This is a genomic window from Serratia sp. TSO36 (assembly GCF_057808395.1).
Genome location: NZ_JBJZOU010000029.1, coordinates 1 through 56,073 on the forward strand (window position 1 = coordinate 1; position 56,073 = coordinate 56,073).

The window sequence follows — 56,073 nt, forward strand, 5'->3', positions numbered from 1 at the left end:
TACGCTTTTAGCCCGGAGAGTCAAGCGTTTATTTCGCTGTCTTCTCGCTGACCCGGCGGCTTGTCAGTCGTTGTTCCCGGTCAGTGGAGGCGCATTATAGGGAGTTCTCGGCAGGCCGCAACCCCTATTTTCAATATTTTTTCCGACCGTTGAATGTTTAACCAAAACACCGTTAAAGCGGCAGTTTTTTCAACGATTTAAAGCCGTAGCTCTGCAAAACGGGCAATAAAGCGTCAGTATCTTCATTCAACGCCATGCAATAGGCCAGATTCTCTTCCTGGCTCGAGACCAGATTTTCCTGCGTCGAGATGAGCCAGGCGGTACGACGGGCAATCGCCGCGCCGGAATCCACCAGCCGGGTGCCTTCCGGCAACACCTGCATCAGCTCTTCAGCTAATAGAGGGAAATGGGTGCAGCCCAGCACGACGGTATCCGGCGGCTCGCGCATGCTCAGCCACGGATGCAGGATCTTCTTCAGTACCGGCAACGGCACGGCTTCGCCGTGCAGCTTGGCCTCCGCCAACTCCACCAGCTCTGAAGAGCCCAGCAGTTCAATCTTGCAGTCGGTAGCGAAACGGGAAATCAGTTCGTGGGTGTAGCTGCGCTGTACGGTGCCACGGGTCGCCAACAGGCCGACGATGCCGTTAACGGTAAGACGGGCGGCAGGCTTGATGGCGGGCACCACGCCCACGACCGGGAAGCTGAAACGCTCGCGCAGAGCCGGCAAGGAAACGGTGCTGGCGGTATTGCAGGCAATGACGACAATCGCCAGAGGATGCCGCTGCTGCACTGCGCCGACAATCTCCACCACGCGCTCAACGATAAACTCTTCGGACTTCTCACCGTAGGGGAACGCCACGTTGTCGAAAGCGTATATATAGTGGAGATCCGGCAGCAACTGCCGAATCTCCTGATATACCGACAGCCCGCCGACGCCGGAATCGAAAACCAGCACCGTCGGGCGAGGTGTGGCGGTGCTGTTAGAAGGTATAGCTTCCAGTGAGGTAGTATTCTCTTCCTGGAGTAGCGTAGCCATAGGCCGTCTCATAATCTTTATCAAACAGGTTGGCAATTCTACCACGAACTGTCAGATGAGATGTGACCGGATACGAAACTGCGAGATCCCACAGGCTCACGCCGCCGAGTTTCACGCTCTGCTCCGGATAGGTACTGTAGTCCTTGTCATAACGTTGACCCAGATATTGATAAGTCACCGCCCAGTCAAAGTCATACAGCTGCCAGTCCAGCTCATATTTCACCTGCTGTTTGGCGCGGCGCAGCAGCACTTCGTGAGTTTTTGCGTTGCGCGGGTCGACATAATCGTAACCAATCTGGTGCGTCAGCGGGCCGGTATCAAAAGACGCCGTCGCTTCAATCCCTTTGATGGTCGCCTTACCCACGTTGTAATAGACGTAGTTGGTTTCCCCCGTGGAATCGATCAAATTGTCGATGTCGTTGCGATAACCGGAGATGCGCCAGGTCACCGGCCCTGTCAGCCCTTCAAAACCGCCTTCCCACTGCTTGCTTTCTTCCGGCTTCAGATCGGTGTTATTGCCAAAGTTGCCGTATAGCTGGCTCATATTGGGTGCTTTGAACGCCGTGCCATACGACGCGATAAAACGGTATCCCTCGACGAACTCCCAGGCCGCGCTGGTTTGCCAGGTGCCGTGCCAGCCAAACTCGGAATGATCGTCACCCCGAACCGCGCCTTCCAGCGTCACCGGGCCAACCAGTTGCTGCGCGGTCAGATAGATGCCTGCATCACGTTGGCTTTTTTCACCCTTTACGGTGGTGGAGTCCGGTTTGATTTTCTGTTGCTGCCAGTCGACGCCAGAGCTTACGGTACCCTGTCCAACCTGCAGCGTATTGCCCCACTGCAGGTTGTACTGTTCGGAATCCACCAGGCTGGCCGAGCTGTCATGCATACCGCGGCGAGGATCGTAATCGTAATCCTTGCTATGGCTGTAGCTGCCGGTCAATTGTGTTGCGTAAATGCCTTCTTTATAACGCAATCCGGTATCCCAGGTTTGGCTGTACAGCTTGCGAGTATCTAGCAGAGAGCTGGCCGGAGAGGAATAGTAACTATCGTACGCCGTGCGGTTATCGTAGCCATATCCACGTACAAAACCGCTGACCGATTCGCTGAACTGATGCTCAAGCGCACCATACAGTGATTTACTCATAAAGCCATCGCGATCCTGCTGGCTTTGCATACCGGTACTGCCATAGGCCACCACGTCATACCCTTTGGTATAAGTGTAATTCCCTGCCACCGTCGCCACGGTGCTGTCGCCCAGCTGCTGTTGGGTCGACGCGTCATAGGATTGATAGCCGTTGGAGCCGAGGCCGGCGGAAAGCGTCGTGCCGTTCTTTTCGCGGGTGGTAATGATGTTGACCACGCCGCCGATGGCGTCGGAGCCGTACACCGCCGAACGCGGGCCGCGGATGTATTCGACTTTCTGCACCAGCGAAATTGGGATTTGGCTAAGATCGGAAGAGCCGCTGACGCCCGCCTGGTTAAGGCGAATGCCGTCAATTAGCACCAGCACGTGGCTGGAGTTGGTGCCACGAATAAACAGCGAGCTCTTTTGCCCCAGCCCGCCGTTCTGGCCAACATCCACGCCCGGCAGGCGGCGCATCACGTCGGTCAGGCTCTTGGCCTGCCAGCGATCGATATCGTTGCGGGTGACGATGGAAGTCGGCGCCAGCACGGAAGAAACCGGCTGCGGGAAGCGGTTGGCGGTCACCACCAGGTTATCGCCATTCGTGGTTGTGGTGTTGTCTTGCGCCCATCCAGAAAAAGCCGTGACGGAGGAAACCACCGCCAGCAGCGTATTTTTTGTAATTGTCATGAGAAAAGCATCCAAACTTAATTGGCGGATGCCGCAGGATCATGGCCGGTAGTTCGCGACGGCCACGGACATTGCGACGTAACACCGGCAGGTCTTCGGGCTTGGGATTTGCAGGCCGCGGGGCGCGACCGGCAACGGGCGATGACTTCCCATCCTGCAATGGACAGTGTCTGCGTCGAAACGCTATCGCCGTGACTTCCCCTTACCGCTGCGCGTCAGCTCCGGATTCACACCGGATTCCCTTTTCACTCGCTGCTTGAGGCCGGACGGCAATGCTACGATCAATGAAAATAGATGTCTAGACTGCTACTAATGTTACAAATAATAAACGCGACAAAACTGGACTTCACGGGCTGATTCCCTACAATCCCCGCTGATCAAATTTGCCTGACGAGAAGACACACATGACGCCCGAGAATTTGCCTATTGAACGTTACGATGACCAACTGGCGGAGAAAGTCGCCCGCCTGAAGACGTTGATGTCACCGTTCGCGGCGCCCGAGCCGGAAGTGTTCCGCTCGCCAGTCGACCACTACCGCATGCGCGCCGAATTCCGCATCTGGCACGACGCGGACGACATGTACCACATCATGTTCGATCAGCAGACCAAGCAGCGTATTCGCGTCGATCGGTTCCCGGCCGCCAGCGAACTGATCAACCGCCTGATGAGCGCCCTGATCGCCGCGCTGAAACCGGAACCGATCCTGCGTCACAAGCTGTTCCAGATCGATTATCTGTCGACGCAAAGCGGCAAAATCATCGCCTCGCTGCTGTACCACCGCAAGCTGGATGACGTTTGGCAACGGCGCGCAGAGCAGCTACGTGACGATCTGCGCGCGCAGGGTTTCGACCTGCAGCTGATCGGCCGGGCGTCGAAGACCAAAATCATGCTCGACCAGGATTATGTTGACGAAGTACTGCCGGTCGCCGGCCGCGACATGATCTACCGCCAGGTGGAAAACAGCTTTACTCAGCCCAACGCGGCCATGAACGTGCAGATGCTGGAATGGGCGCTGGCGGTGACCGCCGGTTCCAAAGGCGATTTGCTGGAGCTGTATTGCGGCAACGGCAACTTCTCGCTGGCGCTGGCGCGCAATTTCGAGCGCGTGCTGGCGACCGAGATCGCCAAACCGTCGGTGGCGGCGGCGCAATACAACATCGCTGCCAACCATATCGACAATGTGCAGATCATCCGCATGGCGGCGGAAGACTTCACTCAGGCGATGAACGGGGTGCGCGAATTCAACCGATTGAAGGGCATCGATCTGAGCGGTTACAACTGCGAGACGATTTTCGTCGATCCGCCGCGCAGCGGGCTGGACGAGGAAACGGTGAAGATGGTGCAGGCCTATCCGCGCATTCTCTATATCTCATGCAATCCGGAAACGCTGTGCGCCAACCTGGAAACGCTGCAGGCCACGCACCGGGTCAGCCGCCTGGCGCTGTTCGATCAGTTCCCGTATACCCATCACATGGAATGCGGCGTGTTGCTGGAAAAGCACCGCTGATACGACAGGGGCGCCATCATGGCGCCCCGTTTCATTACGACTCTTGAGTCGGCGCATCCGGCGCCTTGCGCGCCTTCAGTTTCATCCCGATCCACAGCACCAACGCCACGCAGATCACCGACGGCAGGAAGTTGGAACCGATCTGCGGGTATTCGGCGCGCACGATGGCGCTGTACATCAGCAGCCCCAGCAGGAAGCAGGCCGCCGCCAGCTTCGGCATGCCGTCCGGCATAGCGCGGTTCAGGTAACGCTGATGCAGGCAGTACACCGCCAGCACCAACGCGATCAGCGGGAAGATCGAAAACGGCACCACCGAGCTGAACAGCGCGGCAAACGAACCGTTGATCGAAAGGCCGGCAATCAACGCCAGCAGTAAGGTGCCATTTTCACGGCCTGGTTTTTCCATCATTTTTTACCTTTTTTATACGTGGGACACAGAAGCTTTTTCTTGTTCGCGGCGATACCAGTAATACGCCCCTTTGGAGATCATCCGCAGCTGCAGCACCAGCCGTTCTTCCAGCTGCTGCCGCTGCTCGACGTCGATATCCAGCGCTTCCGCGCCGGCGCTGAACACGATGGTGACCATCGCTTCCGCCTGCGCTTCGGTAAAGCTGCGCGGCATGTGGTTTTCCAACTCGAGGTAGTCCGCCAGTTCGGCGATGAAATGCTGGATCTCGCGCGCTACCGCCGCACGGAATGCCGCCGACGTACCGGAACGCTCGCGCAACAGCAGACGGAAGGCATTCGGGTTGTTGCCGATAAATTCCATAAAGGTGGACACCGAGGTGCGGATCACGCTGCCGCCCTTGGCGATGCGTTGGCGCGCCTGGCGCATCAACTGACGCAGCATCAGGCCGCTTTCGTCCACCATGGTCAGCCCCAGCTCATCCACATCGCGGAAATGGCGGTAAAACGATGTGGGCGCGATGCCCGCCTCGCGTGAAACTTCCCGCAGGCTCAGGCTGGCGAAGCTGCGTTCGGCGCTCAGCTGGCTGAATGCGGCTTCGATCAGGGAACGACGAGTCCGTTCTTTTTGTTGTGCTCTGACGCCCATATGCATATCCGGATAGGTTCCATTCTCTCAGTCTAACGCCCTAGACTCGGCAATATAGCAAATTTTATTGCAACAGCATTTATACTAACGCGCTCTATCACACTTCCGCCCTGAGCCGATTGTGCTTTGCCTCAAAAAGCCTAATGGTGATTGGGTGAGCAGCGCTATGATGTTAAGATACCGTTGTAATCTTGTATAAAAAACAGGTCTCTCCTACATGCAACAGCACTATCAATTTGATGCCATTGTGATTGGCTCGGGCCCTGGTGGTGAAGGTGCCGCCATGGGGCTGGTGAAACAGGGCGCCCGCGTGGCCGTTATCGAGCGGTACAACAACGTAGGCGGCGGATGTACCCACTGGGGCACCATCCCTTCCAAAGCCCTCCGCCACGCCGTCAGCCGCATTATCGAATTCAACCAGAACCCGCTTTACAACAACTCGCGCACGCTCAGCGCGACCTTCCCTGACATTTTACGCCACGCCGATAACGTCATCAGCCAGCAAACCCGCATGCGCCAAGGGTTCTATGAGCGGAACCAGTGCAAACTGTTCGCCGGCGACGCGCGCTTCATCGACGCCAACACCGTCAGCGTCAGCTACATGGACGGCACCCAGGACACCATCCGCGCCGACCACATCGTGATCGCCTGCGGCTCGCGCCCTTATCACCCGGCCAGCGTCGATTTCAATCACCCGCGCATCTACGACAGCGACTCCATTCTCGAGCTGAGCCATGAACCGCGCCACGTGATCATTTATGGCGCCGGGGTGATCGGCTGCGAATACGCGTCTATCTTCCGCGGTCTGAACGTCAAGGTCGATCTGATCAACACCCGCGATCGCCTGCTGGCATTCCTCGATCAGGAGATGTCGGATTCGCTCTCTTATCACTTCTGGAACAACGGCGTGGTGATCCGCCACAACGAGGAGTTCGAGAAGATTGAAGGCACCGAAGACGGCGTGATCGTGCACCTGAAGTCCGGCAAGAAGGTGAAAGCGGACTGCCTGCTGTACGCCAACGGCCGTACCGGCAACACCGATTCGCTGGGGTTGGAAAACGTCGGCCTGGAATCGGACAGCCGCGGGCTGCTGAAGGTGAACAGCATGTACCAAACCGCGCTGTCGCACATCTATGCGGTCGGTGACGTGATCGGCTATCCGAGCCTGGCTTCCGCCGCCTACGATCAGGGCCGCATCGCCGCGCAGGCGATCGCTTCCGGCGAGGCCAGCGGCCACCTAATCGAAGATATCCCGACCGGCATCTACACCATTCCGGAAATCAGCTCCGTCGGCAAAACCGAGCAGGAACTGACGGCGATGAAGGTGCCGTATGAAGTGGGCCGCGCCCAGTTCAAGCATCTGGCGCGCGCGCAGATCGCCGGGATGAACGTCGGCAGCCTGAAGATCCTGTTCCATCGCGACACCCTGCAGATCCTCGGGATCCACTGCTTCGGCGAGCGTGCGGCGGAGATCATCCACATCGGTCAGGCGATCATGGAACAGAAAGGTGAAGGCAATACTATCGAGTATTTCGTTAATACAACCTTCAACTATCCGACCATGGCCGAAGCCTACCGGGTGGCGGCGCTTAACGGCTTAAACCGCCTGTTTTAACGCGTTGTCGATGTAGCCCTGCATGTGCTCGCGGATCGCTTCAGCCAACTGCTCATAACGGCTGCGCAGTGGGGAACCGGGGCGATACACCAACGCGATGGTGCGCTTCGGTTCCGGCTTGTAGCAGTCCAGATAGCAGACGCCGTCGCGTTCGCGCTGCGGCGGCACCGCCAGTGACGGCAGCAGGGTAATGCCGCTGCCGGCCGCGACCATATTGCGCAGCGTTTCCAGACTGGTGGCGCGGAAGTGAGTATCTTCGTCCGCGCCCGCCTGGAAGCAGAAGCCCATCGCCTGATCGCGCAGGCAGTGGCCATCCTCCAGCATCAGCAGCTTCTCTCCCGCCAAATCCGGCATCGCCACGCGCTCGCGCTGCGCCCACGGGTGATCGGAATACACCGCCAGCTTCATCGGTTCATCGAACAGAGGCACTTCGATAAACGCCTCGGTTTCCTTCACCAATGCCAGAATGGCGCAGTCCAGTTTGCCGCTGTCGAGTTGCGCCAGCAGTTGCTGGGTTTGCGCTTCGTGCAGGTACATTTCCAGTTTCGGGAAGGTTTTGTGCAGCGTCGGGATGATCTGCGGCAGCAGATAAGGCCCCACGGTCGGGATCAGGCCGATGTGCAGCGGCCCGGACATGGCTTCGCCCTGCTGGCTGGCCATCTCCTTCAATACTTTCACTTCGCGCAGCACGGTACGCGCCTGCTCCACCAGCAGCAGACCCGCCTGGGTGAACAGCACCTTGCGGCTGGTGCGCTCGAGCAGCATGACGCCCAACTCGTCTTCCAGCTTGCGGATCTGCCCGCTCAGCGTGGGTTGGCTTACATGGCATGAATCGGCCGCGCGGCGGAAGTGCCGGTGCTCGGCCAAGGCGACCAGATACTCTAAATCACGAATATTCATTGTTTCCCTCCATTCCATGATAGCTCATGGCGATAGATAAGATAGCAATGAGCGATTAGATCTATCAACCCCCAGCGACAATAATGTGTCCCAACGAAGCGATATCGCGCTAAATGCTAAAAATTAATTTTGCTAATTAAGGGGTTAATCAATGTTTACCAGTCAAGAAGGCAAGAAAGTTCCTCAGGTTACTTTCCACACCCGTCAGGGCGACCAATGGATTGATGTGACCACTGATGACCTGTTCAAAAACAAAACCGTTATCGTGTTCTCGCTGCCGGGCGCATTTACGCCAACCTGTTCTTCGAGCCATTTGCCGCGCTACAACGAACTGTCCAGCGTATTCAAGCAGCACGGCGTCGACGGCATTCTGTGCGTCTCGGTGAACGATACCTTCGTGATGAACGCCTGGAAAGCCGATCAACATGCGGAAAACATCACCTTCGTGCCGGACGGCAACGGTGAATTCACCAAAGGCATGAACATGCTGGTCGAGAAAGCGGATCTGGGCTTTGGCCCGCGTTCATGGCGCTACTCGATGCTGGTGCGCGACGGCGTGGTCGAGAAAATGTTCGTCGAACCGAACAAGCCGGGCGACCCGTTTGAAGTGTCCGACGCCGACACCATGCTGAAATACCTGGCGCCGGAATTCAAAGTGCAGGAATCGGTCTCCCTGTTTACCAAGCCGGGCTGCCCATTCTGCGCCAAAGCCAAGCAGATGCTGCAAGAGCGCGGCATTCAGTATGAAGAGATCGTACTGGGCAAAGACGCCACCACCGTCAGCCTGCGCGCCGTCAGCGGCCGCGCCACGGTGCCGCAAGTGTTCATCGGCGGCCGTCACATCGGCGGCAGCGACGATCTGGAAACTTTCCTGTCAGCTTAATAAGTAATAACAAAGCCAACGTGAACTTTGGCGGGCTACGGCCCGCCCTTTTTTTACCTTTCAGGAGCGGATATGAAACTGTTGAACGTTGATGTTGCGGTCATCGGCGGCGGCACCGCAGGGCTCAGCGCCTATCGCGCGGCCAAACTGTCTACCCCCAGCGTGGTGATGATCGAAGGCGGGCCTTACGGCACCACCTGTGCGCGCGTTGGCTGCATGCCATCCAAGTTGCTGATCGCCGCCGCCGAAGCGGTGCATCAAATCGAACGCGCGCCGGGCTTTGGCGTGCACCCAACCGGTACAACCCGCATCGACGGGCGCGAAGTGATGGCGCGCGTCAAACGCGAACGCGATCGCTTCGTCGGCTTCGTGCTGGAAGGCGTGGACGAGATCCCGGCCGGCGACAAAATTCAGGGCTATGCCCGCTTTATCGACGACAACACGCTGCAGGTCGACGAGCATACGCGCATCGTGGCGCAGCGCATTGTGATCGCCACCGGTTCCCGCCCCAGCTGGCCGGCGCCGTGGAACGAACTGGGCGATCGTCTGATCGTCAACGACGATCTGTTCAACTGGGATGATTTGCCGCAGTCCGTAGCGGTGTTCGGCCCCGGCGTCATCGGGCTCGAGCTGGGGCAAGCGCTGCACCGCCTCGGCGTCGACACCAAGGTCTTCGGCATCGGCGGCGCGGTCGGGCCGCTGACCGACAGCGCCGTGCGCGACTACGCCGCCAACGCGCTGGGGGAAGAGTTCTATCTCGACGCCGACGTGAAGGTAGAGATGATGCAGCGCGAAGGCGACCGCGTATTTATCCGCTATCGGGATCTGCAGGGCCAACCGCAGGAGATCCTGGTGGACTACGTGCTGGCCGCCACCGGTCGCCGCCCCAACGTCGATCGGCTGGGCCTCGAAAACACCGGCTTACAGCTCGACGCCCGAGGCGTGCCGTTGGCCGACCGCCTGACGATGCAAACCAGCGTGCCGCATATTTTCATCGCCGGCGACGCCAGCAACCAGCTGCCGCTGCTGCATGAGGCCAGCGATCAGGCGCGCATCGCCGGCGCCAACGCCGGCAGCTTCCCGGAGATCAATCCGGGCCTGCGCCGCAGCGCGATTTCAGTGGTGTTCTCCGATCCGCAGATCGCCATGGTCGGCTCAACCTTCCGCGAGCTGAGCGAGAAGTTCAGCGCCTGCGGCTGCTTTGAAGTGGGCAAGGTCTCGTTTGAGAATCAGGGCCGCTCGCGGGTGATGCTGCGCAACAAAGGCATTCTGCACGTCTACGGCGAGCAAGGCACCGGCCGTTTCCTCGGCGCGGAAATGATCGGCCCGGACGCCGAGCACATCGCGCACCTGTTGGCCTGGGCGCATCAGCAACAGATGACCGTCGATCAGATGCTGGACATGCCGTTCTATCACCCGGTGATCGAGGAAGGCTTGCGCACCGCGCTGCGTGACCTGCAGGCGAAACTCAAACTCGGCGCGACCGAAATCGAGCGCTGCCAGCGCTGCCCGGGCGAATAACCTCTCATTCTCCGCTCATCCCCACCGGGCCTTCAGGCCCGGTTTTTTTTCGCAGCACTTTCCACATTTTCCTCCCTCCTCTTGCCTCACGGCCCTTCTGCGCTCATTTTTTATGCTTCGACACTGAAGTGATACCAATAACGATACTAGAATAAAGAAGGGAGCCAGAATGGAGGAAGAACATGGCAAAGCATGAACACTATACCTATCGCATCACCTGGTCAGCGGATGATCGTGAATATGTCGGGCTGTGCGCCGAATTCCCCTCGCTTTCCTGGCTGGCCGCCACGCGTAACGGCGCGCTGGAGGGTATCGAAAAAGTGGTGAGCGAAACGATCGCCGATATGTTGGCGCAAGGCGAAACGCCGCCGCAGGCGCTGGCGGAAAAGAACTTCAGCGGAAAACTGGTGTTGCGCATGACGCCGGAACAGCATCGGCGGCTGGCGATCGGCGCGATGGAGGAAGGCGTGAGCTTGAACCGTTATCTGTGCGCACGCCTGGCGGGGTAGAGGTTCAAGGGCGGCACCGGGCCGCCCTTGTCGTCGTCAAGCCAAACGCTGTTTCGCTGCGGCGATTGCCGCGGCCACCTGCTGCGGCGCGACGCCGCCTTTGGCCGCACGTTTGTCCAGGCAGGATTGCAAGGCCAGGATCGGGTAAACATCGTCGCCGATCGTCGCGCTGAACTGCTGCAAGTCCGTCAGCGGCAACGCTTCCAGCGGTTTGCCCTGGCGAATCGCTTCTACCACCGCCTCGCCGACGATATGGTGCGCTTCGCGGAACGGCACGCCCTTGGCGACCAGGTAATCCGCCAGTTCGGTGGCATTGGCATAGCCCTGCTCCGCCGCTTCCTGGCAGCGCGGGCGTTTCACCTGGATGCCGTCCAGCACCAGCGCCGCCATCTGCAGGCAGTCCATCCAGGTGTCGAGCGCGTCGAACAGCCCTTCTTTGTCTTCCTGCATGTCTTTGTTATACGCCAGCGGCAAGCCTTTCAGCGTCATCATCATGCCGGTCAGCGCGCCCTGTACGCGGCCGCACTTACCGCGGATCAGCTCCAGCGCGTCCGGGTTTTTCTTCTGCGGCATCAGCGAAGAGCCGGAGGTCACGCGGTCGGACAGCTCGACAAACGCCGCTTCACCGCTGTTGAAGAAGATCAGGTCTTCGGCGAAGCGCGACAGGTGCACCATGCTGATGGCAGCATTGGACAGCAGCTCCAGCACGTGATCGCGATCGGATACGCTGTCCAGGCTGTTGCGGGTCGCCGAGGCGAAGCCCAGCCAGCCGGCCAACTGCTCGCGATCGATAGGATAAGCGGTGCCGGCCAGCGCGCCGCTGCCCAGCGGGCTGACGTCCAGCCGTTTCAGGGTATCCTGCAGGCGGCTCTCATCGCGCGCCAGCATCTCGACATAGGCCAGGCACCAGTGCGCGAAAGTCACCGGCTGCGCGCGTTGCAGGTGGGTATACCCCGGCATCACCGCATCCTGGTTGGCTTCGGCGGTTTCCACCAGCGCCTGCTGCAGCTGGACGATCGCCTGATGCAGATCGCCGACTTGCTGTTTGCACCACAGCTTCAGATCGGTCGCGACCTGATCGTTGCGGCTGCGGCCGGTGTGCAGCTTCTTGCCCAAATCGCCGACCTTCTCGATCAGCTTCTGCTCCACCCAGCTGTGGATGTCTTCGGCATCGCTTTGGACGATCGCCAAAGGATCGGCCTGGACCTCCGTCAGTAGCGCATTCAGCGCCTGCTCCAGCTGCTGTTGCTCCGTTGCCGTCAACACGTTAACGGTCACCAGCGCCTTCGACCAGGCCACCGAGCCCACGATATCCTGCTCCGCCAGGCGATAATCGAACCGCAGCGAATCGTTGAGTTGCTTGAACCGCTGATCCGCCGCCTGAGTGAACCGTCCGCCCCAAAGTGCCATATCTTACTCCTGAATTTTTATGCGAAAGGGCGCAGCATGCTGCGCCCTTGCAGAGTCACGCCAATCGATTATTTATTCTTTTTCTCGTTCAACGCGCGGATGCGTGAAGACAGAGAGAACAGGCGGATAAAGCCGCCCGCGTGGCTGTGATCGTAAACTTCGTCTTCGCCGAAGGTGGCGAACTCTTCGGAGTACAGGCTGTTGGCGGATTTTTTCTGGGTCGCCGTCACCTGGCCTTTGTACAGCTGCAGCACGACTTCACCGTTCACCTCTTCAGCCAGCGCCTCGGCGGAAGCCTGCAGCGAACGGCGCAGCGGCGCAAACCAGCGGCCGTCGTACACCACATAAGACATCTCCAGGCCCAGCTGCTCGCGCCATTTGAAGCTGTCGCGGTCCAGCACCAGCTGCTCGACGGCGCGCAGCGCTGCCACCATGATGGTGCCCCCCGGGGTTTCATAGCAGCCGCGGGATTTGATGCCCACCAGGCGGTTTTCCACGATGTCGATACGGCCGACGCCGTGTTTGGCGCCCAGCGCGTTCAGGGTTTCCAGGCACTGGTACGGCGACAGCGCTTTACCGTTAACCGCCACGACGCGGCCTTTCTCAACGGTCACGGTCACCTGCTCAGGCTGGTTCGGCGCTTCCTGCGGATCGACGGTCCACACCCAGCAATCTTTGTTCGGCGCATTCCACGGGCTTTCCAGCACGCCGCCTTCGGTGGAGATGTGCCAGGCGTTTTCATCGCGGCTGTAGATCTTCTCCAGCGACGCGGTGGTCGGGATGTTGCGCTCTTTCAGGTAATCCAGCAGCGCTTCACGGGAACGCAGATTCCACTCACGCCACGGCGCCACCACCTTCAGCTGCGGCGCCAGCGCGGTGTAGGTGGTCTCGAAACGCACCTGATCGTTGCCTTTGCCGGTCGCACCGTGGCACAGCGCGTCGGCGCCCACTTTCAACGCCAGCTCGACCTGCGCCTTGGCGATGATCGGCCGCGCCATCGAGGTGCCCAGCAGGTAGCTGCCCTCGTACAGGGCACCGGTCTGCAGCACCGGATAAACGTAATCGCGGATAAATTCTTCACGCAGATCGACCACGTGACATTCAGAGGCACCGGACTGCAGGGCTTTTTGCTCCACGCCTTCCAGATCGCTGCGCTCCTGACCGATGTCCGCCACGAACGCCACCACTTCACAGCCGCCGTAGTTCTCTTTCAGCCATGGAATGATGGCCGAGGTATCCAGGCCGCCGGAGTACGCCAGAACGATTTTTTTGATGCCTTGGTTTTGCATGATCTATTCCTTTCTAATTCTAAAATTAAGCGAGGATCCGGGTGCCAATCGACACGCCGTTAAACAAAGCGGGAAGCTGATCCGCATGGCGCCAGCTGGCGATATCCACCGGGCGGCCGAGGGTGCGGGCTGCGTCGAGCGCCGCATTCACCTTCACCACCATACCATCGGTGATAATGCCTTGCGCGATCAGTTGTTCCGCTTTTTGCGCCGTCATTTCCGCAATGCGTTGCCCCTTGCCGTCGAGGATGCCGCTGACGTCCGACAGCAGGATCAGATCCGCCCCCAGCGTCGCCGCCAGCGCCGTCGCCGCCTGATCGGCGTTCACGTTCATTAACTGCCCATCGGCGGTGATGCCGATGGAGCTGACAACCGGCAGGTAGCCGGCGCTCAGCAGGGTATTGAGCAGCGCGGGGGAACCGGGCTGCGCGTTGCCGACATGGCCCAATGCCGGATCGAGCGGGGTCACGACTGCGCTGCCGCCGTCCGCCAGGCTCAGGCCGACGGCGTTGATTTGGTGTTTAATCGCCCACGCCAGCAGCGTTTTGTTGGCGGTGCCGGCCAGCGCGCCGGTGATGATGTCGATCTGATCGGCTGGCGTGACCCGCAGGCCGTTCTTTTTCACCACCGGCAAAGAGAGCTGCTTCATCAGTTCGTCCACCACGCAGCCGCCGCCGTGCACGATCACCAGCGGGCGCTGATGCTGCTGCCGGTAGCTGTCCAGCGCGGTAAACAGACGCTCCAGCGCTTCTTCACTGTCTAATAACACGCCACCTAACTTGATAATTAACGGGTTCATTGCTGTTTACTCACGCTGGTTTAAAGGAGTGACTGGGTTTCCGGGAAGCCGAAACGGATATTCAGGCATTGCACCGCCTGTGCCGCCGCGCCTTTCAGCAGGTTGTCTTCCACCGCCACGGCGATCAGATGCTCGCCCTGCACCGCAAAACCGATGTCGCAGAACGGCAGCCCCACCACCGCTTTCAGCGCCGGCACGCCCTGGTCGTACAGCCGCACCAGCGGCTTGTCGTCATAGGCGGCGTGATAGGCGGCGGCCACGTCCTGCGCGGTCACGCCGGCCTTCAGGCGGCAGGTGATGGTTTCAAGGATGCCGCGCGGGAAGTTGCCCAGGTGCGGCGTAAAGATGACCGGCACGCCCAGGTGCGCGGCGATCTCCGGCTGGTGCCGGTGGGTGAAAATACCGTACGGCTGCAGGCTCACTTCGCAGAAGCTGGTGGTCATGCTGGCCTTGCGCCCGGCGCCGCTGACGCCGCTGGTGGCGTTAATCACCGGCCACTGGTCGAGGTTCAGCAGCTGTTTTTCGATCAACGGTTTCAGCGCCAGCTGCGCCGCCGTCGGGTAACAGCCCGGCACGGCAATCAGCTGCGCCTGTTTAATCTTGTCGCTCTGCCATTCCGCCAGGCCGTACACCGCCTGCTCCAGCAGGGCGCCATGCTGATGCTCGAAACCGTAGTACTGGCTATAAAAATCGGCGTCCTGCACGCGGAAGGCGCCCGACAGGTCGAACACCACGCAGCCCGCCGCCAGGAAGGCCGGTGCGATATCGTGGCTGACTTCATGAGCGGTGGCGAGGAACACCACGTCGATGCCCTGCGCCGCCTTGGCGACGTCGGTCAACGGCTGCAGCGGCAGATCGACGATGCCTTTCAACTGGGGATGGAGATCGGAAAGCAACTTTCCTGCATCTGCACTTTGCGCTGAAACCGCTAAAGCGGTTATGTTCATGTGTGGGTGGCGATTCAGGTAAGCCGTGAGCTCCGCTCCGGCGTAACCGCTGGCACCAACGATCAGCGTATTCAACATGTGGCCTTTCACCTTCTAAACTGACGTGCGGTCGCTTGCGACCCAGGTAACAGGGCTAGCCAGCGTTGTTGCGCCGTTCACCCACGGAGCCTGGCGTTGATGCTTTTATAAACATCCGGGTATCGGGTTCCCTTACGCGTCGGCTTACTGTATTTTTATTCAAAATAAATGCATGAATATTGATACTATCCTAACCAAAGGCTGTCAACAGTGAAGATGAAATTACCTCCATTTATTGAGCTGTACCGGGCGTTGATCGCAACGAAGTCAATCAGCGCCACCGATGCCGGCCTCGATCAGAGCAATGAGGCGTTAATCAACTTGCTGGCCGGCTGGTTTGCCGACCTGGGCTTTCGCGTCGACGTACAGCCGGTGCCGGAATCGCGCCACAAATTCAACTTGCTGGCCAGCATCGGCGAAGGCAGCGGTGGCCTGCTGCTGGCCGGCCATACCGATACGGTGCCTTACGACGAAGGCCGCTGGACGCGCGATCCCTTCATCCTGACCGAGCACGACAACAAGCTCTACGGCCTGGGCACCGCCGACATGAAAGGCTTTTTCGCCTTTATTCTGGATGCGGTGCGCGACATCGACGCGAGCAAATTGACCAAGCCGCTGTACATTCTGGCTACCGCAGATGAAGAAACGACGATGGCCGGCGCGCGTTATTTCGCCGCTTCCACCGCCATTCGTCCGGATTTCGCCATCATCGGCGAACCGACCTCGCTGCAGCCGGTGCGCGCGCACAAGGGTCACATGGCCAACGCCATTCGCATCGTCGGCCAGTCCGGCCACTCCAGCGATCCGGCGCGCGGCGTCAACGCCATCGATCTGATGCACGAATCCATCGGCCGCCTGATGGAGCTGCGCAAAACCCTGCAGGAGCGCTACAACAATCCGGCGTTCGCCGTGCCTTATCCCACCATGAACTTCGGCCATATCAGCGGCGGCGACGCGGCCAACCGCATCTGCGCCTGCTGCGAGCTGCACCTGGATATCCGCCCGCTGCCCGGCATGACGCTCGACAACATCAACGAGCTGATGCATCAGGCATTGGAGCCGGTGAGCCAACGCTGGCCGGGCCGCCTGACCATCGAAGAGCTGCACGCGTCGGTGCCGGGTTACGAATGCCCGACCAACCACCGCATGGTGGCGGTGATCGAGGAGCTGCTGGGCACCCGCACGCAGGTGGTCAACTACTGCACCGAAGCGCCGTTCGTGCAGCAGGTCTGCCCGACGTTGGTGCTCGGCCCCGGTTCCATCGATCAGGCCCACCAGCCGGACGAATACATCGACACCGCGTTTATCGAACCGACGCGCAAACTGCTGGGCCAGCTGGTCAATCACTTTTGCCGGCAGTAAACCTGACATTTAACAGGGGAAACGCGCTATGCTTCCCCTAACTCAAAATAAGTAGAAAGCGGCGAAATAAGCCACGCTGATAACCGATGTGGCGTAATTAAATTTCAGAAAATGCGCCGATTTTGATGTTTTTTTGCTAAAAATAGTGTCAATTGACGATTGGACAGGAACGCGATGGGATCAGGCAGGCGGTCTGCGCCTGACGCGTGAAATTTATTTACAAGATAAAAATCATACAGAACTGGGTCAGGGGTTATATGAACGAACAATATTCGGCAATGCGCAGTAATGTCAGTATGCTCGGCAAATTGCTCGGCGATACCATCAAAGAAGCGCTGGGCGAGCATATTCTCGATCGCGTTGAGACCATCCGTAAGCTTTCCAAATCCTCACGCGCCGGCAACGAAGCGCATCGCCAGGAGCTGCTCTCCACCCTGCAGAACCTGTCCAACGACGAGCTGCTGCCGGTGGCGCGCGCCTTCAGCCAGTTCCTCAACCTGACCAACGTCGCCGAGCAGTACCACAGCATTTCGCCCAACGGCGAAGCCGCCAGCAACCCGGAAGCGCTGGCGCAGCTGTTCAGCCGTCTCAAAGACAAAAAGCTCAGCGACAAAGAGCTGCAGCACGCGGTGTCGCAACTTTCCATCGAGCTGGTGCTGACGGCGCACCCGACGGAGATCACCCGCCGCACCCTGATCCACAAGCTGGTGGAGGTCAACACCTGTCTCAGCCAGCTCGATCACAACGATCTGGCCGACTACGAGCGCAACAAGATCATGCGCCGCCTGCGCCAGCTGGTGGCCCAGTCGTGGCACACCGATGAAATTCGCAAACATCGCCCTTCCCCGATCGACGAAGCCAAATGGGGCTTCGCGGTGGTGGAAAACAGCCTGTGGGAAGGCGTGCCGGCGTTCCTGCGCGAGTTCAACGAACAGTTGGAAAACTCCATCGATTACAGCCTGCCGGCGGAAGCGGTGCCGGTGCGCTTCACCTCCTGGATGGGCGGCGACCGCGACGGCAACCCGAACGTGACCGCCGAAATCACCCGCCATGTGCTGCTGCTCAGCCGCTGGAAAGCCTGCGACCTGTTCACCCGCGATATCCAGGTGCTGGTCTCCGAGCTGTCGATGACCGAATGCACCCCGGAGCTGCGCGCCCGCGCCGGCGGTGACGAAGTGCAGGAACCGTACCGCGAAATCATGAAGCAGCTGCGCAGCCAGCTGATGAGCTCCCAGGCCTATCTGGAAGGCCGCCTGAAAGGCGAACGCGTGCTGAAGCCGCACGACCTGCTGGTGAACAACGAGCAGCTGTGGGAGCCGCTGTATGCCTGCTACCAATCGCTGCAGGCCTGCGGCATGGGCATCATCGCCAACGGTCAACTGCTGGATACCCTGCGCCGCGTGCGCTGCTTCGGCGTGCCGCTGGTGCGCATCGACGTGCGCCAGGAAAGCACCCGCCATACCGAGGCCATCGCCGAGCTGACCCGCTACCTGGGGCTGGGCGACTATGAAAGCTGGTCGGAAGCCGATAAACAGGCGTTCCTGATCCGCGAACTGAACTCCAAACGCCCGCTGGTGCCGCTGAAATGGCAACCGAGCGCCGACACGCAGGAAGTGCTGGAAACCTGCCGGGTGATCGCCGAAGCGCCGCAGGGCTCGATCGCTGCCTACGTGATTTCGATGGCGCGCACGCCTTCCGACGTGCTGGCGGTGCACCTGCTGCTGAAAGAGGCCGGCTGCCCGTTCGCGCTGCCGGTCGCCCCGCTGTTCGAAACCCTCGACGATCTGAACAACGCCGACGACGTGATGACTCAGTTGCTGAACATCGACTGGTATCGCGGCTTTATTCAGGGCAAACAGATGGTGATGATCGGCTACTCCGACTCGGCGAAAGACGCCGGCGTGATGGCCGCTTCCTGGGCGCAGTACCGCGCGCAGGACGCGCTGATCAAAACCTGTGAAAAGGCCGGCGTGGCGCTGACGCTGTTCCACGGCCGCGGCGGCTCCATCGGCCGCGGCGGCGCGCCGGCGCATGCGGCGCTGCTGTCGCAGCCGCCGGGCAGCCTCAAGGGCGGCCTGCGCGTCACCGAACAGGGCGAGATGATCCGCTTCAAGTTCGGCCTGCCGGAAGTCACCATCAGCAGCCTGGCGCTGTATGCTGGCGCGATCCTCGAGGCCAACCTGCTGCCGCCGCCGGAACCGAAGAAAGAATGGCGGGCGCTGATGGACGATCTGTCAGACACCTCATGCCGGATGTATCGCGGCTACGTGCGTGAAAACCCGGACTTCGTGCCTTACTTCCGCGCTGCCACGCCGGAGCTGGAGCTGGGTAAACTGCCACTGGGCTCACGCCCGGCCAAACGCAAGCCGAACGGCGGCGTGGAAAGCCTGCGCGCCATTCCGTGGATCTTCGCCTGGACGCAGAACCGCCTGATGCTGCCGGCCTGGCTCGGCGCCGGCGCCGGATTGCAGGAGGCGGTGAAAGCCGGCAAACAGGCGGAACTGGAGGCGATGTGTCGCGACTGGCCGTTCTTCTCCACCCGCATCGCCATGCTGGAAATGGTGTTCGCCAAGGCCGACCTGTGGCTGGCGGAATACTACGATCAGCGCCTGGTGGATAAATCGCTGTGGCCGCTGGGCCAACAGCTGCGCGATCAGCTGGAAAGCGACATCAAGGTGGTGCTGACCATCGCCAACGATGCGCACCTGATGGAAGACCTGCCGTGGATCGCCGAATCCATCGCGCTGCGCAACGTTTATACCGACCCGCTGAACGTCTTGCAGGCCGAGCTGCTGCACCGTTCGCGCCAGCAGGAGCAGCCGGACGCCCGCGTCGAGCAGGCGCTGATGGTCACCATCGCCGGCGTCGCCGCCGGGATGCGCAACACCGGCTAGCGAGCCTCATCGCGGCCCCGTTTATCGGGGCCGTTTTTTTATGTCTTGTCTTCCCCCACAAAAAAAAGGCGCCGCAGTAAGCGACGCCCTTTTTCAATGGAACAGGCCTGTCAGGCGGCTGCCACCGGGCGCACGCCCAGCGTGTGGCAGATGGCGTAGCTCATCTCGGCGCGGTTCAGCGTATAGAAATGGAAATCTTTCACGCCTTCACGGCTGAGGATCTTCACCATGTCCATGGCGATGTTGGCGCCGACCATTTTGCGGGTCTCCGCATCGTCGTCCAGCCCTTCGAACATGCTGGTCATCCAGCTTGGCACCCGCACGTTGGTCATGGTGGCGAAACGCTGCAGCTGCTTGAAGTTGGACACCGGCAGAATGCCCGGCACGATTTCCACGTCGATACCAGCGGCGACGCAGCGGTCGCGGAAGCGCAGGTAGCTCTCGACGTCAAAGAAGAACTGGGTGATGGCGCGGCTGGCGCCGGCGTCGATCTTGCGCTTCAGGTTGATTAAGTCGGCCTGGGCGCTCTTCGCCTCCGGGTGCACTTCCGGGTAGGCAGCGACGGAAATGTCGAAGTCGCCCACGTCTTTCAGCAGCGCCACCAGATCGGTCGCGTACATGTCCGGCTTGCCGCCGCCCGGCGGCAGATCGCCGCGCAGCGCCACGATATGGCGAATGCCGCTGTTCCAATAATCGGCCGCGATGTCGCGCAGCTGCGCCGGGCTGGCGTCGATGCAGGTCAGGTGCGGCGCCGCCTCCAGGCCGGTGCGCTCCTTGATCCCCTTGATGATGCTGTGGGTGCGATCGCGCTCGCCGGAGTTGGCGCCGTAGGTGACGGAAACGAATTTGGGTTTGAGGATGCTCAGACGATCGATCGACTGCCACAGGGTCTCTTCCATCTCGCTGGTGCGCGGCGGGAAGAACTCGAATGATACGTTAATCTGGCCGTTCAACTCCGCCAGACTCTGATTCAGCGCTTCCCGCTGGTTTGCGTGGAAAAAACTCATACCCTGCTCACCTCTTATCAATCACTGTTTTTTTCATCTTGATGAGCGTCTATACGTTTAGACGTCTAGATAGAAAATGCCGCATGTTGGCTAAAGAGTCAACAGGAAAATGAGGGGAATAAGATGATTAATCTTCACCCGCTCAACGAGGGAATTTCATGACGGCGGCAGGGATAAGTATGGCAGGAAAAGCAAAGGGGCGCGGTGAACCCGCGCCCGCAGAGGATTAAAGCAGCTGCGCCAACCGGTTAAGGTCTGACTGGATCGCTCCGGCGGTTACGTCGCGGCCGGCGCCCGGCCCGCGGATCACCAGCGGATTATCGCGATACCAGCGGCTTTCGATGGCGAACACGTTGTCGCACGGCAGCAACGAGGCCAGCGGATGCTCAGGACGCACCGCCTCCACGCCGACCCGCGCCTTGCCGTTGGCGTCGAAACGCGCCACGTGACGCAGCACCAGGCCCATTTCGCTGGCGGCCTCAAAGCGCTGCTGCATCTGCTGGTTCAGCGCCTCGCCGTTCTCGAAGAACTGATCGACGGAGCCCTGCTCGCAGCCCGCCGGCACCAGCGACTCGACCCGCACCTGGTTAGGTTCGATGTCGTAGCCCGCTTCGCGCGCCAGGATCACCAGCTTGCGCATCACGTCCTGGCCGGAGAGATCGACCCGCGGATCCGGTTCGGTCAGCCCCTGCTGCCAGGCCTGATCCACCAGCTCGGTGAACGGCACCGTGCCGTCATACTGCAGGAACAGCCAGGAAAGCGTGCCGGAGAAAATGCCGCTGATCGCCAAAATGCTGTCGCCGCTGTCGCGCAGATCGCGCACCGTGTGGTTGACCGGCAGACCGGCGCCGACGGTGGCGTTGTACAGCCAGTGGCGGCCGGTTTTGGCGAAGGCGTCGCGAATTTGGCGATAGGTATCGCTGCACGAGGCTCCCGCCAGCTTGTTGGCGCTGATCACGTGGAAACCGTAGCTGGCGAAATCCAGATACTGCCCGGCCAGCTCTTCGCTGGCGGTCACGTCGAGCACCACCAGATCGTCGAACGGGTGCGCGCGCATCCACAGGAACAGCGACTCTTCGTCGAGCGCCTGCGCCTCGTCCTCAAAGAACGCCAATGCGCGGCTGGCGTCCAGCCCTTCGTAGTTCAGCAGGCTGCGGCGGCTGTCCACCACCCCCGCCAGGATAAATTCGAAGCCGCTGCGCGCGGAAATATTGGTCTGCTCGCGGGCAAACAGCTCCAGCCAGCGCGACCCAATGTTGCCCTTGCCGAACAGCACCAGACCGATGCGCTTCTCGGCGCGGAACAAGCTTTGGTGCAGCCCCTGGATCAGCAGCGCGGTCGGCCCCTGGCGCAATACCGCCACCAGGCTGATGCCATCTTCCGCCTGCCAGATAAATTCGACCGGCTGATCTTTCAGCTGCTGATAGAAACGGTGGCTGTGCAGCGGGTTCTTGCACACCCCGGCGCCGACCATCGCCACCAGCGCCAACCCTTCGCGCAGGTGCAGTTCACCCGGCAGCGCCGAGGCCTGCAGGGTCGCCAGCGCGCTGTTGACCACCTCGGAGGTATAGCACAGCTGCACCCGATTGCGATCAGGATGGATGCCCACCGCCAGCGGTTTGATCTGCGCGCGCTTGAGCACCAGATCCAACTCTTTCTGCGCCAGTTTGAAGTCATGCTGAGCGGCGACGTGCAGCTCAATCAGACACACGTCATCGTGGCTGGTGACAATCTTGGCGCCGGTGCCGGACGCCAATACGCGCTCGATGCGCGTCGAGCCCTGCTCCGGCTGGTAGCTGCAGCGCAGCTGAAGATCGATATCGCTGCCGGAGACCGGCTGCAGGGTGCGGGTATGCAACACCGGTGCCGCCAGGCGCGCCAGCTCGCTGGCTTCGTCCAGGCGCAGCAGCGGCAGCAGGCAGGCGTCTTTCACCTTGCGCGGGTCGGCGCTGTACACCCCGGCCACGTCGCTCCAGATGGTGACGCGCGCCGCGCCGGCCAACGCGCCGACCTGAGTGGCGGAGTAGTCGCTGCCGTTACGCCCCAACAGCACGGTTTCCCCGGCGTCGTTGCGCGAAATGAAGCCGGTCACCACCAGGCGCTTGCCCGGATGTTGAGCCAACAATTGCTGCAGCAGCGGATAAGAACGGCCTTCATCTACCTGCGGCTGCGCGGCGCGCTCGGCGCGCAGGAAGTCACGCGCATCCAGCCAGGCCGCCTGCATATCCAGGTGGTTGAGCACCGCCGCCATCAGGCGCGCCGACCAGATCTCGCCGTGCCCGACCACTTCGGCATAGCACACCTCGTCGACTTTGCCGTCCAGCAGCACCGCCAGACGTTCCAGATCCTGAATGAACTCGGCGATCAGCGGCTCGGCGCTTTCCGGCGGCAGCAGGCCGCTGATAAGATCGCTGTGATAACGACGCAACGTCTGCTGCACCTGGTGCGCAGACAGGCGATCGCTCTGGCTGAGCTTCAGCCAGTTGATCAACTGGTTGGTGGTACTGCCGGCGGCCGATACCACCATCATGTCGCCCGGCTGGCTGTATTCCGCCATAATCCCGGCCACACGCAGATAACACTTCACATCCGCCAGACTGCTGCCGCCAAACTTGTGCAGTTGACGCCCACTCACCGGCCCTGCTACAGCAATTGCATTCATGCTTACCTCGTTGCCGCCGCCTGGAAAGCGCGTTCCAGATCGGCAATCAAATCTTCACTGTCTTCAATACCCACGGAAATGCGCAGCAGGCTCTCGGAGATGCCGGCCGCTGCCCGCGCCTCCGCCGCCATGCCGGCGTGGGTCATGGTCGCTGCATGCGAGATCAGGCTTTCTACGCCGCCCAACGATTCTGCCAGAGTAAACAGCTCAAGGGCAGAGAGAAAACGGCGCAGCACCGCTTCATCGCCGTCCAGTTCAAAACTCAGCATCGCGCCGAAACCGCGCTGCTGCCGGCGGGCGATCTCATGCCCCGGATTCTCCGGCAGGGAGGGATGATACAGCTTTTTCACCAACGGTTGCTGCTGTAAATAGTCAACAATCGCTTCAGCGTTTTGCTGCGCCGCCTTGATGCGCGGCGACAGCGTGCGCATACCGCGCAGCAAAAGATAGCTGTCAAACGCGCCGCCGGTCACGCCGATGTTGTTCGCCCACCAGACCAGCTCGACCGCCAGCTCGGGATCTTTAGCGATCACCGCCCCGGCCACCACGTCCGAATGCCCGTTCAGGTATTTGGTGCACGAATGGACCACCAGATCGGCACCGAGTTCGATCGGCTGTTGCAGGGCCGGGCTGAGGAAGGTGTTGTCCACCACCGTCAACGCGCCCGCCGCGTGCGCGGCGGCGCAGATCGCCGCGATGTCCACCACCCGCAGCAGCGGGTTGCTGGGGCTTTCGATCAGCACCAGCTTCGGCTTTTGCGCCAGCGCCTGTTGCAGGGCGGCTTCATTACCCTGATCGACGAACAGCACGCGATAGGCACCGCGTTTGCTCAGGCTGTCGAACAACCGATAGCTGCCGCCGTAGCAGTCGTGCGGCGCCACCAGCAGATCGCCGGGCTTCAGCAGCACGGTGGTCACCAGATGGATCGCCGACATCCCGCTGCCGGTCATCACCGCGCCGGCGCCGCCTTCCAGCTCCGCCAACGCGCGTTGCACCACGTCGCGCGTCGGGTTGCCGCGGCGCGAGTAATCATGGGCTCGGGGTTGGTTGAAGTCGGTAAAGTTATAGGTGCTGGACAGATGAATCGGCGGGACAACGCAGCCGTACTGTTCGTCGTCGTTCAGGCCGCTGCGTACGGCAATCGTGGCTGGTTTACGCGTCATGGGCTCGCTCGGCTCTCGGTTCGGTGAATGAGGCCTAAAGAGTAATCGCAGGATTGATAGACGTCAATACATCTGGACATCTAAACCTCTCTGCGTATAGATTGAGCAATGGCACAATACCCGCTAAAATTATGCCGATATGACATGACGATAAGATGTTAAGCCGCAATGCCTGGCCGAGGCGGGGCATTCAGTGACCCTGGTCGCGTAAAATTGACATTTATTTAGTGAGAACAGTGAAGATCGGGCATAATTGGCCGGTTTTTAGAATTTTGTAATTTTTCTGACAAAGTTAAGGTGTCCCATGGCTGAGTGGAACGGCGAGTATGTCAGCCCTTACGCTGAACACGGTAAAAAAAGCGAGCAAGTCAAAAAGATCACGGTATCCATTCCGCTGAAGGTCCTGAAAATCCTCACCGACGAACGGACCCGTCGCCAGGTGAACAACCTGCGCCACGCCACCAACAGCGAACTGCTGTGCGAAGCGTTTCTGCATGCCTTTACCGGCCAGCCGCTGCCGAACGATGAAGACCTGCGCAAAGAGCGCAGCGATGAAATTCCGGAAGCCGCGAAAGTGTTGATGCGCGAACTGGGTGTCGATCCCGATACCTGGGAATATTGAGAACCGCCCGGCGAACGCCGGCGGCAGAAACGAAAAAAGGCGCCAAAGGCGCCTTTTTCATCGGACGATAAGAAATCTTATTTCTTAGCGCCTGGTACGCTGAAACGCTTGTTGAAGCGGTCAACGCGGCCACCGGTAGCAACGTCACGCTGCTTGCCAGTGTAGAACGGGTGGCATGCGCCACAAACGTCCAGGTTCAGATCGTGGCCCACGGTGGAGCGGATCTTCATCACGTTACCGCAAGAGCAGTTAGCAGTAACTTCTTCGTATTTTGGGTGGATACCTTGTTTCATGGGAAACCTCAGTTAAGGCCGTGTCGCTATCCAGCCCTGTTTCGCCAGACACCACACGTGGTTGATAATAGAATTTTGGTATCGAATTATACCAAAGGCGGCAAATTATACAGCATTAGCCGGGGCGCGCAATCGGAACCGTACATTTGCCGATGCGCCGTGTAAACTGATGCCCACTTTTTTCAATTTGGATGAGATCATGCCCGTCGTACACGTTGCCTTGCCGGTTCCCCTCGCCCGCACCTTCGACTATCTGCTGCCGCCCGGCATGCAGCCGGTGGCCGGCGCGCGCGTGGGCGTGCCCTGGGGCAGGCAGCATGCGATCGGCATCGTCACCGGCTGCAGCGACACCAGTGAACTGCCGCTGGACAAGCTCAAACCGATCGACAGCGTGATCGACGCCGAATCGCTGTTCTCCCCCAGCCTGTGGCGCATCCTGCGCTGGGCCAGCGATTACTATCACTACCCCATCGGCGAAGTGCTGTTCCATGCGCTGCCGATCCTGCTGCGGCAAGGCAAACCGGCCGAGGCCGCGCCGCTGTGGCAATGGTTCGCCACCGAAGAGGGGCGCGCCACCCCGCCCGAAAGCCTGAAACGCGCGCCGAAACAGCAGCAGGCGCTGGCGGCGCTGCTGCAACGCCCGGTCTATCGCCATCAGGTCAGCCAGCTTGAGCTGACGGAAAGCGCCCTGCAGGCGCTGCGCGCCAAAGGGCTGATCGATCTGCGCGCTCAGGTCGCGGATACGCACGACTGGCGCCCCAACTTCGCAGTGCTCGGCGAGCGGCTGCGGCTGAACACCGAGCAGGCTACCGCCGTCGGGGCGATCAGAAGCGAGGATGAGCAGTTCGCCGCCTGGCTGTTGGCGGGGGTAACCGGCTCCGGCAAGACCGAAGTCTACCTCAGCGTGCTGGAAAACGTGCTGGCCAAAGGCCGACAGGCGCTGGTGCTGGTGCCGGAAATCGGCCTGACGCCGCAAACCATCGCCCGCTTTCGCGAGCGCTTCAACGCGCCGGTAGACGTGCTGCACTCCGGGCTGAACGACAGCGAACGGCTGGCGGTTTGGCTGCGCGCGCGCAGCGGCGAAGCCGCCATCGTCATCGGCACCCGTTCGGCGCTGTTCACGCCGTTCCGTCAGCTGGGCGTGATCATCATCGACGAAGAGCACGACAGCTCTTATAAACAGCAGGAAGGCTGGCGCTACCACGCCCGCGATCTGGCGGTGTTCCGCGCCCGGGAAGAGGACATCCCGATGGTAATGGGCTCCGCGACCCCGGCATTGGAAACGCTGCACAACGTGCAGCTGGGTAAATATCGCCAGCTGAAGCTCACCCAGCGCGCGGGCAACGCCAAACCGGCGGCGCAGCACCTGATCGATCTGAAGGGGCTGCCGCTGAAGGTCGGCCTGTCGCAGCCGCTGCTGAAGAGCATGCAGCACCATTTAAAAGCCGGCAATCAGGTGATGCTGTTCCTCAACCGCCGCGGTTACGCTCCGGCGCTGCTGTGCCACGAGTGCGGCTGGATAGCCGAATGCCAGCGCTGCGATCACTATTACACCTTCCACCAGCACCAGCGCCAGTTGCGCTGCCACCACTGCGACAGCCAGCGGCCGGTGCCGCACCAGTGCCCACAGTGCGGCTCCACCCACCTGGTGTCGGTCGGCGTCGGCACCGAACAGCTGGAGCAGGAGCTGGCGCCGCTGTTCCCCGACACGCCGATCACCCGCATCGATCGCGACACCACCAGCCGCAAAGGGGCGCTGGAGCAGCACCTGGCGGATATTCATCGCGGCGAAGCGCGCATTCTGATCGGCACGCAGATGCTGGCCAAGGGCCACCATTTTCCCGACGTCACGCTGGTGGCGTTGCTGGACGTGGACGGCGCGCTGTTCTCCGCCGACTTCCGCTCCGCCGAGCGTTTCGCTCAGCTGTATACCCAGGTCTCCGGGCGGGCCGGCCGCGCGGGCAAACAGGGTGAAGTGCTGCTGCAAACCCACCATCCGGAGCACCCGCTGCTGCAGGTACTGCTGCAACAGGGTTACGACGCCTTCGCCAAACAGACGCTGGCGGAGCGCAACAGCGTGTTTCTGCCGCCTTACACCAGCCACATCATCGTGCGCGCCGAAGATCACGACAACCAGCAGGCCCCGCTGTTCCTGCAGCAGCTGCGCAACCTGCTGGAAGCCAGCCCGCTGAAGGACGATTCGCTGTGGGTGATGGGCCCGGTGCCGGCGCTGCAGTCCAAACGCGGCGGCCGTTTCCGCTGGCAGCTGTTGCTGCAGCACCCGACGCGGCGCGTCCTGCAACAGCTGATGAAAAGCTCGCTGCCGCTGATCGGCACCCTGCCGCAAACGCGCAAGGTGAAATGGACGCTGGATGTCGATCCGATCGACAGCTGATCCCGGAAAAGTCCGATTTAGCTGCCGCAGTGCAAACGTTTACCCTTGAAATTGCGAGCGAACGCTAAAAAACCTTCTCAGGTCACATTTTTTATGCAAATTAGGTAACAAAGGCGGGGCGTATTCTGTTTAGAATGTCTGCGAGGGCAAATTTTGTCGCCACATCGCAGCGCGACGGAGTGCCCGAACGCGAGTGGCGCTCAATGACAACAATTTCGCCACCGCATGCCGGACATTGTGAGCAAACAGCAGTAGTGGCGTCGGCATGGGGCTGACGCAAGGAGAAAGGCGTTGGAACACAAGAAAGAGTTATCCATGGCGACCATGAAAGACGTCGCCGAAATGGCGGGCGTTTCAACGGCTACCGTATCGCGTGCGCTGATGAACCCGGAAAAGGTGTCAACGCCGACGCGCCAGAAAGTGGAACAGGCCGTCCTGGCCGTGGGTTATTCTCCTCATGCTCTGTCACGCAATATCAAGCGCAACGAATCCCGCACCATCCTGGTGATCGTGCCCGACATCTGCGATCCGTTTTTCGCCGATGTGATCCAGGGGATCGAACAGACCGCCGCCCAACAAGGCTATCTGGTGCTGATCGGCGACTGCGCGCAGCAAAACCAGCAGGAGCGCACCTTCGTCAATCTGATCATCACCAAACAGATCGACGGCATGCTGCTGCTGGGCTCCAACCTGCCGTTCGACGCCAGCAAGGAAGAGCAGCGCAACCTGCCGCCGATGGTGATGGCCAACGAGTTCGCTCCCGAGCTGGAACTGCCGACGGTGCACATCGACAACCTGACCGCCGCCTTTGAAGCCGTGCATTATTTGCATCAATTGGGCCACCGGCAGATCGCCTGCGTCGCCGGGCCGGAACAGATGCCGCTGAGCCATTATCGGCTGCAGGGTTACGTTCAAGCGCTACGTCGTAATGGCATTACCGTCGAAAGCAGCTATATTACCCGGGGTGATTTTACCTACGAAGCCGGCGCGCAAGCGCTGACGGCGCTGATGGCACAGCCGAAACCGCCGACGGCGGTGTTCTGCCACAGCGACGTCATGGCGATCGGCGTGCTGTCCCAGGCGAAGAAAATGGGGCTGCGGGTGCCGCAGGATCTGTCGATCGTCGGCTTTGACGACCTCAAGCTGGCGCAGTATTGCGATCCGCCGCTGACCACGGTGGCGCAGCCGCGCTTCCAGATCGGCCAGAAGGCGATGTTGTTGCTGTTGGAGCAGTTGAACGGCCAGACAGTGGCCAGCGGCTCCCGGCTGTTGGACAGTGAATTGATTATCAGAGGCAGCACCGCTGCCCCGAAACGCTAGTCAAATATTTTAGGGTTCAGTAACATGACGGACTTATCCTTTCATCAGGACACAGCGGAATAATAGTGGCACAAAAAGACTATGTAAGCCGTGGGCGCGCAGCAGGAGCTAAGCGTAAAACCCCCAGCCGTAAAAAACGCAGTTCTCCGAAGGTTTCCAAAACCGTGCTGGCGTTAGCCGCCGCGTTGCTGGTTGTCTTTGTCGGTGGCCTCTATTTCATTACGCACAACAAGCCGGAAGACGCGCCGTTGTTGCCTGCGCACACCACGCGCCCCGGCAACGGCCTGCCGCCGAAGCCCGAAGAGCGCTGGCGCTACATCAAAGAGCTGGAAAACCGGCAGATCGGCGTGCAAACCCCGACCGAACCGACGGCCGGCGGCGAGCTCAATTCCAAAACTCAGCTGACCGCCGAACAGCGGCAGTTGCTGGAACAGATGCAGGCCGACATGCAGCAGCGCCCGACGCAGCTGAACGAAGTGCCGTATAACGATCCGGGCCAGGCCAACGCGCGCAGCACTCGCCAGCAGCAGCAAATGCAGCAGCAGCCGGTGCAGCAACAGCAGCAGGTCAGCCAGCCGCCGCGCAACCCGTTCAACAACGGGGCCACCACCGCGCCGGTGCAGCCGCACCCGCAGCCAAAACCGACTACCCAGCAACCGGTGCAGGTGAAACAGCCTGAGCCGAAGCCGCAACCGAAACCGGAGCCCAAACCGGAAGTGAAACAGGAAACGGCCAAGCAGGAAACCAAACCGGAATCAAAACAGAAGTGGATGGTGCAATGCGGTTCGTTCCGCGCCACCGATCAGGCTGAATCCGTGCGTGCGCGCCTGGCGTTCGAAGGCATCGAGAGCCGCATCACCGCCGGCGGCGGTTGGAATCGCGTGGTGCTCGGCCCGTACAGCAGCCGCGCCGCCGCGGACAAAACCCTTTCGCGCCTGAAGGGCGTCGGCATGTCGAGTTGCATTCCCCTCTCCGTTGGGGGTTGAAAAGCGTCAATCCCCCCCCATCTATACTCTCAATATGCCTCGTAGCGTCTGCGAAAGCAGGCGCTGCGGGGGCTTCTTTCCGTCTTTAACGAGGGTCTGCTCGTGACAACAATTGTAAGCGTACGCCGCAACGGCCAGGTCGTCATCGGTGGTGATGGCCAGGCAACCCTGGGTAATACGGTGATGAAGGGTAACGTCAAGAAAGTGCGTCGCCTGTATAACGACAAAGTGATCGCCGGTTTCGCCGGTGGCACCGCTGACGCCTTCACACTGTTTGAACTGTTTGAACGCAAACTGGAAATGCATCAGGGCCACCTGGTGAAAGCCGCCGTCGAGCTGGCGAAAGACTGGCGCACCGACCGCATGCTGCGCAAGCTCGAAGCGTTGCTGGCGGTCGCCGATGAAAACGCTTCGCTGATCATCACCGGCAACGGCGATGTGGTGCAGCCGGAAAACGATCTGATCGCCATCGGCTCCGGCGGCCCTTACGCTCAGGCCGCAGCCCGCGCCATGTTGGAAAATACCGAGCTGAGCGCCCGCGACATCGTTGAGAAATCCCTCAACATCGCCGGCGACATCTGTATTTACACCAACCATTTCCACACCATTGAAGAATTGCCTTCCAAAGCGTAAGGATCGAATACCATGTCTGAAATGACCCCGCGCGAGATCGTCAGCGAACTGGACAGCTATATCATTGGCCAAAACAAGGCCAAACGCGCTGTCGCCATTGCCCTGCGCAACCGCTGGCGCCGGATGCAGCTCAACGAGATGCTGCGTCACGAAGTGACCCCGAAAAACATTCTGATGATCGGCCCGACCGGCGTCGGTAAAACCGAAATCGCCCGCCGTCTGGCGAAGCTGGCCAACGCGCCGTTCATCAAGGTTGAAGCCACCAAGTTCACCGAAGTGGGCTATGTGGGCAAAGAAGTGGACTCCATCATCCGCGATCTGACCGATGCCGCCATCAAAATGGTGCGCATGCAGTCGATCGAGAAAAACCGCACCCGTGCCGAAGAGTTGGCCGAAGAGCGCATTCTCGACGTGCTGATCCCGCCGGCCAAAAACAACTGGGGCCAGCCGGAAGAAAATCAGGAACCGTCCGCCGCCCGCCAGGCATTCCGCAAGAAACTGCGCGAAGGCCAGCTGGATGACAAAGAGATCGAAATCGATCTGGCCGCCGCGCCGATGGGCGTGGAAATCATGGCGCCTCCGGGCATGGAAGAGATGACCAACCAGCTGCAGTCGATGTTCCAGAACCTCGGCGGCCAGAAGCAAAAACCGCGCAAGCTGAAGATCAAAGAAGCCTTCAAGCTGCTGGTGGAAGAAGAAGCCGCCAAGCTGGTGAACCCGGAAGAGCTGAAAGAGCAGGCGATCGAAGCGGTTGAACAGCACGGCATCGTGTTTATCGACGAGATCGACAAAATCTGTAAGCGCGGCGGCCAAAGCTCCGGCCCGGACGTCTCGCGCGAAGGCGTACAGCGCGATCTGCTGCCGCTGGTGGAAGGCTGCACCGTGTCCACCAAACACGGTATGGTGAAGACCGACCACATCCTGTTCATCGCTTCCGGCGCGTTCCAGACCGCCAATCCGTCGGATCTGATCCCGGAACTGCAGGGCCGTCTGCCGATCCGCGTTGAGCTGCAGGCGCTGACCACCGAAGACTTCGAGCGCATCCTGACCGAGCCGAGCGCGTCGCTGACCGAGCAGTACAAAGCGCTGATGGGCACCGAAGGCGTCAACATCCAGTTCACCGCCGACGGCATTCGCCGCATCGCCGAAGCCGCGTGGCAGGTCAACGAAAGCACCGAGAACATCGGCGCGCGTCGTCTGCACACCGTGCTGGAGCGTCTGATGGAAGATATTTCCTACGATGCGAGTGAAATTAATGGCCAATCCATTACAATTGATGCGGATTACGTGCGCAGTCATCTGGATGAACTGGTGGCGGATGAAGATTTGAGTCGTTTTATCCTATAATCGCTCAATCATTGTCTTGTCAGTCATCTGTGTGGGAGGCATTGCCTCCCACAATTATTTCTAACGGACACCGCAACTTACTGACAGAAGCGAAACATGAGCTCATCAACCTCCACCACCCCGATTTCCGCCTGGCTGGAAAGTCTACGCCCCCGCACCCTGCCGTTGGCCTTCGCCTCCATCGTGGTCGGCTCGGCGATCGCCGCCTGGCGCGGCAGCCTGAAACCTGAAGTGGCGCTGCTGGCGCTGTTGACCGCCGGCCTGCTGCAGATCCTCTCCAACCTGGCGAACGACTACGGCGATGCGGTCAAAGGCAGCGACAAAGAAGATCGCATCGGGCCCTTGCGCGGCATGCAAAAAGGCATGATCACCCAGGCGCAGATGAAACGGGCGCTGGTGGTGACGGTGGTGCTGATCGCCCTCGCCGGCTGTTCGCTGATCGCCGTCGCCTGCGAGCAACCCAGCGACGTAGTGGGCTTCCTGGTGCTGGGCGGGCTGTCTATCGTGGCGGCCATCACCTATACCGTCGGCAACAAGCCCTACGGGTATTTGGGGCTGGGCGACATCTCGGTGCTGGTGTTCTTCGGCTGGCTGAGCGTAGCCGGCACCTACTATCTGCAAACGCACACCTTCGACAGCGTCGTGATGCTGCCGGCCACCGCCTGCGGCCTGCTGGCGACGGCGGTGCTCAACATCAACAATCTGCGCGATATCGAGAGCGATCGCGAAAACGGCAAGAACACGCTGGCGGTGCGTCTCGGCCCGCACAAGGCGCGCATTTACCATGCCTTGCTGCTCGGCGGCGCGGTGCTGTGTTTCGCGCTGTTTACGCTGTTCAATCTCCACAGCCCGTGGGGCTGGCTGTTCGTGCTGGCGATCCCGCTGCTGGTGCGCCACGGCCTGCGCGTACTGCGCGATCCGACGCCGGTCGGCATGCGGCCGATGCTGGAGCACATGGTCAAGGCGGCGTTGCTGGCCAACCTGCTGTTCGCCATCGGCGTGGCGCTCAGTTAAAAACTGATGATTTTGCCAACAGGGCGAATAAAGGGATATACTGAACATTCCAGCGGCAAACAGACGTAAAATCCTATGAAATACGATACTTCCGAACTTTGCGACATCTATCATGAAGAGGTGAACGTTGTTGAACCTCTGTTCTCCAATTTTGGCGGGCGTACTTCATTTGGCGGGCAGATCACCACGGTGAAATGCTTTGAGGATAACGGCCTGTTGTTCGATCTGCTTGAAGAAAACGGCCGCGGCCGCGTGCTGTTGGTCGACGGCGGCGGTTCGGTACGCCGGGCGCTGATCAACGCCGAACTGGCGCGCCTGGCCGCCCAGAACGAATGGGAAGGCATCGTGGTGTACGGCGCGGTGCGTCAGGTGGACGATCTGGAAGAGCTCGACATCGGCATTCAGGCGATGGCGGCGATCCCGGCGGGCGCCGTAAGCGAAGGCGTGGGGGAAAGCGATATCCGCGTCAACTTCGGTGGCGTCACCTTCTTCTCCGGCGATCACCTGTATGCCGACAACACCGGCATCATCCTCTCCGAAGACCCGCTCGACATCGAGTGATTTTCGGTCATGAAAAAGGGCGCCGCAGGCGCCCTTTTCGTTGCTGCCTGGCGTGAGGAATCAAACCTCTTCCATCTTGCCCAGCAGAGCGCGCAGGCGATCTTGCCATACGTGCTGTTCTTCTTTCAGCTGTTGGTTTTCGCGCACCAGCGCTTCGTGGTTGCCGGAGGCAGCCTGAACTTCCTGCGACAGAGAGTTGTTTTTGTCTTTCAGCTCTTCAATTTCCATCTGCAACAAGGTGATGGTATCAATCGCCTGCTGTACTTTTGCTTCCAGTTTCTCAAATACTTCAAATGACATGCTTCAGTCCCCTCATGATAGCAAGGCGTACATCTATAAGTAGCGGCCGCAACGTCGGCTGCAGCTACTGCGAATATTGCATCGCGCTCAGTGACGCGCGCCGTTATGGAAGGCGCGCCAGTCTCGATTCGTTAAAAACGATTGTAAGTAGCCAGTCTCCGCCTGTCTAGCAACATACCGGATCATCGCGCAGTCTGTTGCAATTTTCCTGCCTCCGCCATCAGCAAAAACTGAAAATCCCCGCCGCCGCCGCCGCGAGTTGTTAACGCCCCTCGCCAAACCACTGGTCAGATCACACTTTTATGGCTCAGAAAGAACACTAAACGACGCGAAATCGCTCAATTTTATGACGAGCTACACACATTTTGATTTCGCTATTTCTCGTTTATGTTCGTTAACGATAAATTTACATCACGTCCTCATTCAATAATTGGACGAGATGAAAAAAACTGTGCCCATAGGTCAGATGTATACCTAACTGAGCCTATAAACCAACAACCGCCGTTTTGCAGGACAACAACATTATGAGCCAAACCACCAGTCCGACATTAAAAGGCCAGTGCATCGCCGAGTTCCTCGGCACGGCGCTGCTGATCTTCTTTGGCGTAGGCTGCGTTGCCGCGCTGAAACTGGCGGGCGCCAGCTTCGGCCAGTGGGAAATCAGCATCATTTGGGGCCTGGGCGTCGCCATGGCCATCTATCTGACCGCCGCCATTTCCGGCGCGCATCTCAACCCCGCGGTCACCCTCGCTCTGTGGCTGTTCGCCTGCTTCGACGGGCGCAAAGTGGTGCCTTACATCATTGCGCAGATCGCCGGTGCCTTCTGCGCCGCCGCCCTGGTCTATGGGCTGTACTACAACCTGTTCTTCGACTTCGAAGCGGCTCACCACATGGTGCGCGGCAGCAACGAAAGCCTCGAGCTGGCCAGCATCTTCTCGACTTACCCTAACGCGCATATCTCCGTCGGCCAGGCCTTCCTGGTAGAAATGGTGATCGCCGCCATTCTGATGTGCCTGATCCTGGCGCTGACCGACGACGGCAACGGCATCCCGCGCGGCCCGCTGGCGCCGCTGCTGATCGGTATTCTGATTGCCGTGATCGGCGCCTCTATGGGACCATTGACCGGCTTTGCGTTGAACCCGGCGCGTGACTTCGGGCCGAAACTGTTCGCCTACCTGGCCGGCTGGGGCAAAGTCGCCTTCACCGGCGCACGCGACATCCCGTACTTCCTGGTGCCGATCTTCGCCCCTATCGTCGGCTGTGGCCTGGGCGCTTTCGGTTACCGCGCGCTGATTGGCCGCCACCTGCCGTGCGACGTCTGCGTGACGGAAGAAGAGCCCGACGCCAAGACCCAGCAGCGCAAAGCATGATGGGTGCAGTTTTACACGGTTAACAACAGCAGGATAATTACCATGACTGTAGAAAAAAAATACATTGTCGCACTCGACCAAGGGACCACCAGCTCACGCGCCGTCGTGCTCGATCACGACGCTAACATCGTTGCGGTATCGCAGCGCGAATTCCCGCAGATCTATCCCAAGGCCGGCTGGGTTGAGCACGACCCGATGGAAATCTGGGCGTCGCAAAGTTCGACGCTGGTAGAAGTGCTGGCGAAAGCCGACATCAGTTCCGATCAGATCGCCGGCATCGGCATCACCAACCAGCGCGAAACCACCATCGTCTGGGAAAAAGAGACCGGCAAGCCGATTTACAACGCCATCGTCTGGCAGTGCCGCCGCACCGCCGACATCTGCGAGAAGCTCAAGCGCGACGGCCTGGAAGAGTACATCCGTCACAACACCGGCCTGGTAGTTGACCCGTACTTCTCCGGCACCAAGGTGAAGTGGATCCTGGACAACGTCGAAGGCGCCCGCGAGCGCGCCAAGCGCGGCGAACTGCTGTTCGGCACCGTCGATACCTGGCTGGTGTGGAAAATGACCCAGGGGCGCGTACACGTTACCGATTACACCAACGCCTCACGCACCATGATGTTCAACATCCACGAGCTGGACTGGGATGAGCGCATGCTGGAAGTGCTGGATATCCCGCGCGCCATGCTGCCGAAAGTCCGTCCTTCCTCCGAGGTGTACGGCCAGACCAACATCGGCGGTAAGGGCGGTACGCGTATTCCTATCGCCGGTATCGCCGGTGACCAGCAGGCGGCGCTGTACGGCCAGCTGTGCGTTCAACCGGGCATGGCGAAGAACACCTACGGCACCGGCTGCTTCCTGCTGATGAACACCGGCAAAGAAGCGGTGCGTTCGAAAAACGGCCTGCTGACCACCATCGCCTGCGGCCCGCGCGGCGAAGTGAACTATGCGCTGGAAGGCGCGGTGTTCATCGGCGGTGCGTCTATCCAGTGGCTACGCGACGAGCTGAAACTGATCAGCGACGCCGCCGACTCCGAATACTTCGCCACCAAGGTGAAAGACAGCAACGGCGTCTATGTGGTGCCGGCCTTCACCGGCCTGGGCGCCCCATACTGGGATCCGTACGCCCGCGGTGCCATCTTCGGCCTGACCCGTGGCGCCAACAGCAACCACATCATCCGCGCTACGCTGGAATCCATCGCTTTCCAGACCCGTGACGTGCTGGACGCCATGCAGGCCGACGCCAACACCCGCCTGCAATCGCTGCGCGTGGACGGCGGCGCGGTCGCCAACAACTTCCTGATGCAGTTCCAGTCCGATATTCTCGGCACTCGCGTAGAACGCCCTGAAGTGCGTGAATCGACGGCGCTGGGCGCCGCGTTCCTGGCGGGCCTGGCCATCGGCTACTGGAACGATCTGGATGAAGTGAAGAGCAAAGCGGTGATTGAGCGCGAATTCCGCCCAAGCATCGAAACCACCGAACGCAACTACCGCTACGGCGGGTGGAAAAAAGCGGTGGCTCGCGCTCAGGCGTGGGAAGAGCACGACTAAACCCAGCCTTGTCGTTACCCCCCAAATTGCGCTGCCTGCGGGCGGCGCTTTTTTTTGCCCCGCCCCGCTGCCGCCGCGCTGTGATAGACTTTGCCGATATTTTCTTCCCTTTCTCACAGACAGGTTTGCCATGAAACGTGAATTAGCCATCGAATTTTCCCGCGTTACCGAAGCCGCCGCGCTGGCGGGCTACAAATGGCTGGGACGCGGCGACAAGAACGCCGCCGACGGCGCGGCGGTCCACGCCATGCGCATCATGCTTAACAACGTGGATATCGATGGGCGCATCGTGATCGGCGAAGGCGAGATCGACGAAGCGCCGATGCTGTATATCGGCGAACAGGTCGGCACCGGCCAGGGCGACGCGGTCGACATCGCGGTCGATCCGATCGAAGGCACCCGCATGACCGCCATGGGCCAGTCCAATGCGCTGGCGGTATTGGCGGTGGGCGATCGCGGCACCTTCCTGCACGCGCCGGACATGTACATGGAGAAGCTGGTGGTCGGCCCGGCGGCGCGCGGCGCCATCGATCTCAACCTGCCGCTGGCGGAGAATCTGCAGAACGTCGCCGCCCGGCTGGGCAAACCGCTGTCGCAGCTGACGGTGATCGTTTTGGCCAAACCGCGCCACGACGGCGTCATCGCGCAGATGCAGCAGCTCGGCGTGCGGGTGTTCGCCATTCCTGACGGCGACGTGGCGGCCTCCATTCTCACCTGCATGCCGGAAAGCGAGGTCGATGTGATGTACGGCATCGGCGGCGCGCCGGAAGGGGTGATCTCAGCCGCGGTGATCCGCGCGCTGGACGGCGACATGCAGGCGCGTTTGCTGCCGCGCCATGAGGTGAAAGGCGACAGCGCCGAGAACCGCCGCATCGGCGAACAGGAGCTGGCGCGCTGCCGGGAGATGGGTATCGAAGCCGGTCAGGCGCTGCGTCTGGATCAGATGGCGCGCAACGACAACGTGATCTTCTCCGCCACCGGCATCACCAAGGGCGATCTGCTGGAGGGCATCAGCCGCCAGGGCAATATGGCCACGACCGAAACGTTGCTGATCCGCGGCAAGTCGCGCACCATCCGCCGCATCCGTTCAACCCACTATCTGGATCGTAAAGACCCGGCGCTGCACGAGTTTTTGCTGTAACGAAACAGGGCGCCGAATGGCGCCATGATGATTGATGACAAACCTCATGACCTTGCCGAGTTGGCAGAGAGCAACGAATAGAAAACCAGGAAAATCAATTTATTGATTTTCGGCTGATAACCACAAAGGGGGAAAAATCACGCTTTTTCCCCCTTTGTCAACTGCATGAGGGCGCCGAATGGCGCCCTGTCGTTATGCGGTATGCCCCTGATGTTGCATCCGGTTGGACAGCGGCCACCAGCACAGCAAGATCAACAGCGCCATCGCGAACATCAGCAATCCGAGGCTGAACTGCCCGGTTTGCGGCAGCATGGCGGAAAGCCAGGTCGCAAGCCCCGATCCCATATTCTGCATGCCGCCCACCAATGCGCCCGCCGCGCCGGCCAGGTAAGGGAACGGCTCCATCGCCCCCGTGGTCGCCAGCGGGAACAGCATGCCGGCGCCGAAGAAGAACAGCGCGGCCGGCACGATCAGCGTCCAGATGTTCATCACGCCGAACCAGCCCGGGATCCACATCATCGCCCCCGCCAGCAGGCAGCTAATCACCGAATGCCACATCAGCGTGTGGAAGGTCTTGCCGTCGCGCCCGGCGTACCAGGCACCGAAAAACGCCGCCGGGATCGGCAGAATGAACAGGATGCTGACGGTCAGACCGCTCAGCCCCAACACGCCGCCCATCAACACGCCGCAGCTGGCCTCGAATACCGCAATGCCCGCCAGCGCGCCGATCAGCATCACCAGATAGCAACTGAAGGTGCTGTCAGCCAGCAGTTGGCGGAAACTGGCCAGCATGCGGCGTTTTTCCGTTTGCACCGGGCGGGTTTCCGGCAGCCAGCGGAACATGGCGAAAGCGACGCAGGCGCACAGCGCCAGCAGGAAGGCGTAGCTGGCACGCCAGCCGAACACCATCGCCAATGCGCCGCCGATCACCGGCGCCAGCAGCGGGCTGACCAAAATCCCCATATTCAGCAGGCTGTTGGCATAGCGCAGCGCGGTGCCGGCATACAGATCGCGCGGCATGGTGCGCGCCATCACGCCCGCCACGCCGGTGCCCATGCCCTGAATCGCGCTGGCGGCGACCAGCATCGTCAGGTTGGTGGACAGCAGCGCGCCCAGCGCGCCGATCAGGAAGATCATCATGCCGGTCAGGATCACCGGACGACGCCCGATACGATCCGATATCGGCCCGTAAATCAGCTGGGAGAAACCGTAGGTCAGCAGATACGCCGCCATCACCCGTTGCACGGCGCCGGTGCGAACCGACAGATCGTGGGCGATATCAGCAATAACGGGAACATAAATGGTTTGCGCCATCTGGCCGACGGCGACCAACAGGATAAGCATCACCAGCAGGTGAAAATTCTCTAGTTTTCTCATTATCTTCGTTAACGTTTCAACTCGTCACAGCGTCCCGGAATGGCCGTTGCAGCAGCCAGAACGGCGAGCAGCCCTCTATGGCGGCATAAACTAATCAAATCTGATTTTTTTAGCGAGTTTCAGGCAGATATTGATCCAGGTCACACTGGCAGCAAACCCGACCAGGCTCGTAAATTAAACTGTACGTCTAACGCTTTGGAGTTAAAAACAGCGCCCTTGCAGTAGCCGCGCTTTAGCATTTAATCGATAATCCTTTTCATCAACTTGAAATAAAATAACACCATAGGGATTTGGTTCATGAAAACACCTGAGCTGATTTTATTGCAGTTAAAGGCTCTCGGCCCGCACTCGGCCAAAATGCTGGCGGAGCGTCTGGACATCACGCCGATGGGCATCCGACAACATCTGCAATCCCTGGAAAAACGTGAGTTGGTTTGTTACGAAGAAGCGCGCAGCAAGGTCGGCCGCCCGACGCGCTACTGGTCGCTGACCGAGCGAGGGCATGCCTTTACGGCCGCCGACCAGGAGCGGTTGCGGGCATCCGCGCTGCAGCTGTTTGGCGGCGCCGGGGTGGAACCGTTGCTCAGCGCGCGCGAAGAGCAGCTTTATCTGCGTTATGCCGAAGAGCTGTCCGCCGAGCGTAGCCACCATGATCGGTTAGCCCGACTGGTGCGCCTGCGGCAACATGACGGTTACATGGCTGAATTGCTCGACCACCCGCACGGCGCGCTGCTGGTGGAAAACCACTGCCCGATCGGCGTGGCCGGCTCCAGCTGCAGTAGCCTGTGCAATTCCGAGCTGCAGCTGTTTCACCGCCTGTTCGGCAACGACTACCGGGTAGAGCGCACCGCGCACGCCATTTCCGGCTCACGACATTGTGCTTATTTGATTCGACCACGGGAGCTTTAGAGTATGGCTGAATGGGTAAACGGCAAGGTTACGCAGGTAAAACAATGGACCGACGGGCTGTTCAGCCTGGTGGTCAATGCCCCTATCGATCCTTTCACCGCCGGGCAATTCGCCAAGCTGGCGCTGGAGATCGACGGCGAACGGGTGCAGCGCGCCTACTCCTACGTCAATGCCCCCGACGACGCCAATCTGGAGTTCTATCTGGTCACCGTGCCGGAAGGCAAACTGAGCCCTCGCCTCAATCAACTGCAGCCGGGCTCGGACGTGATGGTAACCAAAGAAGCCGCCGGCTTCTTCGTGCTGGACGAGGTGCCCGACTGCGACACGCTGTGGATGCTGGCGACCGGCACCGCCATCGGCCCCTATTTATCGATTCTGCAGCAGGGCATCGGGCTAGAGCGCTTCAACAACCTGGTGCTGGTGCACGCCGCGCGCTTTGCGCGTGACCTGAGCTACCTGCCGCTGATGCAGCAACTGCAGCAGCGCTACAACGGCAAGCTGCGCATCCAGACCGTCGTCAGCCGCGAAGAGGCGCCCGGTTCATTGACCGGCCGCGTACCGGCGCTGATCGAGGACGGCCGGTTGGAAGCGGCGATCGGCTTGACCATCGACGCCGAAACCAGCCACGTGATGCTGTGCGGCAACCCACAAATGGTGCGGGACACCCAGCAAACGCTGAAAGACCACCGCCAGATGCGCAAGCACCTGCGCCGCAAGCCGGGCCACATCACCAGCGAACACTACTGGTAACCCGAAGGGGATCAGCGGAACTTCACCGGTTCGGCTTCCGGGCCGAACCGGTTATCCCCCGGCGTGCCGACGAAGGCACCCAGATCGATCATCATCATCACGATAATCAGCGTCGGAATGAAACGCCCGACGCCCCATTGCCAGATCGGCGCCAGCATCTGCCAGTTCCCCGCCGCCAGCATCCACGCCAGGATCAGCAGCAGCGCCCACCAGCCGGCCTTGTTGCGATCGTGCAGGCGCTTGACCAGCACCGCCGCCGTCGGCCACAGCAACGCCACGATAAAGAAGGCGATGGATTGGATGGCGATCAGCTGATAATTGGCCAGCGTAAACGCCGCCGCCATCAGCGCCAGCCACAGCCCCATCCAAATCCAGAAGTCGCGCCGCCCGATGCGGCCCTTAAAAGAAAAACACCACTGTTGTAACGTCATCGATTCCTGCGCTCTAAGCCTGCCCATATTCTGCGCCGCAGTGTAACATAGGCGCTGCCGGGCCGAGTTTTCCGCCTTGCATAACGCGGTGCGCCGCACAGCTTTCTCGTCAGCGAACCGATAATGGCGTGGGATCTTTGACAAGCCCCGCGGGTTATCGCTTTAATCGGAGCCATCTTTGTCCTTGATGCCATACGCCATGCTGAGAAAAACCCTCGTCATCGCCTGCCTGCTGCAGGCGGCCGCCAGCGCCTGGGCCGATCCGCCGCCCACCGAAGCGACGCCCGCCGCACCTTACCTGCTGGCCGGGGCGCCGACGTTCGATCTGACGGTGGTCAAATTCCGCGAAAAATACAACCGCGACAACCCGAAGCTGCCGATTGGCGAATTCCGCGCCATTCCCGCCGCCGAAGACGATTCGCCGCTGCTGACGCGCGCCGCCAGCAAACTCAACGAAAACCTGTACGCCTCCACCGCGCTGGAGAAAGGCACCGGTAAAATCAAAACGTTGCAGATCACTCATCTGCCGCTGCAGCAGACCAATGAAGAAAAAGCCGCGCGCGCCATCGCCATCAGCTACATGGCGGCGCTGATGCGCCAGTTCGAACCGGCGTTGACTGTGGAACAGAGCCAGAACAAGGTGAACAGCCTGCTGGAAAAAGGCAAAGGATCGCGCTTTTACCAACAGCAGGTCGGCGCCATTCGCTATGTCGTTTCGGACAACGGCGATAAAGGCGTAACCTTCGCGGTTGAACCGATTAAGCTGGCGCTTTCCGAGCCGTAACGGCGCGGCATTTAATGACGAAAAGCAAAGCCTTCGCGCTTAATGATCTCTATACTGTTGGGCAGGTAAACTGCCGGTCCGGCAGTTGTCATTTCGACTCTCGCGTTCCCTAGTTGGAGGAAAAAACATGCGTCATCCATTAGTTATGGGTAACTGGAAGCTTAACGGCAGCACCCACATGGTCAACGAACTGATCGCCGGCCTGCGCAATGAGCTGAGCAGCGTTGACGGCTGTGGCGTCGCCATCGCCCCGCCGGTGATGTATCTGGATCAGGCCAAGCACGCGCTGGCCGGCAGCCGCATCGCGCTGGGCGCGCAGAACGTGGACGTTAACCTGTCCGGCGCCTTCACCGGTGAAGTTTCCGCCAACATGCTGAAAGACGTCGGTGCCCAGTACATCATCATCGGCCACTCCGAGCGCCGCACCTACCACAAAGAAAGCGACGAAGTCATCGCCGAGAAATTCGCCGTGCTGAAAGAAGCCGGCTTGATCCCGGTGCTGTGCATCGGTGAAACCGAAGCGGAAAACGCCGCGGGCAAAACCGAAGAAGTGTGCGCGCGCCAGATCGACGCCGTGCTGAAAACGCTGGGCGCACCGGCGATGAAAGGCACCGTGATCGCCTATGAGCCGGTCTGGGCCATCGGCACCGGCAAATCCGCTACCCCTGCGCAGGCGCAGGCCGTGCACAAATTTATCCGTGACCACATCGCCAAGCACGATGCCGCGGTTGCCGCTGAAATCATCATCCAGTACGGCGGTTCGGTGAACGACAAGAACGCCGCAGAGCTGTTCTCTCAGCCGGACATCGACGGCGCGCTGGTTGGCGGCGCCTCGCTGAAAGCCGACGCTTTCGCCGTGATCGTCAAAGCCGCTGCCGCAGCAAAAAAAGCCTGATTCCCTTAGGCCTGCCATAAAAAAACCCCGGCTTGCCGGGGTTTTTTATTGCCGCTCAACCGGCATCAGCGTTTGCTTATCTCGTCGAACACGCCGCCGGTGGCGAAGTGCACCTTCTGCGCTTCGGTCCAGCCGCCGAAGGTGTCATCCACGGTGAACAGCTTCAGCTGCGGGAACTGCCCGGCAAACTTGGCCGCCACCGCCGCATCGCGCGGACGGTAATAGTGCTGCGCCGCGATGGTCTGCCCTTCCGGCGAATACAGATACTTCAGGTAGGCGGTCGCCACGTCGCGGGTACCGCGTTTATCGACCACCTTATCCACCACTGACACCGTCGGTTCGGCCAGGATCGATTCGCTCGGCGTAATAATCTCGAACTTGTCTTTGCCGAGCTCTTTCTCCGCCAGCAGCGCTTCGTTTTCCCAGGCGATCAGCACATCGCCGATGCCGCGCTCAACGAAGGTGTTGGTCGCGCCGCGCGCGCCGGAATCCAGCACTTCGACGTTCTTGTACAAGTTTTTGACGAAGTCCTGCGCCTTGGCCTTATCGTTGTTGTTGTGGTGCAACGCGTAGCCCCAGGCGGCCAGGTAGTTCCAGCGGGCGCCGCCGGAGGTTTTCGGGTTCGGGGTGATCACCGACACGCCCGGCTTGATCAAATCGGGCCAGTCGTGAATTTGTTTCGGGTTGCCTTTGCGCACCAGGAAGACGATGGTCGAGGTGTAAGGCGCCGAGTTGTCCGGCAGGCGCTTGATCCAGTCTTTCTCGATGCGCCCGCGTTCGGCGATGGCATCGACGTCATAAGCTAACGCCAGCGTCACCACGTCGGCCTCGATGCCGTTGATCACCGAGGTCGCCTGTTTGCCGGATCCGCCATGCGACTGGCGCACCGTCACCTTGTCGCCGGTTTCCGCCTGATAGTGCTTGCTGAATGCCGTGTTGTAAGCCTGATAGAACTCACGCGTCGGATCGTATGACACGTTCAGCAACTGAATATCCTTCGCCATGGCGCCGGACGCCAACAGCACCAATGTCAGACCTACACCCCATTTACGCATCGACAGGCTCTCCCAGAAAATTAAGCGCAACCTCAATCGGTTGGTTTAGCATCAGAGCCTGCCAGAAACTTTCCCGGCAATTAAAGAATAAAAAATTTTGGGATAGATGATTCCGGAATATATCGCCAGCGGGCATCAAAAAGCCCCCGCAAGCGGAGGCTCTTTTGTCGTGCGGTGAGCGGCGTATCAGTACAGCTTTTTCGCCGTTTCCAGCCAGTCGCCCTTGAACGGACGCTTCATGTTTTCGATCGCGTCGATGATGTCGTGGTGCACCATTTTTTCGTTCTGGATACCGACGCAGCGGCCGCCGTAGCCCTGCAGCAGCAGCTCGATGGCGTAGGCGCCCATGCGCGAGGCCAGGATGCGGTCGTAGGCAACCGGTGAACCGCCGCGTTGAATGTGGCCCAGCACGGTGGCGCGGGTTTCACGCTTGGTTTCCTGCTCGATGTGGCGCGCCAGCTCATCGATGTCGCAGATGTGCTCGGTGATCGCCACGATGGCGTGTTTTTTACCCTTGGCGATACCGGCCTTGATTTCGCACACCAGATCTTCGCGGTTGAATTCGATTTCAGGCAGCACGATGAATTCGCAGCCGCCGGCAATCGCCGCCGCCAGCGTCAGATCGCCGCAGTAACGGCCCATCACTTCCACGATGGAGATACGCTGGTGCGAAGAGGAGGTATCGCGCAGGCGGTCAATCGCTTCCACCACGGTTTCCAGCGCGGTGAAGTAACCGATGGTGTAGTCGGTGCCGGCAACGTCGTTATCGATGGTGCCCGGCAGACCGATGCACGGGAAGCCTTCTTCCGTCAGGCGTTTGGCGCCCATGTAGGAACCGTCGCCGCCGATCACCACCAGCGCGTCGATGCCGCGATTCTTCAGGTTTTCAATCGCCTTGGCGCGCACGTTTTCATCCCTGAACTCCGGGAAGCGGGCAGAGCCGAGGAAGGTGCCACCGCGGTTGATCATGTCGGACACGCTATAGCGGTCCAGCTGCTCCATGCGATCTTCGTACAAGCCAAGGTAGCCATCGTAAATACCAAAAACTTCCAGACCTTCTGAAAGCGCAGAACGCACAACGCCGCGGATTGCAGCGTTCATACCCGGCGAATCACCGCCGCTCGTCAGTACACCGATTTTCTTGATCATGACTACCTCTGAACTGTGTAGATGCAATTTCTTAAGAATTCTGTCTCCGCCGATCGTCTTGAAACCTCTCCGGCTGCAGAAAACCAGCTTTACGGCTTATTGCTGGATATTATATCAAAAACACCCAGCTGAATTGATTCAAGTCACGCAATATAACGGTAAAAACACCGCATGGCACGCTGAGCTAACTCAGATATTCATGATAATACTTCGATCTGTGCCTCTATCTGATTATAGCTCCCAATGCCCCTGCCTACCCGGCGGCACCACGGAGCACGGATCCAGGTGAATGATGACGTCCGCCCCCGAAAAACGTTGCCGCAGCGCCTGTTCCACCTGATCGGCCAACCGGTGCGCCTCGCGCAGCGGCAGCGTGTCTTCCATCTCCAGATGCAGTTGGATGAAACGCGTCGGCCCCGACTGCCGCGTGCGCAGATCGTGCGCGCCTTTCACCCCGGGCCAGGAGGAAACCACCTCGATAATCGCCTGGCGCTCGTCATCCGGCAACGCCCGATCCAGCAGCGACTGCACCGCTTCGTAGCCCATGCGCAGCGCGCTATACAGGATGTAAACGCCGATGCCCAGCGCGAACAGCGCGTCCGCCCGCCGGAAGCCGTACCAGCTTAGCCCAAGAGCGATAAGAATAGCACCATTCATCATGACATCTGACTGATAATGCAGCATATCTGCACGCACCGCCTGGCTGCGCGTTTTTCTGACCACCCAACGTTGATAGGTGACCAGAATCAGGGTGCTGATCAACGCGATCACCGTCACGACGACCCCAACGCCGGGATCGCGCAGCGTTTGCGGCGCATACAAATGCTGGAAGCCGGTGAGAAACAAAAACAGGGCGGAACCGGAAATAAACATGCTTTGCGCCAGCGCTGCCAGCGACTCCGCTTTGCCGTGGCCAAAGGTATGCTCGGCATCGGCCGGCTGCAGCGAATAACGCACCACCAGAAGGTTGGTCAGCGAGGCGGCGATATCGACCAGCGAATCCACCAGCGCCGCCAGCAGGCTGACCGAACCGGTGTGGTACCAGGCGACGATTTTGATCAACAGCAGTGACGACGCCAGCGCGGTAGCGGCCAACGCAGCGGACTTTACCAGGCGTGCATAGCGCTGTTCCATCAAGGGATCCCGGTCAAAAGGTGTGGCGCTCAATATAGCGAAATGTCGGATAAAAAAAACCCCGCCATCATGGCGGGGAAGACAGGGATGGTGTCTATGGCAAGGAAAAACAGGGGACTACTCAGTCGTACTTCACTTCTGGGCAGAAGCTTGTTGCAAACCAGAAATCTGTTGCTCCATCTGCTGCATACGCTGCTGATGTTTCTGGTCTAAAACACTTTTTTGCTCTGGCGTCAGCAGGTTATACATTTGGTTGCGCACCCGGGCCATCTCGACCTGGCGCTTGACCTGCTGTTGGGCCATCTTTTCCGCCTGGGCATACACGGCGGCTTCGTCAAATTTCTCTGCGGTCACCAGTTTATGCATGGCTTCCATTTCAGCTACATTGACACCAGGCAGATCGTGCCGGGCCTGGCGCATCAAGTCGCGCATTTGCTGGCGCTGCTGTTCGCTGAGGCTGACACCGTCGAACATATGGTGTTGGCCGGGTATTCGGGTCATCGCGTCGTTGCCGGGAGGTTGGGCTGTGTCCGGTATAGTGTCGGCAGCGAAGGCAGCGGTCGAACCAATTGCCAGCAGTGATGCCATAACTAATGCGGTCACCTTACGCATTTCAACTCCTCAAGCTTTCTCACTTTGCGAATCAACGAGGAGCAGTGTACCGCTACACCTGAAAACCTGCGTCAGTGCATGTAAAACTACGTAAAGTCATGGAATGGCAACAGTTGATGACGTATTTTGCGTCTGGAGGTAAATCATAATGAACAAGATTCTGTTAGTTGACGACGACCGCGAGTTGACCTCGCTGTTAAAAGAACTGCTTGAAATGGAAGGTTTTAATATCGTCGTCGCGCACGATGGCGAGCAGGCGTTGTCGCTGCTGGACAGCTCCGTCGATCTGCTGCTGCTCGACATCATGATGCCGAAGAAAAACGGCATCGATACGCTGAAAGAACTGCGCCAACATCACCAGACGCCGGTCATCATGCTGACCGCGCGCGGCAGCGAACTGGACCGCGTGCTGGGCCTGGAGCTGGGCGCCGATGATTACCTGCCGAAACCCTTTAACGATCGCGAACTGGTCGCGCGCATTCGCGCCATTCTGCGCCGTTCCAACTGGAGCGAACAGCAGCAGCAGGTCGACAGCGGCGCCCCAACGCTGGATGTCGATGGCCTGCAGCTGAACCCCGGTCGCCAGGAGGCCAGCTTCGACGGCCAGGTGCTGGATCTGACCGGCACCGAATTCACCCTGCTTTACCTGCTGGCGCAGCATCTCGGCCAGGTGGTGTCGCGCGAACTGCTGAGCCAGGAAGTGCTGGGCAAACGCCTGACCCCGTTCGATCGCGCCATCGACATGCACATCTCCAACCTGCGGCGTAAGCTGCCGGATCGCAAAGACGGGCATCCGTGGTTCAAAACCCTGCGCGGGCGTGGTTATTTGATGGTATCTGCAACATGATCAACAGTTTGACGGCACGCATCTTCGCCATTTTCTGGTTCACGTTAGCCCTGGTGCTAATGTTGGTGCTGATGGTGCCCAAGCTCGACTCCCGCCAAATGACCTCGCTGCTCGACAGCGAACAGCGGCAGGGATTGATGCTGGAACAGCACGTGGAGGCCGAGTTGCAAAACGATCCGGCCAACGATTTGATGTGGTGGCGCCGCCTGTTCCGCGCCATCGACAAATGGGCGCCGCCGGGCCAACGCCTGCTGCTGGTCACCAGCGAAGGCCGGGTGATCGGCGCGCAGCGCAATGAAATGCAGATCGTCCGCAACTTCATCGGCCAATCCGACAACTCGGATCATCCAAAGAAGAAAAAGTACGGCCGCGTCGAGCTGGTAGGGCCGTTCGCGGTGCGCGACGGCGAAGACAACTACCAGCTGTACCTGATCCGTCCCGCCAACAGCCCGCAATCCGATTTCATCAACCTGATGTTCGACCGGCCGCTGCTGCTGCTGATCGTCACCATGCTGATCAGCGCCCCGCTGCTGCTGTGGCTGGCCTGGAGCCTGGCGAAACCGGCGCGCAAGCTGAAAAACGCCGCCGATGAAGTAGCGCGCGGCAACCTGAAGCAGCATCCGGAACTGGAGGCCGGCCCGCAGGAGTTCCTGGCCACCGGCGCCAGCTTCAACCAGATGGTCAGCGCGCTGGAACGCATGATGAATGCTCAGCAACGCCTGATATCGGACATCTCGCACGAGCTGCGCACGCCGCTGACGCGCCTGCAGCTGGCCACCGCGCTGATGCGCCGCCGCCACGGCGAAGGCCACGAACTGGCGCGCATCGAAACCGAAGCGCAGCGGCTGGATTCGATGATCAACGATCTGCTGGCGCTGTCGCGCGGTCAGCAGAAGAGCGAGCTGGCGCGCGAGCAGCTGAAGGCCAACGAACTGTGGGCCGACGTGCTGGACAACGCCCGTTTCGAAGCGGAACAGATGGGCAAGCAGTTGGAGATCACCGCGCCGCCCGGCCCATGGACGCTGTTTGGCAACGCGAGCGCGCTGGACAGCGCGTTGGAAAACATCGTGCGCAACGCCCTGCGTTATTCGCACACCCGCATCGCCGTGGCGTTCAGCGCCGATAATCAGGGCGTGACCATCCAGGTTGACGACGACGGCCCCGGCGTCAGCGCCGAAGACCGCGAGCAGATCTTCCGTCCGTTCTATCGCACCGACGAGGCGCGCGACCGCGAATCCGGCGGCACCGGCCTCGGCCTGGCAATAGTCGAGGCGGCTATTAACCAGCATCGCGGCTGGGTGAAGGCCGAAGACAGTCCGCTTGGCGGCCTGCGGTTGGTGCTGTGGCTGCCGCTGCATCATCAACGTCTGTCGACTAAGACAGAACAGTAAGAGTTTGCTATCCTGCGCCCCTCGTTCACGAGGGGCCTGCAACATGCTGAACATCGTTTTATTTGAACCCGAAATTCCACCCAACACCGGCAATATCATCCGCCTGTGCGCCAATACCGGCTTTAACCTGCACCTGATCGAACCGCTGGGTTTCCCGTGGGACGACAAGCGCCTGCGCCGCGCCGGGCTGGACTACCATGAGTTCACCCGCGTCAGCCGTCATGCCGATTACGCCGCCTTTCTCGCCGCCGAAAAGCCGCAACGGCTGTTTGCCCTCACCACCAAAGGCACGCCAGCGCACAGCGCCGTCAGCTATCAAGCCGGCGACTACCTGCTGTTCGGCCCGGAAACGCGCGGGTTACCCGCCGATATCCTCGATGCGCTGCCTGCGCAGCAAAAAATCCGCATCCCGATGCAGGCGCAAAGCCGCAGCATGAACCTGTCGAATGCCGTCTCGGTGGTCGTGTATGAGGCCTGGCGGCAGCTGGACTATGCCGGCGCGCTGATCAAGGCGTAATCCGCGACGACGCGCCATACTGAAAGGGTCATCCTCTCCAGAGCACGGCACATGGCTTTCGTCGCAGATATTGTCACCCAGCTTCGCCGGCTTGAGCCGGCGCTGAACGAGGCGCTGTTGCGGCTGCAACAGGCGCAAGACACCGAAGCGCTGCACGACTTGCGCGTCTGTCTGCGCCGCATTCGCAGCCTGCTGCGCCCGTTGCGCGGCTGCCCCGGCGCAACGCGGCTCGATCGGGCCGCCGCCGAGTTGGGCAGGTTCACGACGCCGCTGCGCGATCTCGAGGTACTGATCGCCGAACTGGCGCGCCATCGCCTGGATTGGCAGGCCAACGTGCGCCAGAGCGATCTTCAGGCCCGCTACCGTCAACTGCTCGCCCATCCGCAGATCATCGACTTTCCCTCGCTGTTGCACGCCTGGCCGCGCCGCTTCCGCCGCACGGCGCGACGCACCGCCAAACACCGCCTGAACCGACGCCTGCAGCGCCAGCAACAGCAATTGCGCCGGGCATTGGCCGATACCGGCTACGATCGCCACCGCCTGCGGCTGCTGATAAAGCGCCTGCGCTACGCGGCCGAAGCCTATCCGCGACGCCTTCCCCTCTCTCCCGCCGCGATGGCGGGCCTCAAGGCGGCGCAAAGCGCTCTCGGCGACTGGCACGATCGTGAGGTCTGGTGCCTGCAGGCAGAACATCAGGCGGATCTCTGGCCCTTGTTGCCCCGGTGGCAAGCTGAGCAACGCCAGACGCTGGCCAAGGCAGACGCCTTGCTCGCCGCCTTATCGTCGGCGCTGGCGGCGAAAACCGGCGGCGCATCACGATCCTGAAAAAAGGCCGCGGCAGGGCACGCCCGGCCCCGAAAATGCCCGATGAGGCGTAGATAATGCGCTATGTTTTGTAAGGGTAATCACCACTCATCATAGGAAACCATATGAAGAAACAACGCTTGAGCGTTGCCATGGCGGTTCTGGCAGCGGGCCTGTTGCTGGCGGGTTGTTCGTCCAAAGTCACCCAAACGTCGCAGTATTCGGGCTTCTTGTCCGATTACAGCAAACTGCAGGAAACCACCTCGCCAAGCGGCCATAAAACGCTGCGCTGGATAGATCCAAGCTACAAGGAATCCAACTATCGCGGTCTCTATTTCCAACCGGTGGTCTATTTCCCGGCGGAGAAACCCACGGCGCGCGTCAGCCAGGACACGCTGAACAAGATTAAGGCCTACGCGACCCAGCGGATCAAAACCGCGCTGCAGAACCGCTTCACCATTCTGCCAAGCCCGACGGGCTCGCGCGTGCTGGTGGCCAAGCTCGCCATCACCGCCGTTTCCGCCGAAAATGAAGACATGAAATTCTATGAGGTGGTGCCGGTCGCCGCGGTGGTCGCCAGCACCATGGCTGCTACCGGGCACCGGACGCAAAATACCGCGCTGTATATCGAAGGCGAGCTGATCGACCAAGATACCGGTAAAACGGTGATGGAAGTGGTACGCAAGGCCTACGGCAAAACCGTCAACAACGACAGCACGCCGGTCACGGCGGATGACGTCAAGGCGGCGATCGACGACATCGTCACCGATATCACCAACTTCCCGAAACAGGGCTGACCGCCGCCTGAAAAACACAGGGGGAGCCGAAGCTCCCCCTGAATGGCTGCACAGACGGCGCTCAAATGCCGTCGCCGTACTCGAAGCCGTGATTGGTGCCGTTAAAGTATTGGTCCATATCCATCGACGGCGTATCGCTCTCCGGCCGCCCGACGATGCGCGCCGGCACGCCGGCGGCGGTGGTGTGCGGCGGTATCGCCTGCAAGACCACCGAGCCCGCGCCGATCTTCGCGCCCTTGCCCACTTCGATATTGCCGAGAATTTTGGCGCCGGCGCCAATCATCACCCCTTCGCGGATTTTCGGGTGACGGTCGCCGCTGGTTTTACCGGTACCGCCCAGGGTGACCGACTGCAGGATAGAGACATTGTTCTCCACCACCGCCGTTTCACCGATCACGATGCCGGTGGCGTGGTCGAGCATGATGCCGCAGCCGATGGTCGCCGCCGGGTGGATGTCCACGCCGAAGGCGACGGAAATTTGATTTTGCAGGTAGATAGCCAGCGCTTGCCGCCCTTGCTGCCACAACCAGTGACCGATGCGGTAAGCCTGCAGCGCATGGAACCCTTTCAGGTAAAGCAGCGGCGTGGAGTATTTATCGACCGCCGGGTCGCGCAGCCGTACCGCGAGGATATCGCGCGCCGCCGACACGATCATCTGGTTGTCGGACTTGTAGGCCTCTTCCACCACCTCGCGCACCGCGATGGCGGGCATGATCGGCGTCGCCAGCTTGTTGGCCAGCATATAGCTGAGCGCGCTGCCCAGGTTCTCGTGCTTGAGCAACGTCGCATGGAAAAAGCTGGCCAGCATCGGTTCACAATCAGCCAGTGCTCGCGCTTCTGATTTAATGCTGTTCCAGACCTGTTCCAACTCTTCTGACGACATCACATTCCTCTCTGCCTTGCCAAACGGGCCGCTTCACACGGTAGCGCGAAGCGGCCCAGGTCATTAGCGGGGTCAGCATGCTGCCCCGACATATCGTTTTATGTCACGCGCTGGGTTTTTCGTCCTTTCGGGCTCGCCCCAGCAGGCTCAGCGCCGCTTCGCGGGCGTCTTTATGGCAGTAAAGCACCTGATAAATCTGTTCAGTGATCGGCATTTCCACACCGTGCCGCTGCGCCAGCGCCAACACCTCTTTGGTATTGCGATAGCCCTCGACCACCTGACCGATGCTGTCCTGCGCTTCCTGCACGCCTTTGCCCTGCCCCAGCATAATGCCGAAGCGGCGGTTGCGCGATTGGTTGTCCGTGCAGGTTAGCACCAGATCCCCCAGCCCCGCCATGCCCATGAACGTCGAAGGATCGGCGCCCAGCGCAGAACCCAGACGGCTCATTTCCGCCAGCCCGCGTGTAATCAACGCGGTGCGGGCGTTGGCGCCGAAACCGATGCCGTCGGACATGCCGGCGCCGATGGCGATCACGTTCTTCACCGCGCCGCCAAGCTGCACGCCGATGAAATCGGGATTGCTGTAGACGCGGAAGCTCTTGCCGCAGTGCAACAGCTGTTGCAGATCGTCGGCGAACTGCGCATCGGTCGCCGCCAGCGCGATCGCCGTCGGCAGGCCGGCGGCCAGCTCTTTGGCGAACGTCGGCCCAGAGAGCACCGCCAGCGGGATCGCCTCGCCCAGCGCCTCACGCGCCACGTCCTGCAGCAACCGGCCGGTTTCCGCTTCCAGCCCCTTGGTGGCCCACACGATGCGGGCGTCCGGGCGCAGATGCGGCTTCAGCTGGCGCAGCACGTCGCCGAACACGTGGCTCGGCACCACCACCAGCACGTCGCGGCTGGCCGCCAGCGCCCGCGCCAAATCGGCTTCAAGCAGCAGGGTATCGGGGAAGGGAACGTCGGGCAGAAACGCCTGATTGCAGCGATCTTGCTGCAACGTTTGAACTTGCGCGGGGTTATGTCCCCACAGCACCACGGTGTGGCCGTTACGCGCCAGCGTAATGGCCAATGCGGTGCCGTACGAGCCGGCACCGATGACAGTCATTGAAGCATTGACGGTGTTCATCAGGCATCCTGATGTGGTGCGGCACCTTCGCCTTCCGCCTGCTGCTGCAGATAGTTCATGAACAGCGCGTCAAAGTTGACCGGTGCCAGGTTCAGCTGCGGGAACGTACCGCGGGAAACCAGGCTGGTGATGCACTCGCGCGCATACGGGAACAGGATGTTCGGGCAGTATGCGCCCAGGCAATGCGCCAGCTGCGTGCCTTCGATGCCTGCTACCGAGAAGATGCCCGCCTGTTGCACTTCGCACAGGAACGCGGTCTCTTCGCCCAGGGTCGCCGTCACGGTTACGCGCAGTACCACTTCATACACTTCGTCAGCCAGCTGGCTGGACGCGGTATCCAGATCAAGTTTAACTTCCGGCTGCCATTCCTGCTGGAAAACCTGCGGCGCATTCGGCGCTTCGAAAGAGATGTCCTTGGTATAAATACGTTGGATCTGGAAAGCCATTTCGGTGCTGTTTTGTTCTGACATGTGAGTAATACCCTTGGTTAAACGTCCTTATTGACACTCGGTGAACCGGCAAGCTGCTTAAAGCAGTGGATCCAGGCCGCCGCGAGCATCGAGTTCATATAAATCATCGCAGCCGCCGATATGCCGGCCATCGATGAAAATCTGCGGCACGGTGGTGCGCCCGCTGCGCTCGATCATCACTTCGCGCTTAGCGTTATCGCCGTCGATGGCGATCTCGTTAAACGCCGCGCCCTTGCTGTTCAACAGCGCCTTGGCGCGATGGCAGAACGGACAGGTCGCTTTGGTGTAGATATCAATGTTAGCCATGGATTGCCACCTCAAATAGGTTAAACGGTTACTTACCGCGCACCAGCGGCAGGTTTTCTCCGCTCCAGCCGGAAATGCCGTCTTTCAGCATAGTCACCTTTTCAAAACCGGCCTTGCTCAGGTTCTCCGCCGGCTCGCGGGAGGCGGTGCCGTTGGCGCACACGACGATGATCGGCTGCGCTTTGTGTTTTTCCAGCTCGCCCAGGCTGCCGCTTTTGATTTCGCTGGCGGTCAGGTTGATGGCGTTGGCCAGGTGACCACGGCGAAAATCGTCGCGGCTGCGGGTGTCGACCACCACGGCTTCTTCTTTGTTGATCAGACGAATAGCTTCACCGCGGGCGATCTCTTTGACCTTGGAGAAACGGCTTTTGAAGGTCATGACGATCACGGCGACCAGCAGAGCGATCCAAGCCAGGCTCAGAATAGGGTGTCTGCTTACGAATGGCATAATTTCTTGCAGCATGGGGTGTAACAACTCCCGTCAGTTAAGGGATAAATAAGTCAAGGTTCCAGAGTATACCTGCCGAGTGCGGCAAATACAGCCAATAAGCAAGCGCGATTGCAGAAACTGCGGGCTGCGCTGAGAAATTCCCGACGTCAGAGCATAAAAGCCCGCGCGATTCGCCGCAACCTTGATCTCTTTGGGCTATTTATCGCCGGCGGCGATGTAAAATCAGCCGGTTTTTCGAGGGTGAATAGCCATGCTTGCGGCGGGCGCATGGCTATTCGCAGCTTAAAAAGTTCATAAGAGGTCAATGCAATGTCGAGCAACAAAAAACCGATGGTTCTGGTGATCCTGGACGGTTACGGCCACCGTGAAGAGCGGCAGGACAACGCGATCCTGAACGCCGGCACTCCGGTGATGGATCGCCTGTGGCGGGAGCAGCCGCATACGCTGATCGCCGCCTCCGGGCTGGATGTCGGCCTGCCCGATGGGCAAATGGGCAACTCCGAAGTCGGCCACGTCAACCTGGGCGCCGGGCGCATCGTGTACCAGGATCTGACCCGGCTGGACAAAGCGATCGCCGACGGCGACTTCTTCGCCAACCCGGTGCTGACCGCCGCGGTCGATAAGGCCGTAGCGGCCGGCAAGGCGGTGCACATCATGGGCCTGCTGTCGCCGGGCGGCGTGCACAGCCATGACGAGCACATTCTGGCCATGATCAAGCTGGCCGCCCAACGCGGCGCCAAAGCGGTTTATCTGCACGCCTTCCTCGACGGGCGCGACACGCCGCCGCGCAGCGCCGAAGCCCCGCTGCAACGCTGCCGCGACGCCTTCGCCGCGTTGGGCATCGGGCGCATCGCCTCGCTAATCGGCCGCTACTACGCGATGGACCGCGACAACCGCTGGGATCGCGTGCAACTGGCCTATGACCTGCTGACCGCGGCCAAAGGCGAGGCCGTGGCCGAGGATGCGATCGCCGGGCTGCAGGCCGCTTATCAGCGCGGTGAAAACGACGAGTTCGTCAGACCGACCGTGATCCGCGCCGCCGGTGAGGCCGATGCCGCGATGCAGGACGGCGACGCGTTGATCTTCATGAACTTCCGCGCCGACCGCGCGCGCCAGATCACCCGCGCCTTCGTGAACGCGGATTTCGACGGTTTCCCGCGCGCCAAACAGGTGCAGTTCGGCGAGTTCGTGATGCTGACCGAATACGCCGCCGACATCGCGACCGCCTGCGCCTATCCGCCGGCGTCGCTGGCCAACACCTTCGGCGAATGGCTGATGAAGCACGACAAAACCCAGTTGCGCATCTCGGAAACCGAAAAATACGCCCACGTCACCTTCTTCTATAACGGCGGCGTGGAAGCGCCGTTCAAGGGCGAAGACCGCGTGCTGGTCAACTCGCCGA

At 60.3% G+C, this 56,073-nt stretch carries 53 protein-coding genes and 1 riboswitch (1 of these 54 only partly in view); of the genes, 28 read left to right on the forward strand and 25 right to left on the reverse strand.

Features of this window, described 5'->3' with window-relative positions:
• Positions 1-172: 172 nt before the first annotated feature.
• A complete protein-coding gene (murI, locus tag ACK3CV_RS24205; RefSeq protein WP_033636418.1) occupies positions 173-1,036 on the reverse strand; it encodes a glutamate racemase in 864 nt (287 codons plus the stop codon).
• Complete coding sequence (gene btuB / locus ACK3CV_RS24210; protein ID WP_161727131.1) at positions 981-2,852, reverse strand: TonB-dependent vitamin B12 receptor BtuB; 1,872 nt, start codon at positions 2,850-2,852, stop codon at positions 981-983. The genes murI and btuB overlap by 56 nt, the downstream gene beginning before the upstream one ends.
• A gap of 69 nt (positions 2,853-2,921) precedes the next feature.
• Positions 2,922-3,141: riboswitch (cobalamin riboswitch) on the reverse strand.
• A gap of 115 nt (positions 3,142-3,256) precedes the next feature.
• On the opposite strand from btuB, the gene trmA reads away from it, so the two are divergent.
• Entirely contained in the window at positions 3,257-4,360 is a 1,104-nt protein-coding gene (gene trmA, locus ACK3CV_RS24215; RefSeq protein WP_033636420.1) for a tRNA (uridine(54)-C5)-methyltransferase TrmA, read from the forward strand.
• 34 nt (positions 4,361-4,394) lie between these two features.
• Here the strand turns inward: trmA and ACK3CV_RS24220 are convergent, their stop codons facing one another.
• Together ACK3CV_RS24220 and fabR are read right to left on the reverse strand one after the other, a co-directional pair.
• On the reverse strand, positions 4,395-4,766 hold the full coding sequence (locus ACK3CV_RS24220) for a YijD family membrane protein (protein ID WP_033649905.1): 372 nt from the start codon (positions 4,764-4,766) through the stop codon (positions 4,395-4,397).
• A 15-nt stretch (positions 4,767-4,781) separates the two neighbouring features.
• Positions 4,782-5,414 (reverse strand): HTH-type transcriptional repressor FabR, encoded by a 633-nt coding sequence (gene fabR, locus ACK3CV_RS24225; RefSeq protein WP_004931044.1) that lies wholly within the window; start codon positions 5,412-5,414, stop codon positions 4,782-4,784.
• Between the two features lie 217 nt (positions 5,415-5,631).
• Between fabR and sthA the strand changes: the two genes are divergently transcribed.
• On the forward strand, positions 5,632-7,029 hold the full coding sequence (gene sthA, locus ACK3CV_RS24230; RefSeq protein ID WP_004931047.1) for a Si-specific NAD(P)(+) transhydrogenase: 1,398 nt from the start codon (positions 5,632-5,634) through the stop codon (positions 7,027-7,029).
• Here sthA and oxyR read toward each other — a convergent pair.
• Positions 7,012-7,929 (reverse strand): DNA-binding transcriptional regulator OxyR, encoded by a 918-nt coding sequence (oxyR, locus tag ACK3CV_RS24235; RefSeq protein WP_033636422.1) that lies wholly within the window; start codon positions 7,927-7,929, stop codon positions 7,012-7,014. The two genes, sthA and oxyR, sit on opposite strands and share 18 nt — an antisense overlap.
• Before the next feature lie 151 nt (positions 7,930-8,080).
• Between oxyR and ACK3CV_RS24240 the strand changes: the two genes are divergently transcribed.
• From ACK3CV_RS24240 to ACK3CV_RS24250, 3 genes are all read left to right on the forward strand, one after another.
• Positions 8,081-8,812: a glutathione peroxidase gene (locus ACK3CV_RS24240; protein ID WP_019452251.1), complete on the forward strand. Its 732-nt coding sequence runs from the start codon at positions 8,081-8,083 to the stop codon at positions 8,810-8,812.
• A 72-nt stretch (positions 8,813-8,884) separates the two neighbouring features.
• Positions 8,885-10,333 carry a dihydrolipoyl dehydrogenase gene (locus ACK3CV_RS24245; protein ID WP_164040074.1) on the forward strand — a complete coding sequence of 483 codons (1,449 nt, stop codon included), beginning with the start codon at positions 8,885-8,887 and terminating at the stop codon, positions 10,331-10,333.
• Between the two features lie 182 nt (positions 10,334-10,515).
• Positions 10,516-10,842, forward strand: coding sequence for a type II toxin-antitoxin system HicB family antitoxin (locus ACK3CV_RS24250; RefSeq protein WP_164040072.1), 327 nt, complete (start codon positions 10,516-10,518; stop codon positions 10,840-10,842).
• 36 nt (positions 10,843-10,878) lie between these two features.
• Here the strand turns inward: ACK3CV_RS24250 and argH are convergent, their stop codons facing one another.
• The 4 genes from argH to argC all read right to left on the reverse strand — a co-directional run bounded on the left by argH (position 10,879) and on the right by argC (position 15,365).
• Positions 10,879-12,252: an argininosuccinate lyase gene (gene argH / locus ACK3CV_RS24255; RefSeq protein WP_041037518.1), complete on the reverse strand. Its 1,374-nt coding sequence runs from the start codon at positions 12,250-12,252 to the stop codon at positions 10,879-10,881.
• 68 nt (positions 12,253-12,320) lie between these two features.
• Positions 12,321-13,541 (reverse strand): argininosuccinate synthase, encoded by a 1,221-nt coding sequence (locus ACK3CV_RS24260; RefSeq protein ID WP_103799363.1) that lies wholly within the window; start codon positions 13,539-13,541, stop codon positions 12,321-12,323.
• 25 nt (positions 13,542-13,566) lie between these two features.
• On the reverse strand, positions 13,567-14,340 hold the full coding sequence (argB, locus tag ACK3CV_RS24265) for an acetylglutamate kinase (RefSeq protein ID WP_033636427.1): 774 nt from the start codon (positions 14,338-14,340) through the stop codon (positions 13,567-13,569).
• 20 nt (positions 14,341-14,360) lie between these two features.
• The gene (argC, locus tag ACK3CV_RS24270) at positions 14,361-15,365 is read right to left on the reverse strand and encodes an N-acetyl-gamma-glutamyl-phosphate reductase (protein WP_033636428.1); all 1,005 of its coding nucleotides are present in this window, start codon (positions 15,363-15,365) and stop codon (positions 14,361-14,363) included.
• Positions 15,366-15,581: 216 nt separating this feature from the next.
• Here argC and argE point away from each other — a divergent pair, with 216 nt between their 5' ends.
• A complete protein-coding gene (gene argE, locus ACK3CV_RS24275) occupies positions 15,582-16,727 on the forward strand; it encodes an acetylornithine deacetylase (RefSeq protein ID WP_489009908.1) in 1,146 nt (381 codons plus the stop codon).
• A gap of 257 nt (positions 16,728-16,984) precedes the next feature.
• Entirely contained in the window at positions 16,985-19,621 is a 2,637-nt protein-coding gene (gene ppc / locus ACK3CV_RS24280) for a phosphoenolpyruvate carboxylase (RefSeq protein ID WP_033638623.1), read from the forward strand.
• A 110-nt stretch (positions 19,622-19,731) separates the two neighbouring features.
• Here the strand turns inward: ppc and metF are convergent, their stop codons facing one another.
• The 3 genes from metF to metB all read right to left on the reverse strand — a co-directional run bounded on the left by metF (position 19,732) and on the right by metB (position 24,453).
• Positions 19,732-20,628: a methylenetetrahydrofolate reductase gene (gene metF / locus ACK3CV_RS24285; RefSeq protein ID WP_033636430.1), complete on the reverse strand. Its 897-nt coding sequence runs from the start codon at positions 20,626-20,628 to the stop codon at positions 19,732-19,734.
• A gap of 226 nt (positions 20,629-20,854) precedes the next feature.
• Entirely contained in the window at positions 20,855-23,290 is a 2,436-nt protein-coding gene (locus ACK3CV_RS24290; RefSeq protein ID WP_041037513.1) for a bifunctional aspartate kinase/homoserine dehydrogenase II, read from the reverse strand.
• A gap of 2 nt (positions 23,291-23,292) precedes the next feature.
• Positions 23,293-24,453, reverse strand: coding sequence for a cystathionine gamma-synthase (gene metB, locus ACK3CV_RS24295; RefSeq protein ID WP_041037511.1), 1,161 nt, complete (start codon positions 24,451-24,453; stop codon positions 23,293-23,295).
• A gap of 304 nt (positions 24,454-24,757) precedes the next feature.
• On the opposite strand from metB, the gene metJ reads away from it, so the two are divergent.
• On the forward strand, positions 24,758-25,075 hold the full coding sequence (gene metJ / locus ACK3CV_RS24300; protein WP_006317756.1) for a met regulon transcriptional regulator MetJ: 318 nt from the start codon (positions 24,758-24,760) through the stop codon (positions 25,073-25,075).
• A 77-nt stretch (positions 25,076-25,152) separates the two neighbouring features.
• Here the strand turns inward: metJ and rpmE are convergent, their stop codons facing one another.
• On the reverse strand, positions 25,153-25,368 hold the full coding sequence (gene rpmE / locus ACK3CV_RS24305; RefSeq protein ID WP_004931078.1) for a 50S ribosomal protein L31: 216 nt from the start codon (positions 25,366-25,368) through the stop codon (positions 25,153-25,155).
• Positions 25,369-25,567: 199 nt separating this feature from the next.
• On the opposite strand from rpmE, the gene priA reads away from it, so the two are divergent.
• The 7 genes from priA (at position 25,568) to rraA (ending at position 33,624) form a co-directional block, all read left to right on the forward strand.
• Positions 25,568-27,763 (forward strand): primosomal protein N', encoded by a 2,196-nt coding sequence (gene priA, locus ACK3CV_RS24310; protein ID WP_033654545.1) that lies wholly within the window; start codon positions 25,568-25,570, stop codon positions 27,761-27,763.
• Between the two features lie 291 nt (positions 27,764-28,054).
• Complete coding sequence (gene cytR, locus ACK3CV_RS24315) at positions 28,055-29,083, forward strand: DNA-binding transcriptional regulator CytR (protein WP_164141705.1); 1,029 nt, start codon at positions 28,055-28,057, stop codon at positions 29,081-29,083.
• Positions 29,084-29,148: 65 nt separating this feature from the next.
• Positions 29,149-30,069: a cell division protein FtsN gene (gene ftsN, locus ACK3CV_RS24320; protein ID WP_060388471.1), complete on the forward strand. Its 921-nt coding sequence runs from the start codon at positions 29,149-29,151 to the stop codon at positions 30,067-30,069.
• A gap of 102 nt (positions 30,070-30,171) precedes the next feature.
• Positions 30,172-30,702 (forward strand): ATP-dependent protease subunit HslV, encoded by a 531-nt coding sequence (gene hslV, locus ACK3CV_RS24325; RefSeq protein WP_033649891.1) that lies wholly within the window; start codon positions 30,172-30,174, stop codon positions 30,700-30,702.
• Positions 30,703-30,714: 12 nt separating this feature from the next.
• Entirely contained in the window at positions 30,715-32,049 is a 1,335-nt protein-coding gene (hslU, locus tag ACK3CV_RS24330; protein WP_164141702.1) for an ATP-dependent protease ATPase subunit HslU, read from the forward strand.
• Positions 32,050-32,145: 96 nt separating this feature from the next.
• Entirely contained in the window at positions 32,146-33,063 is a 918-nt protein-coding gene (locus ACK3CV_RS24335; RefSeq protein ID WP_164141700.1) for a 1,4-dihydroxy-2-naphthoate polyprenyltransferase, read from the forward strand.
• 75 nt (positions 33,064-33,138) lie between these two features.
• Positions 33,139-33,624: a ribonuclease E activity regulator RraA gene (rraA, locus tag ACK3CV_RS24340; protein ID WP_004931090.1), complete on the forward strand. Its 486-nt coding sequence runs from the start codon at positions 33,139-33,141 to the stop codon at positions 33,622-33,624.
• A 60-nt stretch (positions 33,625-33,684) separates the two neighbouring features.
• Here rraA and zapB read toward each other — a convergent pair whose 3' ends face one another.
• The gene (gene zapB / locus ACK3CV_RS24345; protein WP_004931092.1) at positions 33,685-33,924 is read right to left on the reverse strand and encodes a septal ring assembly protein ZapB; all 240 of its coding nucleotides are present in this window, start codon (positions 33,922-33,924) and stop codon (positions 33,685-33,687) included.
• Positions 33,925-34,448: 524 nt separating this feature from the next.
• Between zapB and ACK3CV_RS24350 the strand changes: the two genes are divergently transcribed.
• The 3 genes from ACK3CV_RS24350 to glpX all read left to right on the forward strand — a co-directional run bounded on the left by ACK3CV_RS24350 (position 34,449) and on the right by glpX (position 37,986).
• Complete coding sequence (locus ACK3CV_RS24350; protein ID WP_049195738.1) at positions 34,449-35,294, forward strand: MIP/aquaporin family protein; 846 nt, start codon at positions 34,449-34,451, stop codon at positions 35,292-35,294.
• Positions 35,295-35,336: 42 nt separating this feature from the next.
• A complete protein-coding gene (gene glpK, locus ACK3CV_RS24355) occupies positions 35,337-36,845 on the forward strand; it encodes a glycerol kinase GlpK (RefSeq protein WP_033654537.1) in 1,509 nt (502 codons plus the stop codon).
• A gap of 130 nt (positions 36,846-36,975) precedes the next feature.
• A complete protein-coding gene (gene glpX, locus ACK3CV_RS24360) occupies positions 36,976-37,986 on the forward strand; it encodes a class II fructose-bisphosphatase (RefSeq protein ID WP_033636438.1) in 1,011 nt (336 codons plus the stop codon).
• Between the two features lie 192 nt (positions 37,987-38,178).
• Here the strand turns inward: glpX and emrD are convergent, their stop codons facing one another.
• Positions 38,179-39,363 carry a multidrug efflux MFS transporter EmrD gene (emrD, locus tag ACK3CV_RS24365; protein ID WP_033649888.1) on the reverse strand — a complete coding sequence of 395 codons (1,185 nt, stop codon included), beginning with the start codon at positions 39,361-39,363 and terminating at the stop codon, positions 38,179-38,181.
• A gap of 297 nt (positions 39,364-39,660) precedes the next feature.
• Between emrD and ACK3CV_RS24370 the strand changes: the two genes are divergently transcribed.
• Both ACK3CV_RS24370 and fpr read left to right on the forward strand, forming a co-directional pair.
• The gene (locus ACK3CV_RS24370) at positions 39,661-40,272 is read left to right on the forward strand and encodes a helix-turn-helix transcriptional regulator (RefSeq protein ID WP_039569507.1); all 612 of its coding nucleotides are present in this window, start codon (positions 39,661-39,663) and stop codon (positions 40,270-40,272) included.
• 3 nt (positions 40,273-40,275) lie between these two features.
• Entirely contained in the window at positions 40,276-41,022 is a 747-nt protein-coding gene (gene fpr, locus ACK3CV_RS24375; protein WP_033636442.1) for a ferredoxin--NADP(+) reductase, read from the forward strand.
• Between the two features lie 11 nt (positions 41,023-41,033).
• On the opposite strand, the gene ACK3CV_RS24380 is transcribed toward fpr, so the two are convergent.
• On the reverse strand, positions 41,034-41,453 hold the full coding sequence (locus tag ACK3CV_RS24380; RefSeq protein ID WP_033639143.1) for a DUF805 domain-containing protein: 420 nt from the start codon (positions 41,451-41,453) through the stop codon (positions 41,034-41,036).
• Between the two features lie 199 nt (positions 41,454-41,652).
• On the opposite strand from ACK3CV_RS24380, the gene ACK3CV_RS24385 reads away from it, so the two are divergent.
• Together ACK3CV_RS24385 and tpiA are read left to right on the forward strand one after the other, a co-directional pair.
• Positions 41,653-42,237, forward strand: a complete 585-nt coding sequence (locus ACK3CV_RS24385) for a DUF1454 family protein (RefSeq protein WP_049234145.1) — start codon at positions 41,653-41,655, stop codon at positions 42,235-42,237.
• Between the two features lie 127 nt (positions 42,238-42,364).
• Positions 42,365-43,132, forward strand: coding sequence for a triose-phosphate isomerase (tpiA, locus tag ACK3CV_RS24390; RefSeq protein ID WP_004931113.1), 768 nt, complete (start codon positions 42,365-42,367; stop codon positions 43,130-43,132).
• Positions 43,133-43,197: 65 nt separating this feature from the next.
• Here the strand turns inward: tpiA and ACK3CV_RS24395 are convergent, their stop codons facing one another.
• The 4 genes from ACK3CV_RS24395 to cpxP all read right to left on the reverse strand — a co-directional run bounded on the left by ACK3CV_RS24395 (position 43,198) and on the right by cpxP (position 47,082).
• Complete coding sequence (locus tag ACK3CV_RS24395) at positions 43,198-44,187, reverse strand: sulfate ABC transporter substrate-binding protein (RefSeq protein ID WP_033636447.1); 990 nt, start codon at positions 44,185-44,187, stop codon at positions 43,198-43,200.
• Positions 44,188-44,373: 186 nt separating this feature from the next.
• Positions 44,374-45,336, reverse strand: a complete 963-nt coding sequence (gene pfkA, locus ACK3CV_RS24400; RefSeq protein ID WP_004931116.1) for a 6-phosphofructokinase — start codon at positions 45,334-45,336, stop codon at positions 44,374-44,376.
• Between the two features lie 231 nt (positions 45,337-45,567).
• Complete coding sequence (fieF, locus tag ACK3CV_RS24405; protein WP_033636449.1) at positions 45,568-46,470, reverse strand: CDF family cation-efflux transporter FieF; 903 nt, start codon at positions 46,468-46,470, stop codon at positions 45,568-45,570.
• A 132-nt stretch (positions 46,471-46,602) separates the two neighbouring features.
• The gene (cpxP, locus tag ACK3CV_RS24410; RefSeq protein ID WP_004931122.1) at positions 46,603-47,082 is read right to left on the reverse strand and encodes a cell-envelope stress modulator CpxP; all 480 of its coding nucleotides are present in this window, start codon (positions 47,080-47,082) and stop codon (positions 46,603-46,605) included.
• Positions 47,083-47,230: 148 nt separating this feature from the next.
• Here cpxP and cpxR point away from each other — a divergent pair, with 148 nt between their 5' ends.
• From cpxR to ACK3CV_RS24435, 5 genes are all read left to right on the forward strand, one after another.
• Positions 47,231-47,929, forward strand: coding sequence for an envelope stress response regulator transcription factor CpxR (gene cpxR, locus ACK3CV_RS24415; protein WP_004931124.1), 699 nt, complete (start codon positions 47,231-47,233; stop codon positions 47,927-47,929).
• Positions 47,926-49,320, forward strand: coding sequence for an envelope stress sensor histidine kinase CpxA (gene cpxA, locus ACK3CV_RS24420; RefSeq protein ID WP_033636450.1), 1,395 nt, complete (start codon positions 47,926-47,928; stop codon positions 49,318-49,320). Before cpxR ends, cpxA begins: the two co-directional genes overlap by 4 nt.
• Positions 49,321-49,363: 43 nt before the next feature.
• Positions 49,364-49,837, forward strand: a complete 474-nt coding sequence (gene trmL / locus ACK3CV_RS24425) for a tRNA (uridine(34)/cytosine(34)/5-carboxymethylaminomethyluridine(34)-2'-O)-methyltransferase TrmL (RefSeq protein WP_033636451.1) — start codon at positions 49,364-49,366, stop codon at positions 49,835-49,837.
• A 51-nt stretch (positions 49,838-49,888) separates the two neighbouring features.
• Positions 49,889-50,662: a CHAD domain-containing protein gene (locus ACK3CV_RS24430; RefSeq protein ID WP_164040066.1), complete on the forward strand. Its 774-nt coding sequence runs from the start codon at positions 49,889-49,891 to the stop codon at positions 50,660-50,662.
• Between the two features lie 104 nt (positions 50,663-50,766).
• Positions 50,767-51,438 carry a DUF3313 domain-containing protein gene (locus ACK3CV_RS24435; protein WP_039569514.1) on the forward strand — a complete coding sequence of 224 codons (672 nt, stop codon included), beginning with the start codon at positions 50,767-50,769 and terminating at the stop codon, positions 51,436-51,438.
• Positions 51,439-51,499: 61 nt separating this feature from the next.
• Here ACK3CV_RS24435 and cysE read toward each other — a convergent pair whose 3' ends face one another.
• From cysE to ACK3CV_RS24460, 5 genes are all read right to left on the reverse strand, one after another.
• Complete coding sequence (cysE, locus tag ACK3CV_RS24440; protein WP_004931135.1) at positions 51,500-52,321, reverse strand: serine O-acetyltransferase; 822 nt, start codon at positions 52,319-52,321, stop codon at positions 51,500-51,502.
• Between the two features lie 103 nt (positions 52,322-52,424).
• Positions 52,425-53,444: an NAD(P)H-dependent glycerol-3-phosphate dehydrogenase gene (gene gpsA / locus ACK3CV_RS24445; protein ID WP_033636456.1), complete on the reverse strand. Its 1,020-nt coding sequence runs from the start codon at positions 53,442-53,444 to the stop codon at positions 52,425-52,427.
• On the reverse strand, positions 53,444-53,914 hold the full coding sequence (gene secB / locus ACK3CV_RS24450; protein ID WP_004931139.1) for a protein-export chaperone SecB: 471 nt from the start codon (positions 53,912-53,914) through the stop codon (positions 53,444-53,446). The genes gpsA and secB overlap by 1 nt, the downstream gene beginning before the upstream one ends.
• A 57-nt stretch (positions 53,915-53,971) precedes the next feature.
• Positions 53,972-54,220 carry a glutaredoxin 3 gene (gene grxC / locus ACK3CV_RS24455; protein ID WP_004931142.1) on the reverse strand — a complete coding sequence of 83 codons (249 nt, stop codon included), beginning with the start codon at positions 54,218-54,220 and terminating at the stop codon, positions 53,972-53,974.
• Positions 54,221-54,248: 28 nt separating this feature from the next.
• A complete protein-coding gene (locus tag ACK3CV_RS24460; RefSeq protein WP_033649725.1) occupies positions 54,249-54,683 on the reverse strand; it encodes a rhodanese-like domain-containing protein in 435 nt (144 codons plus the stop codon).
• A 297-nt stretch (positions 54,684-54,980) separates the two neighbouring features.
• Here ACK3CV_RS24460 and gpmM point away from each other — a divergent pair, with 297 nt between their 5' ends.
• Positions 54,981-56,073, forward strand: partial view of a 2,3-bisphosphoglycerate-independent phosphoglycerate mutase gene (gene gpmM, locus ACK3CV_RS24465; RefSeq protein ID WP_164040065.1) — the 5' portion only. It continues 452 nt past the right edge of the window; the window shows 1,093 of its 1,545 coding nt (coding positions 1-1,093); its start codon is at positions 54,981-54,983; its stop codon lies beyond the right edge, outside the window.

Excerpts from the sequence above, each read along its gene's own strand:
- murI (WP_033636418.1), bottom strand. The coding sequence starts at position 1,036 with ATGGCTACGCTACTCCAGGAAGAGAATACTACCTCACTGGAAGCTATA.
- btuB (WP_161727131.1), bottom strand. The coding sequence starts at position 2,852 with ATGACAATTACAAAAAATACGCTGCTGGCGGTGGTTTCCTCCGTCACG.
- trmA (WP_033636420.1), top strand. The coding sequence starts at position 3,257 with ATGACGCCCGAGAATTTGCCTATTGAACGTTACGATGACCAACTGGCG.
- ACK3CV_RS24220 (WP_033649905.1), bottom strand. The coding sequence starts at position 4,766 with ATGGAAAAACCAGGCCGTGAAAATGGCACCTTACTGCTGGCGTTGATT.
- fabR (WP_004931044.1), bottom strand. The coding sequence starts at position 5,414 with ATGGGCGTCAGAGCACAACAAAAAGAACGGACTCGTCGTTCCCTGATC.
- sthA (WP_004931047.1), top strand. The coding sequence starts at position 5,632 with ATGCAACAGCACTATCAATTTGATGCCATTGTGATTGGCTCGGGCCCT.
- oxyR (WP_033636422.1), bottom strand. The coding sequence starts at position 7,929 with ATGAATATTCGTGATTTAGAGTATCTGGTCGCCTTGGCCGAGCACCGG.
- ACK3CV_RS24240 (WP_019452251.1), top strand. The coding sequence starts at position 8,081 with ATGTTTACCAGTCAAGAAGGCAAGAAAGTTCCTCAGGTTACTTTCCAC.
- ACK3CV_RS24245 (WP_164040074.1), top strand. The coding sequence starts at position 8,885 with ATGAAACTGTTGAACGTTGATGTTGCGGTCATCGGCGGCGGCACCGCA.
- ACK3CV_RS24250 (WP_164040072.1), top strand. The coding sequence starts at position 10,516 with ATGGCAAAGCATGAACACTATACCTATCGCATCACCTGGTCAGCGGAT.
- argH (WP_041037518.1), bottom strand. The coding sequence starts at position 12,252 with ATGGCACTTTGGGGCGGACGGTTCACTCAGGCGGCGGATCAGCGGTTC.
- ACK3CV_RS24260 (WP_103799363.1), bottom strand. The coding sequence starts at position 13,541 with ATGCAAAACCAAGGCATCAAAAAAATCGTTCTGGCGTACTCCGGCGGC.
- argB (WP_033636427.1), bottom strand. The coding sequence starts at position 14,340 with ATGAACCCGTTAATTATCAAGTTAGGTGGCGTGTTATTAGACAGTGAA.
- argC (WP_033636428.1), bottom strand. The coding sequence starts at position 15,365 with ATGTTGAATACGCTGATCGTTGGTGCCAGCGGTTACGCCGGAGCGGAG.
- argE (WP_489009908.1), top strand. The coding sequence starts at position 15,582 with ATGAAATTACCTCCATTTATTGAGCTGTACCGGGCGTTGATCGCAACG.
- ppc (WP_033638623.1), top strand. The coding sequence starts at position 16,985 with ATGAACGAACAATATTCGGCAATGCGCAGTAATGTCAGTATGCTCGGC.
- metF (WP_033636430.1), bottom strand. The coding sequence starts at position 20,628 with ATGAGTTTTTTCCACGCAAACCAGCGGGAAGCGCTGAATCAGAGTCTG.
- ACK3CV_RS24290 (WP_041037513.1), bottom strand. The coding sequence starts at position 23,290 with ATGAATGCAATTGCTGTAGCAGGGCCGGTGAGTGGGCGTCAACTGCAC.
- metB (WP_041037511.1), bottom strand. The coding sequence starts at position 24,453 with ATGACGCGTAAACCAGCCACGATTGCCGTACGCAGCGGCCTGAACGAC.
- metJ (WP_006317756.1), top strand. The coding sequence starts at position 24,758 with ATGGCTGAGTGGAACGGCGAGTATGTCAGCCCTTACGCTGAACACGGT.
- rpmE (WP_004931078.1), bottom strand. The coding sequence starts at position 25,368 with ATGAAACAAGGTATCCACCCAAAATACGAAGAAGTTACTGCTAACTGC.
- priA (WP_033654545.1), top strand. The coding sequence starts at position 25,568 with ATGCCCGTCGTACACGTTGCCTTGCCGGTTCCCCTCGCCCGCACCTTC.
- hslU (WP_164141702.1), top strand. The coding sequence starts at position 30,715 with ATGTCTGAAATGACCCCGCGCGAGATCGTCAGCGAACTGGACAGCTAT.
- ACK3CV_RS24335 (WP_164141700.1), top strand. The coding sequence starts at position 32,146 with ATGAGCTCATCAACCTCCACCACCCCGATTTCCGCCTGGCTGGAAAGT.
- rraA (WP_004931090.1), top strand. The coding sequence starts at position 33,139 with ATGAAATACGATACTTCCGAACTTTGCGACATCTATCATGAAGAGGTG.
- zapB (WP_004931092.1), bottom strand. The coding sequence starts at position 33,924 with ATGTCATTTGAAGTATTTGAGAAACTGGAAGCAAAAGTACAGCAGGCG.
- ACK3CV_RS24350 (WP_049195738.1), top strand. The coding sequence starts at position 34,449 with ATGAGCCAAACCACCAGTCCGACATTAAAAGGCCAGTGCATCGCCGAG.
- glpK (WP_033654537.1), top strand. The coding sequence starts at position 35,337 with ATGACTGTAGAAAAAAAATACATTGTCGCACTCGACCAAGGGACCACC.
- glpX (WP_033636438.1), top strand. The coding sequence starts at position 36,976 with ATGAAACGTGAATTAGCCATCGAATTTTCCCGCGTTACCGAAGCCGCC.
- emrD (WP_033649888.1), bottom strand. The coding sequence starts at position 39,363 with ATGAGAAAACTAGAGAATTTTCACCTGCTGGTGATGCTTATCCTGTTG.
- ACK3CV_RS24370 (WP_039569507.1), top strand. The coding sequence starts at position 39,661 with ATGAAAACACCTGAGCTGATTTTATTGCAGTTAAAGGCTCTCGGCCCG.
- fpr (WP_033636442.1), top strand. The coding sequence starts at position 40,276 with ATGGCTGAATGGGTAAACGGCAAGGTTACGCAGGTAAAACAATGGACC.
- ACK3CV_RS24380 (WP_033639143.1), bottom strand. The coding sequence starts at position 41,453 with ATGACGTTACAACAGTGGTGTTTTTCTTTTAAGGGCCGCATCGGGCGG.
- ACK3CV_RS24385 (WP_049234145.1), top strand. The coding sequence starts at position 41,653 with ATGCTGAGAAAAACCCTCGTCATCGCCTGCCTGCTGCAGGCGGCCGCC.
- tpiA (WP_004931113.1), top strand. The coding sequence starts at position 42,365 with ATGCGTCATCCATTAGTTATGGGTAACTGGAAGCTTAACGGCAGCACC.
- ACK3CV_RS24395 (WP_033636447.1), bottom strand. The coding sequence starts at position 44,187 with ATGCGTAAATGGGGTGTAGGTCTGACATTGGTGCTGTTGGCGTCCGGC.
- pfkA (WP_004931116.1), bottom strand. The coding sequence starts at position 45,336 with ATGATCAAGAAAATCGGTGTACTGACGAGCGGCGGTGATTCGCCGGGT.
- fieF (WP_033636449.1), bottom strand. The coding sequence starts at position 46,470 with ATGGAACAGCGCTATGCACGCCTGGTAAAGTCCGCTGCGTTGGCCGCT.
- cpxP (WP_004931122.1), bottom strand. The coding sequence starts at position 47,082 with ATGCGTAAGGTGACCGCATTAGTTATGGCATCACTGCTGGCAATTGGT.
- cpxR (WP_004931124.1), top strand. The coding sequence starts at position 47,231 with ATGAACAAGATTCTGTTAGTTGACGACGACCGCGAGTTGACCTCGCTG.
- cpxA (WP_033636450.1), top strand. The coding sequence starts at position 47,926 with ATGATCAACAGTTTGACGGCACGCATCTTCGCCATTTTCTGGTTCACG.
- trmL (WP_033636451.1), top strand. The coding sequence starts at position 49,364 with ATGCTGAACATCGTTTTATTTGAACCCGAAATTCCACCCAACACCGGC.
- ACK3CV_RS24430 (WP_164040066.1), top strand. The coding sequence starts at position 49,889 with ATGGCTTTCGTCGCAGATATTGTCACCCAGCTTCGCCGGCTTGAGCCG.
- ACK3CV_RS24435 (WP_039569514.1), top strand. The coding sequence starts at position 50,767 with ATGAAGAAACAACGCTTGAGCGTTGCCATGGCGGTTCTGGCAGCGGGC.
- cysE (WP_004931135.1), bottom strand. The coding sequence starts at position 52,321 with ATGTCGTCAGAAGAGTTGGAACAGGTCTGGAACAGCATTAAATCAGAA.
- gpsA (WP_033636456.1), bottom strand. The coding sequence starts at position 53,444 with ATGAACACCGTCAATGCTTCAATGACTGTCATCGGTGCCGGCTCGTAC.
- secB (WP_004931139.1), bottom strand. The coding sequence starts at position 53,914 with ATGTCAGAACAAAACAGCACCGAAATGGCTTTCCAGATCCAACGTATT.
- grxC (WP_004931142.1), bottom strand. The coding sequence starts at position 54,220 with ATGGCTAACATTGATATCTACACCAAAGCGACCTGTCCGTTCTGCCAT.
- ACK3CV_RS24460 (WP_033649725.1), bottom strand. The coding sequence starts at position 54,683 with ATGCTGCAAGAAATTATGCCATTCGTAAGCAGACACCCTATTCTGAGC.